The following is a 55,797-nucleotide window of genomic DNA, read 5'->3' as shown; positions in this document are numbered from 1 at the left end:
CCGTGAACGCACAACAGGTGCGCTTCATCCTCAATCGCCCGGATGCCACTTTCCTCGCCACCCTGAGCATGGGCTTCGCCTCCATCTATTCGGCCGAATACGCCGCGCAACTGCTGCAGGCCGGCACCCCGGAGAAGCTCAACAGCGCCCCGGTCGGCACCGGCCCGTTCATCCTCAAGCGCTTCCAGAAGGACGCGGCCATCCGCTACACGGCCAACCCCGACTACTTTGCCGGCAAGCCTGCGGTGGACGGCCTGATCTTCGCCATCACCCCGGACGCCAACGTGCGCCTGCAGAAGCTGCGCCGCAACGAATGCCAGATCGCCCTGTCGCCCAAGCCGCTAGATGTGCAGGCGGCGCGCCAGGCTCCGACACTGCGGATCAGCGAGACGCCGGCCTTCATGACCGCCTTCGTCGCCCTTAACAGCCAGCATCCGCCGCTGGACAAGCCACAGGTGCGCCAGGCGATCAACCTGGCCTTCGACAGGGCCAGCTACCTGCAGGCGGTGTTCGAGGGCAGCGCCACAGCCGCCAGCGGCCCCTACCCACCGACCACCTGGAGCTACGCCAAGGACCTGCCCGGCTACCCACACGATCCGGCCAAAGCCAAGGCACTGCTGGCCGAGGCCGGACTGGCGGACGGTTTCAGTACGACGATCTGGACCCGTCCATCGGGCAGCCTGCTCAACCCCAACCCCAGTCTCGGCGCGCAGCTGCTGCAGGCCGACCTGGCCAAGGTCGGCATCCGCGCCGAGATCCGTGTGATCGAATGGGGTGAGCTGATCAAGCGCGCCAAGGCCGGCGAGCATGATCTGCTGTTCATGGGCTGGGCCGGCGACAATGGCGACCCGGACAACTTCCTCACCCCGCAGTTTTCCTGCGCCTCGCTGCAGTCCGGGCTGAACTTCGCGCGTTTCTGCGACCCGCAACTGGACAAGCTGATCGCCGACGGCAAGCTCAGCGCCGAGCAAGCGGCGCGCAGCGGCCTGTACCAGCAGGCCCAGGCGACTATCCAGCAGCAGGCCCTGTGGCTGCCGCTGGCCCATCCGACCGCCTTCGCCCTGTTGCGCAGCAATGTTCAGGGTTATCAGGTCAATCCATTTGGCCGCCAGGACTTCTCAAAAGTGCAACTGCAGCCCTGAACCGGCAATGCGTATGACGGTGGATGTGAAAAGCGACATCCACCCTACACCCAGCCAAATTCAGCCATAGACAGCGGCTCACCGTCACCGACGATGAAGTGGTCGAGCACCCGCACCTCGATCAGCGCCAGCGCCTCCTTGAGGCGCTCGGTCAGCACGCGATCGGCCTGGCTGGGCTCGGCCACCCCCGACGGGTGGTTGTGCACCAGAATCGCCGCTGCGGCGTTGTGCGCCAGGGCGCGCTTGACCACCTGTCGCGGGTAGACGCTGGCGCCATCGATACTGCCGTGGAACAGGGCCTCGAACTCGATGACCCGGTGCTTGGCATCGAGGAACAGGCAACCGAACACTTCATGGGGCTCATGGCGCAGGCGCGCCTTGAGGTAATCGCGCACCGCCTGCGGGCTTTCCAGGGCGGAATCGCGCTTGAGCCGCTCGGCCAGATGGCGCCGGCCCATCTCCAGCACCGCCTGCAACTGGGCGAACTTGGCCGGCCCCAGACCCAGGCGCTGGCTGAAAGACGGTAGATCGGCTTCGAGCAACGCGCGCAAACTGCCGAAATCGCCCAGCAGGTGGCGAGCCAGGTCTACCGCACTCTGCCCGGCCACCCCGGTGCGCAGAAAAATCGCCAGCAGCTCGGCGTCGCTCAGGGCGCCCGCGCCCATCTCCAGAAGCTTCTCCCGCGGGCGCTCCGCCGCGGGCCAATCGCGAATACTCATGACATCTCCCTGTCTGGCGGCCCGCTGTTCCGGCGCGGGCCCTGTGCTATCTTAGCCCGGCTTTTTGGCGCGTTGGTCGGCCTGGGGAGGCGCCTCCTTCGCGTTGCTATCCACACCACATTATTAAGGCAGGCCTATGCAGCGGCTGTATCGGAAACGCATCGTCCTGGGCGTTGGTGGCGGCATTGCCGCCTACAAGAGTGCCGAGCTGGTACGCCGCCTGCGCGACCAGGGCGCCGAAGTGCGCGTGGTGATGACCCGCGGCGGCCGCGAATTCATCACCCCGCTGACCCTGCAGGCCCTGTCCGGCCATCCGGTGCATCTCGACCTGCTCGACCCGGAAGCCGAGGCGGCCATGGGTCATATCGAGCTGGCCAAGTGGGCCGACCTGGTACTGATCGCTCCGGCCACCGCCGACCTGATGGCGCGCCTGGCCCAGGGCGTAGCCGACGACCTGCTGACCACCCTGGTACTGGCCACCGATGCCCCGGTCGCCCTGGCCCCGGCGATGAACCAGGCCATGTGGCGCGACCCAGCCACCCAGGCCAATGCGCAGCTGCTGGAAAGCCGCGGCCTGCGCCTGTTCGGCCCGGCTGCCGGCAGCCAGGCCTGCGGCGATGTCGGCCTAGGCCGTATGCTCGAAGCGGAAGAGCTGGCACAGCGCGCCGCCGACTGCTTCCAGCGCCAGAGCCTGAGCGGCAAGCACGTGCTGATCACCGCCGGGCCGACCCAGGAAAACATCGATCCGGTGCGTTACATCACCAACCACAGCTCCGGCAGGATGGGCTTCGCCCTGGCCGAAGCCGCGGTGGAAGCCGGCGCCAAGGTGACCCTGATCACCGGCCCGGTGCACCTGCCCACCCCGGACCGGGTCGACCGCATCGACGTGGTCAGCGCCCGCGACATGCTCGCCGCCTGTGAAGCCGCCATGCCCTGCGACGTGTTGATCGCCTCCGCCGCCGTCGCCGACTACCGCCCGGAAGTGGTTGCCCAGCACAAGTTGAAGAAGGACCCCACCACCGGCGATGGCCTGCTCCTGCAACTGGTGCGCAACCCGGATGTCCTCGCCACCCTTACCGGCCGTGCCGATCGCCCGTTCAGCGTGGGCTTTGCCGCCGAGACCGAGAACCTGCTCGGCTACGCGGCGCGCAAGCTGAAGGACAAGAACCTCGACCTGATTGTCGCCAATGACGTGGCCAACCCCAGCATCGGCTTCAACAGCGAGGAAAACGCCATCACCATCATCGACCGCGAGTTGCAGGCCAGCAGTTTTGCCCAGACCAGCAAAGGCAAGATCGCCCGTCAGCTGGTAGCCTTCATCGCCGAGCGCCTCAACCGCGCCTGACCCACTTCCGACCGTTCACAGGGCCTGACATGCACGCTTTGCAAGCCAAGATTCTCGACCCGCGCCTGGGCAGTGACTTTCCCCTGCCGCAGTACGCCACCCCCGGCTCGGCGGGCCTCGACCTGCGCGCGATGCTCAAGCAGGACTGCGTATTGGAACCCGGGCAGACCCTGCTGATCCCCACCGGCCTGTCGATCTACATCGGCGACCCAGGGCTGGCCGCGTTGATCCTGCCGCGCTCGGGCCTCGGCCATAAGCACGGCATCGTGCTCGGCAACCTGGTCGGTCTGATCGACTCCGACTACCAGGGCGAACTGATGGTGTCCTGCTGGAACCGCGGGCAGACGCCGTTCACCATCGCCGTTGGCGAGCGAATTGCACAGCTGATGCTGGTTCCCGTCGTACAGGCACACTTCGAACTGGTCGAACAGTTTGATGAAAGCCAGCGCGGCGCCGGCGGCTTCGGCCATTCCGGCAGCCACTGAACCGATTAATTCCAGGATGAATTGCCCAGGAGACGTTTGGTGAAACTCTTCAAGCGCACCGCCAAGGACAACGACAGCGCCGTTCCGGTCAGCGTCGAGGTTATCGCCACCGCCGCCCCGCGCGGCAATGAGCACAAAGCCCTGCTGCCAGGCGCGATTGCCGCCCTGGCGGGATTGCTGGTCGGCAGTCTGCTGCTGTGGTTCAGCCTGACTAGTCGTGATCAGCTGCAACAGCAGCAACTGATTGACGCCTGGGGTAACAACCAGGCCAGCGCCGTGCAGCAGGCGCTGCAACAACTGCAAGCCGATACCCAGGCTGCCGCCGCCAACCCGGCCCTGCTGGTCGCCCTGCAAAGTGCCGACAAAAGCATCATTGGCGCCGCCGAACGCAGCCAGCAGCACTGGCAGGGGGTGGTCGACGTTCACCTCAACGCCACAGGCCGTGCCTCGCTGGATGTCGGTCGCAGCGGGCCGATGAACTTCGCCGCCCTCGACCTGCTGCGTCGCCTGGAAAGTGGCCAGGCCCCTGCGCCGGAAGCCTATAAAGTCGGCGAACGCTGGCTGGTGTATAGCGCGGCGGCAATGGCTGGCAGCGATGGCGGCCGATCGCCGGGCACATTGTTGCTGGTGGTCGACCTCGAGCGCCTGCTCAACACCCTACCCGCCGTGCCCGCCGGAATTGGCCAGGTGCAGCTGAGCCAGCAATTCGGCAGCACTGCCGAGCAGATCCTCAGCGAGCGTGGCGAGCCTGGGGCAGGTGTCGCCAAGCTGTTCGATACCGGCAACCCGAACTGGAAACTCAGCTTCACGCCTGGGTCCAATCTGCAGGCACCCGCGCTGTCGCCCGTGCTGCTCGGCCTCGCCCTGCTGCTGGCGGCGGGTGGCGCGCTGCTCGGTTTGTTTTTGGTGCAGAACCAGCTGCATGGCCGTCTGCGCAGTGACGTACGACAACTGGGCCAGATGATCCAGGAACTCTCCAGCGGCAAGTCGGTCAAGGCCTTCAGCCTCAGCCTGCCGGCCCTCGACAGCCTGGCCCAGACCCTGGCGCGCATGCCGCGCCGCAAGCAGGAAAGCGCCTCTGCGGAGGCCGGCGGTGCCAGCACCGCCAAAGCAGAGACGGCGAGCAAGCCCGCAGCACTGGCCGACCCGCTGTTTCAAGACACCGATATTCTCGATATCGACATTCTCGACGAAGACCAGGATCTCCTGGGACTGGAGCAAACACCTGTGGCAAGCGCCCGACAAACCCCACCGAAACTGCCCGCCAGCATCTTCCGCGCCTACGACATCCGTGGCGTGGTCGGCGACACCCTGACCAGCGAAGCCGCCTACTGGATCGGTCGCGCCATCGGCTCGGAAAGCCTGGCCAAGGGCGAGCCCTGCGTCGCCGTGGGCCGTGACGGCCGCCTGTCGGGCCCAGAGCTGGTCCAACAATTGATCCAGGGTCTGCTCGACTGCGGCTGCCAGGTCACCGATATCGGCATGGTGCCAACGCCGGTGCTGTATTTCGCCACTAACGTGCTGGAAGGCAAGTCCGGGGTCATGCTCACCGGCAGCCACAACCCGCCGGACTACAACGGCTTCAAGATCGTCATCGCCGGCGACACCCAGGCCAACGAGCAGATCCAGGCGCTGAAAACCCGTATCGACAGCAACGATCTGGCCAGCGGCGTAGGCACCATCGAGCAGCTCGATATCCTCGATCGCTACTTCAGGCAGATCCGCGACGATATCGCCCTGGCCAAGCCGATGAAGGTGGTGGTCGACTGCGGTAACGGCGTGGCCGGGGTCATCGCCCCCCAGCTGATCGAAGCGCTGGGCTGCACCGTGATCCCGCTGTTCTGCGAGGTCGACGGCAACTTCCCCAACCACCACCCGGATCCGGGCAAGCCGGAAAACCTGGTCGACCTGATCGCCCGGGTCAAAGCCGAAGGCGCCGACCTGGGCCTGGCCTTCGACGGCGACGGCGACCGCGTCGGCGTGGTGACTAACGCCGGCAACATGGTCTTCCCGGACCGTCTGATGATGCTGTTCTCCAAGGACGTGGTGTCGCGCAACCCCGGCGCCGACATCATCTATGACGTCAAATGCACCCGTCGCCTGGGCGCGCTGATCAGCGGCTACGGCGGTCGCCCGGTGATGTGGAAGACCGGCCACTCGCTGATCAAGAAGAAGATGAAGGAAACCGGCGCCCTGCTGGCCGGCGAGATGAGCGGGCACATTTTCTTCAAGGAGCGCTGGTTCGGCTTCGACGACGGCATCTACAGTGCCGCGCGCCTGCTGGAAATCCTCAGCCAGGAAAAACGCAATTCGGAACAGGTGTTTGCAGCCTTCCCGGCGGATATCTCCACCCCGGAGATCAACATCACCGTCACCGACGAAAACAAGTTCCGCCTGATCGATCGCCTGCAGCGCGATGGCGTGTGGGGCGATGCCAACCTGACCACCCTGGACGGCGTGCGCGTCGATTACCAGAAGGGCTGGGGCCTGGTACGCGCCTCCAACACCACGCCGGTGCTGGTCTTGCGCTTCGAAGCGGAAACCCAGGAAGAACTGGAACGGATCAAGGAAGTGTTCCGCGCCCAGCTCTACACCGTCGCCCCTGAACTCAACCTGCCTTTCTGATCTACCCCGGAGCCCCGTCTGCAATGACCCTCGAACGTGATGCCGCCACCAACGTCGCCAAGGTCCTGTCCGAAGCGCTGCCCTATATCCGTCGCTTCGTCGGCAAGACGCTGGTGATCAAGTACGGCGGCAACGCCATGGAAAGCGAAGAACTCAAGGAAGGCTTCGCCCGTGACATCGTGCTGATGAAGGCGGTGGGTATCAATCCGGTGGTCGTCCACGGCGGCGGCCCGCAGATCGGCGACCTGCTCAAGCGCCTGTCGATCGAGAGCCACTTCATCGACGGCATGCGCGTTACCGACACCGCCACCATGGACGTGGTGGAAATGGTCCTCGGCGGCCAGGTCAACAAGAGCATCGTCAACCTGATCAACCGTCATGGCGGCAGTGCCATCGGCCTGACCGGCAAGGACGCCGAGCTGATCCGCGCCAAGAAGCTGCAGGTCACCCGCAAAACGCCGGAAATGACCCAGCCGGAGATCATCGACATCGGCCATGTCGGCGAAGTGGTCGGGGTCAACACTGACCTGCTCAACATGCTGGTGAAGGGCGATTTCATCCCGGTGATCGCGCCGATTGGCGTCGGCGCCGACGGCGAGTCGTACAACATCAACGCCGACCTGGTCGCCGGCAAGGTGGCTGAAGCGCTGAAAGCCGAGAAACTGATGCTGCTGACCAACATCGCCGGCCTGCTGGACAAGCAGGGTGAGGTGCTGACCGGTCTGACCACTGAACAGGTGGACAGCCTGATCGCCGACGGCACCATCTACGGCGGCATGCTGCCGAAGATCCGCTGCGCCCTGGAAGCCGTGCAAGGCGGCGTGACCAGCGCACACATCATCGATGGCCGGGTGCCTAACGCGGTACTGTTGGAAATTTTCACCGACAGCGGCGTCGGCACCCTGATCAGCAACCGCAAGCACCACCGCTAAGAGGCTGTAGCGCGGCCGGCACCTGCCGGCTGCCTACCCCTTCAGCGCCCGCGCAGCTCCAGCAGACGCGCGCGGTCGGCGGCAAACGCCGCCTCTTCGCTGAGCCGGGTTTCCCGGTAGCGACTAATGTCCTTCTCCACACCGGCCTGCTCGATCTTCAGGTTCTCGATCTGCACCAGCAGATGCTCGGGAACCTGACGACCAGCTCGTTCGAATTCGGCTGCTTTGGCCTGCAGGCTGCCCTGCTGGGTACGCAGGGATTGCAGGTTGCTCTGCGCCACACTGATCGCGCCGTCCAGCTCGGCCAACTTGCGATCACGGGCGCGATCGACGTCGCCGACTTCGGAGTAGATGCGCAGTAACTGCGCATCGGAGGACGCCTTGGCCTTCTCCTCCGCCAGACGCTGGCGCTCTTCGGCACTCGGAGCCGGCGGCACGACCTTGATCACCCGCCCCTGCTCGTTGAGCACCTCATAACCCCTGGCCACATGCTCGGGCGGCACGCCGAGGCGATCGATCACGGTCACGCCACGCTCGTCGACGTAGCGATACATTTCCGTGGCCGCAACCAGCGACGACCAAAGAGCCCAGCACAACGTCCAGCACAGCACCGCGGGTTTGAGCATGACAGACCCTTGTTGTAGTTGTTTTGAGGCTAAATTCCGTATTGCGCGCGATAGGCCTCTACGGCGGGCAGGTGCTTCTTCAGTTCAGCATCACCCGCCAGATAGTCGAGCACCTGCTCCAGCGAGACAATGCTGACCACCGGCATGCCGTAATCGCGCTCGACTTCCTGGATTGCCGACAGCTCGCCCTGGCCACGTTCCTGGCGGTTCAGCGCAATCAGCACGCCAGCGGCCTGAGCGCCCTGGGCCTGGATAATCTGCATCACTTCGCGGATCGCCGTACCGGCCGTGATCACATCGTCGACAATCATTACCCGCCCACTGAGCGGTGCGCCGACCAGGGTGCCGCCCTCGCCGTGATCCTTGGCTTCCTTGCGATTGAAGCACCAGGGCAGGTCGCGATCATGCTGCTCGGCCAAGGCTACTGCAGTCGCGGCCGCCAGCGGGATGCCCTTGTAGGCAGGACCGAACAGCACATCGAAGTCGATGCCGCTGTCGACCAGCGCCGAGGCATAGAAGCGTCCCAGCTTGGCCAGCGCCAGGCCACTGCTGAACAGGCCGGCATTGAAGAAGTAAGGACTGGTACGCCCGGATTTGAGGGTGAACTCACCGAAACGCAGCACGCCGCGTTCGATGGCAAAACGGATGAACTCGCGCTGGTACGCCTGCATGAAAAGCCCCGAACGACACGGTTATAGCTATGAATTTGGCTAATTAGGAATGAGCTCAGGTATCATACACGCAGGTGTTTTTGGGGGCTATTTATGCGGATCATCAGTGTCAACGTGAATGGCATTCAGGGGGCGGTCGAGCGCGGTTTGCTCAGCTGGCTGCAAGCCCAGAATGCCGACGTGATCTGCCTGCAGGATACCCGCGCCTCCTCCGTCGAACTGGACGATCCGGCTTTCCAGCTGGATGGTTACTTTCTCTACGCCGCCGATGGTGAAATTCCCGAGCAGGGCGGCGTGGCACTGTATTCACGTCTGCAACCGAAAGCGGTTATCCACGGTCTCGGTTTCGAGATGGCGGATCGCTACGGGCGCTACCTGCAGGCGGATTTCGACAAGGTCAGCATCGCCACCGTACTGCTGCCGTCCGGCCAGGGTGGCGACGAGAGTCTCAACCAGAAGTTCAAGTTTATCGACGACTTCACCAGCTACCTGGACAAGCAACGCCGCAAGCGCCGCGAGTACATTTACTGCGGCTCGCTGTATGTCGCCCACCAGAAACTCGACGTGAAGAACTGGCGCGATTGCCAGCAGGTGCCCGGCTTCCTCGCCCCGGAACGGGCCTGGCTGGATGAAGTGATCGGCACCATGGGCTATGTCGATGCGCTGCGCGAAGTCAGCCGCGAAGGCGAGCAGTACAGCTGGTGGCCGGACAGCGAACAGGCGGACATGCTCAACCTCGGCTGGCGCTTCGACTACCAGCTGCTGACTCCGGGCATGCGCCGCTCCGTGCGCAACGCCAAGCTGCCGCGCCAACCGCGCTTCTCTCAGCACGCGCCGCTGATCGTCGATTACGACTGGCTGCTTAGCGTCTAAGCAGCCAGCTCCACGCCCTAGCCGGTAGCACCGCCACGCAGCGCGCCCCAGGCCTTGCCGGTCACAGTGACCACACCCAGCACCAGGGCACCCACCACCACACCGAACAGCGCATCGATCAGGGTGGGCGTGAGCACGGCCAATACCCCACCGATAGCCGCAATCCCCGCAACCGCCTCGACCCAGTGATGAATCAGCTCATGGGCACCGGGAATGCCATGGGTAAGGATGCCGCCGCCGACCATGAACATGGCCGCTGTGCCCACCACCGACAACAGCTTCATTAGCCACGGCGCCAGCCACAGGATGCCGCGACCGCAGGCCTGCAGCGCCGCACTGGCGCGCTGACTGAGGTACAACCCGGCATCGTCCAGCTTGACGATACCGGCGACCAGGCCATAGACACCCACGGTCATCAGCAGGGCGATACCGGACAGCACCGTGACCTGCTGCACGAAGGGCTGGCTGGCCACCACCCCCAGAGTGATGGCAATGATTTCCGCCGAGAGAATGAAGTCGGTACGCACCGCGCCCTTGATCTTGTCCTTCTCGAAGGCCTGCATATCCACCGCCGGGTCGGCCAGGGCCTGCACATGCTCGGCGTGGTGACTGGCGTCTTCCGCCTGACTGTGCAGGAACTTGTGCGCCAGCTTCTCGAAACCCTCGAAGCACAGGAAAGCACCACCGAGCATCAACAGCGGCGTCACCGCCCAGGGCGCGAAAGCACTGATCAGCAGGGCCGCGGGCACCAGGATCAGCTTGTTGATCAGCGAGCCCTTGGCCACCGCCCAGACCACCGGCAACTCGCGGTCGGCCTTGACCCCGGTGACCTGCTGGGCATTCAGTGCCAGGTCATCGCCAAGCACGCCGGCGGTCTTCTTCACCGCCACCTTGGTCATCACCGACACATCGTCCAGCACGCTGGCAATATCATCGAGCAGGGTTAACAGGTTGGCTCCAGCCACGTCAGGTTTCCTTACTTAACAGAGGGGGGAATGAAACAACCGGCCCCGAGCGGAGCCGGCACAGCACACCAGTCTATTTGACCAGGCGCCAGCACAGCGGATAGCGGTAAGCCTTGCCTTCGTTGGCCTTGATCCCGCCGATGATGGCCAGCACCAACGCCGCCAGACAGATCAGCGGCAGCAGCAGGAAGCCGATCACCACCACCATCAGCAGCATGCACACCAGCATGGCAATGGAGACCGTGATCTGGAAGTTCAGCGCCTCCTTGCCCTGCTCGTCGATGAACGGATCCAGCTCACGCTTGAGCTGCCAGACGATCAGCGGCCCCAGCAGATTGCCGAATGGGAACACCAGGCCGGCGAGAGCCGCCAGATGGCAGAACATCGCCCATTGGCGAACTTCCTGGCTCGGTATCGGGGTGAGGTTCTGCTCGTCCATATCGCTCTCCGTGGGGGAAGGAATCAGTCGGCCAGTGCCGCCTGCTGCAACTCGAACAGCTCGCGCATGCCCTGTTGGGCCAGGGCCAGCATGGCATTCAGCTCTTCCGGCTGGAAGGGCGCGCCTTCGGCGGTGCCCTGCACTTCGATGAAGCCACCTGCGCTGGTCATCACCACGTTGAGGTCGGTTTCGGCGGCGGAGTCTTCCAGGTAGTCCAGGTCGAGCACCGGCTCCCCCTGGTAGATACCCACGGAAACTGCGGCGATCATCTGCTTGAGCGGCTCGCCCTTCAGCGCGCCGCGCTTCTTCAGCAGCTTCAACGCATCGACCAGGGCGACCATGGCACCGGTGATGGAAGCGGTACGGGTACCGCCGTCGGCCTGGATCACATCGCAGTCGATATAGATGGTGTTCTCGCCCAGCTTGCTCATGTCCAGCGCGGCGCGCAGCGAGCGGCCGATCAGGCGCTGGATTTCCAGGGTACGCCCGCCCTGCTTGCCACGGCTGGCCTCGCGCTGATTGCGATCGCCAGTGGCGCGCGGCAGCATGCCGTATTCGGCAGTCAACCAGCCCTGACCCTGACCCTTGAGGAAGCGCGGCACGCCGGATTCGACGCTGGCGGTGCAGATGACCTTGGTGTCGCCGAACTCGACCAGTACCGAGCCCTCGGCATGCTTGGTGTAGTTGCGGGTGATGCGTACGTTGCGCAACTGGGAAGGGGCACGGCCACTGGGACGTTTCATCTGCTAATACCTGATAAGGAGCGGGGATCTGCCGGCATTATAGGGCCGCCACCGGCCATGCGACACGCCCGATTGGGCCGGCGGTCGCACTGCGTTACAATCCCGCGCCCTTGTTCCCGATCCTAGAGGTATTCCCATGGTGCACAGCATGACCGCCTTCGCCCGCGTCGAAGGGGCCGGCGCCCACGGCACCCTGAGCTGGGAACTGCGCTCGGTCAATCACCGCTACCTGGAACCGCACCTGCGCCTGCCGGATGCCTTCCGCGACCTCGAAGGCGCGGTGCGTGACGCCCTGCGCCAGGGCCTGTCGCGTGGCAAGGTGGAATGCACCCTGCGCTTCGCCGAGGAAAATACCGGCAAGCGCCTGCAGGTCGACAGCCAGCGCGCCCAGCAACTGATCAGCGCCGCCGAGGAAGTGGCCGCCCTGATCAAACAGCCGGCACCGCTCAACCCCCTGGAAGTGCTGGCCTGGCCCGGCGTGTTGGTGGCCGATGCGGCCGACCCGCAAGCACTGAATGCCGCCGCTCTGGACCTGTTCAACCAGGCCCTGGCCGAGCTGAAGAACGGCCGCGGCCGCGAAGGCGCCGAGCTGGCCAAACTGCTCAACGAGCGCCTGGACGCCATGAGCGGCGAAGTCGTCGCCCTGCGCGAGCTGGTGCCACAGATGCTGGCCAACCAGCGGCAGAAAATCGAAACGCGCTTTGCCGAGATGCAGGCCGAGCTGGACCCGCAGCGCCTGGAGCAGGAGCTGGTGCTGCTGGCGCAGAAGAGCGACGTGGCCGAAGAACTGGATCGCCTGACCACCCACGTCAGCGAAGTGCGCCGCGTGCTCAAGGCCGGCGGCGCCGCCGGTCGGCGCCTGGACTTCCTCATGCAGGAACTCAACCGCGAGGCCAACACCCTCGGTTCCAAGGCCTTCGACCCGCGCAGCACCCAGGCTGCAGTGAACTTGAAAGTCCTGATCGAGCAGATGCGCGAACAGGTACAGAACATCGAATAAGTCGCCTAGGCTTCGCATAAACGCTTTTCAGGATGCTTCCATGACCGTCACCACCGGCACCCTCTACATCATTTCCGCGCCCTCCGGCGCCGGCAAGACCAGCCTGGTCAAGGCACTGGTCGACAGCGAGGCGCAGATCCGCGTCTCTGTCTCGCACACCACCCGTGCCATGCGCCCGGGCGAGGTGGACGGGGTCAACTACCACTTCGTCAGCCGCGAACAGTTCACCGCCATGCTCGAGCACAGCGACTTCCTCGAGCACGCCCAGGTCTTCGACAACCTCTACGGCACCTCGCAGAAGTGGGTCGAGCAGACCCTCGCCGATGGCTACGACCTGATTCTCGAGATCGACTGGCAGGGCGCCCAGCAGGTGCGCCGGCTGATGCCGCAGTCGAAATCCATCTTCATCCTGCCGCCAACCCAGGAGGCCCTGCGCCATCGCCTGACCAACCGCGGCCAGGACAGCGGCGAGATCATCGAGCGGCGCATGCATGAGGCGGTCAGCGAGATGAGCCACTATGTCGAATACGACTACATCCTGATCAACGACGACTTCGCCCACGCGCTGACCGACCTGAAGGCGATCTTCCGCGCCAATCAGTTGCTCCAGCAGGTCCAGCAGCAGCGCCACGCCGGCCTGCTCAGCGAACTGCTGGTCTGAGTGGGAAATCAGTGCTTCCCTTAACGCTGGTGATTTTTTAGACTATTCAGTCCGCTCGCCCATCCGGGCCCAGCTCTTTATTTGCTACGAGGAACACCATGGCCCGCGTCACCGTCGAAGATTGCCTGGACAACGTTGATAACCGCTTCGAGCTGGTCATGCTCGCCACCAAGCGCTCGCGTCAGCTGGCCACCGGCGGCAAAGAGCCGAAAGTGGCTTGGGAAAACGACAAGCCGACCGTAGTGGCCCTGCGCGAAATCGCCGCCGGCCTGGTCGACTACGACGTGATCGCCCAGGACGACCTGGTCGAAGAAGAACCCTTCTTCGCTGCCCTCGAGGACGAGGCCAACGAGCCTCTGTAAGCCTATGCCAGGTCGAAGTCGCGCGACTCGCAGTCAGCCCATGCGGCAGGGGGTGCCACCTTGCCGAGCATAGACTCACTCGCCGAACGCCTTTCGACCTACCTCGGCCCGGACCAGGTCAACCTGGTCCGCCGCGCCTATTTCTACGCCGAGCAGGCCCATGACGGTCAGCGCCGCCGCAGCGGCGAGGCCTACGTCACCCACCCGCTCGCCGTCGCCAATATCCTCGCCGACATGCACATGGACCATCAGAGCCTGATGGCCGCGATGCTGCACGACGTGATCGAGGACACCGGCATCGCCAAGGAAGCGCTCACCGCGCAGTTCGGCGAGACCGTTTCCGAGCTGGTCGACGGGGTCAGCAAACTGACCCAGATGAACTTCGAGACCAAGGCCGAGGCCCAGGCCGAGAACTTCCAGAAGATGGCCATGGCCATGGCCCGCGACATCCGCGTGATCCTGGTCAAGCTGGCCGACCGCCTGCACAACATGCGCACCCTGGAAGTGCTGTCCGGCGAGAAACGCCGGCGCATCGCCAAGGAAACCCTGGAAATCTACGCACCCATCGCCAACCGCCTGGGCATGCACAGCATGCGCGTGGAATTCGAGGACCTCGGCTTCAAGGCAATGCACCCGATGCGCTCCGAGCGCATCCGCACCGCGGTCAAGCGCGCCCGCGGCAACCGCAAGGAAATCGTCAACAAGATCGAGGAATCGATCACCCACTGCCTCGAACGCGAAGGCATGCAGGGCGTGGTGATCGGCCGCGAGAAGCACCTCTACAGCATCTACCAGAAGATGCGTGGCAAGCGCCGGGCGTTCAACGAGATCATGGACGTCTACGCCTTCCGCATCATCGTCGACAAGGTCGACACCTGCTACCGCGTGCTCGGCGCCGTGCACAACCTGTACAAACCCCTGCCCGGCCGCTTCAAGGACTACATCGCGATCCCCAAGGCCAACGGCTACCAGTCGCTGCACACCACGCTGTTCGGCATGCACGGCGTACCGATCGAGATCCAGATCCGCACCCGCGAGATGGAAGAGCTGGCCAACAACGGCATCGCCGCCCACTGGCTGTACAAATCCAGCGAGGACGAGCAGCCCAAGGGCAGCCACGCCCGCGCCCGCCAGTGGGTCAAGGGCATCCTCGAACTGCAGCAGCGCGCCGGCAACTCGCTGGAATTTATCGAGAGCGTGAAGATCGACCTGTTCCCGGACGAGGTCTACGTGTTCACGCCCAAGGGCCGCATCATGGAGCTGCCAAAAGGCTCCACCGCGGTCGACTTCGCCTACGCGGTGCACACCGACGTCGGCAACAGCTGCATCGCCTGCCGCATCAACCGCCGCCTGGCGCCGCTGTCGCAGGCCCTGGAAAGCGGCTCGACGGTGGAGATCGTCACCGCGCCCGGTGCCCGACCAAACCCGGCCTGGCTCAACTTCGTGGTCACCGGCAAGGCCCGCACGCACATCCGTCATGCCCTCAAGCTGCAGCGCCGTTCGGAGTCGATCAACCTCGGCGAGCGCCTGCTGAACAAGGTGCTCACCAGCTTTGCCAGCCACCTGGAAAAGGTACCGGCCGAGCGGGTACAGGCGGTGCTCGGCGAATACCGCCTGGAAATCATCGAAGACCTGCTGGAAGACATCGGCCTGGGCAACCGCATGGCCTACGTGGTGGCCCGCCGCCTGCTCAGCGAAGGCAACGATCAGTTGCCGAGCGCCGAAGGCCCGCTGGCCATCCGCGGCACCGAAGGCCTGGTGCTGAGCTACGCCAAGTGCTGCACGCCGATCCCCGGCGACCCGATCGTCGGCTACCTGTCGGCCGGCAAGGGCATGGTGGTGCACCTGGACAGCTGCAAGAACATCAGCGAGATCCGCCACAACCCGGAGAAATGCATCCAGCTCAACTGGGCCAAGGATGTCACCGGCGAATTCAACGTCGAACTGCGTGTCGAGCTGGAGCACCAGCGCGGCCTGATCGCCCTGCTGGCCAGCAGCGTCAACGCCGCCGACGGCAATATCGAGAAGATCAGCATGGACGAGCGCGATGGCCGCATCAGCGTGATCCAGCTGGTGGTCAGCGTGCACGACCGCGTGCACCTGGCCCGCGTGATCAAGAAACTGCGCGCCCTGACCGGAGTGATCCGCATCACCCGCATGCGCGCCTGACCCCCTTTCGTGCGGCGCCAGACCGGCCGCACCACCCTCTCAATAACAAGGAGCTCAGCATGAGCAAGAGCGTCATCAGCAGCGACAAGGCCCCGGCGGCCATCGGCACCTACTCCCAGGCGATCAAGGCCGGCAATACCGTGTACCTGTCCGGGCAGATTCCGCTGGACCCGCAGACCATGGAGCTGGTGCAGGGTTTCGAGGAGCAGACCGTGCAGGTGTTCGAGAACCTCAAAGCGGTGATCGAAGCCGCCGGCGGCTCGTTCCAGGACGTGGTCAAGCTGAACATCTTCCTCACCGACCTCAGCCACTTCGCCAAGGTCAACGAAGTCATGGGCCGCTACTTCCAGCAGCCTTACCCGGCCCGTGCCGCCATCGGCGTGGCCGCCCTGCCGCGCGGCGCGCTGGTGGAAATGGACGGCATCCTGGTCATCGACTGATCCCGCCGTGCGAAGGAATCCCGCCATGCGTCGCCTGCTTGCCCTCACCTGCTGCTTCAGCCTGTTAACCGGCTGTGCCGGCCAGGCCGCCAGCCCTGACGGTATCTGGATCAACCAGCCGTTGATCGATGCCGCCCGCGAAGGCGGCCCGCTGCGCGAAGCGCTGCTGGCCTACGGGCCGAACCTGGAATGGCAGGTCGACAGCCAGCGCGGCATGGCCACCTACAGCAATGGTTTCGAGCTGGGCGAAGGCCAGCTGGTAGCGCTGGAACCGGGACAGTGGCGGGTCGACTACCAGGGCGACTACCACGAGCTGCTCAGCCTGGACGACCAGCAACTGGTGCAGCAGGCCAACAGCAATGGTCCGGAGCAGCGCTTCAGCAAGCCGCAGAACGCCGCCGTAGCCGGTGCGCCACTCGGCAGCAGCTTCGAGGCCGCGCTGTACCAGGCCTACCTGGGCGGCACCTGGAAGATCCGCGAAGGCTTAGGCAAAGACGGCCTGGTGCTGTTCCACCCGGACGGCCGCATCGAAGGCCTGCCCGGTGCCGAGCGTTATGCCCTGTGCCTGGCCGGCGATTGCGCATCGATGAGCGGCGAGCACGACAGCCTGTGGCTGCAACTCGGCGAGCAGGGCAGCCCATGGCTGTTCCAGCGCGACGGCGAACAGCTGCGCATCCTCGAAGCCGTCAACCGCGCCCAGGTGGATGAAGTGCCGGAGTATCACCCTGGGCAGCAGGTCTGGTTGCTGGAGCGCGACTGAACAGCCGCTTCCGTAGCCCGGATGCAATCCGGGAGCGGACCTCAACCGGGCACACCCTCCCGGATTGCATCCGGGCTACGCCTCACTCGTCCCTGAGCAACGCCGCATAACCTTCGCGATAGCTGGGGTACTGCGGCACCCAACCCAACGCCCGCGCCCGCGCATTGCTGCAACGCTTGCTGCCGGAACGGCGCACCGTGCTCTGCTCGGACCAGTGGGTGACGCCCAGCTGCGCGCGCAACCAGCCGACCACTTCATGCAGCGGCGCCGGTTCGTCGTCGACGCCGATGTAGCACTCCGCAAGCGCCACGCCGCCGGCATCCGCCTGTAACAGGAAGGCCAGCAGCCCGGCCGCATCGTCGGCGTGGATGCGGTTGCCATACAGCGGCGGCTCGCTGACCACCCGATAACCCTCGCGCGCCTGTTTGAGCAGCCAGTTGCGCCCCGGACCGTAAATGCCGGTCAGACGCAACGTGGTCGCCGGCAGGCCGCTGGCTAACGCCAGCTGCTCGGCCTCGCGCATGATCCGCGCGGAATAACTTTGCGCCTCGGCCGGTGAATCCTCGTCAATCCACTCGCCGTCCTGCTGGCCATACACCCCGCTGCTGGAGACGAACAACAGGCGCTTGGGGCGTTGGCCATGCTCGGCCAGCCAGCCCAGCACATGACGCAGGCCCTCGACATAGGCCGCGCGGTAGCCCGCCTCGTCGTGCTGGCTGGGTGTGGCGCAATACACCAGATAGTCCAGGGCGCCCTGGGGCCAGGTCGCCGGGCAGGCGGCCAGCTGCAGATCAGCGGCGACCGGCCGGGTGGCCGCCGGCAGCTGCGTGATATCGCGGCGCAAGCCATACACCGTCCAGCCGGCCATAATCAGTCGTTGTGCCAGACGGCCACCGACATCGCCGCAACCGGCGATCAGCAAGGAAGGATGGGCAGGCATGGCGCAACTCCGTCGAAGAGGACGCCCAGCCTAGCGGCAGAGCCCTCGCCGGCCAAGCGCTGGAGATGTAAATGCGAATTGCTCTTTTGCTAACAAGAATTATTTGCAATAATGCCGACAGTTTTTCTCCACCGCACCCAGCCCGTCGGTGGCCGTTAACGCTCTTTCCCTCTTCAGGTCCGGCCAGCATGAACTCATTCGCCCACTCCGCTCAGCCAACCGTCGCACACGCACTGCGCCTGTGCCTGGCACTGTTGTTCAGCCTGCTGCCAACCCTCGGTTTTGCCGAGGAGCCGGCGCCGGTAAACAGCGCGGCCAGCGCGCAGGCCGTCACCAGCACACCGGCAGCCACCGAAGATGTGCGCCTGACGGCCCTGCGCGAGAAGCTCGCCGCCCTCGGCGAGCAAGCCACCCCCGAGCAGATCGGCGCGGTGCAACAGCAGTTTATGGTAGAGAACGGCATCGCCACTGAAGACGCGCAGAAACTGGTCAGCACCCTGCAGGAGCTGGACGCGCTTGGCCAGGCCCTGGCCGCCGCCGAAGAAGAAGGCCTGGTCCACGACCTGTCGCCCTGGGGCATGTACCAGAACGCCGATATCGTGGTGAAAAGCGTGATGATCGGCCTGATCCTCGCCTCGATCCTGACCTGGACCGTGTGGGTGGCCAAGAGCATCGAGCTGGTCACCGCGCGCCGCCGCCTGCAGCGCGAGCTGCTCGACCTCAAGGGCGCACGCAACCTCAACCAGGCCGCCGAGCAGGCCCGCGCCAAGCACAGCTTCAGCGCCCTGCTGATCGACGATGCCCGCGAGGAGCTGAAGCTCTCCGCCGGCAGCAAGGAGAAGGACGGCATCAAGGAGCGTGTCAGCTTCCGCCTCGAACGCCTGGTCGCCGCCTGCGGCCGCGAGATGAGCAAAGGCACCGGCGTGCTCGCCACCATCGGTTCCACCGCACCCTTCGTCGGCCTGTTCGGCACCGTCTGGGGCATCATGAACAGCTTCATCGGCATCGCCAAATCGCAGACCACCAACCTCGCCGTGGTTGCCCCGGGCATCGCCGAAGCCCTGCTGGCCACCGCCCTGGGCCTGGTCGCGGCGATTCCTGCGGTGATCATCTACAACGTCTTCGCCCGCTCCATCGCCAGCTACAAGGCCCAGGTCGCCGATGCCTCGGCCCAGGTGCTGCTGCTGGTCAGCCGCGATCTGGACCTGCCCGCCGCCAGCGAGCGCAGCGCCCCAGCCCACATGGTCAAGGCGGTCTGAGGCCATGGGTCTGCATCTGAACGAAGGTGGCGACGATCTCCAGGAAAACCACGAGATCAACGTCACCCCCTTTATCGACGTGATGCTGGTGCTGCTGATCATCTTCATGGTCGCCGCGCCGCTAGCCACCGTCGATGTGAAAATCGACCTGCCGGCCTCCAGCGCCAAACCGGCGCCACGCCCGGACAAGCCGATCTACCTGAGCATCAAGGCAGACAACAGCCTGTTCCTCGACAACGAGCAGGTCGACCCGGCGTTGCTCGGCGCGACCCTGGACAAGCTGACCCAGGCCGACAAGGACAAGACCATCTTCGTGCGTGGCGACAAAGGCGTGGACTACGGCGATCTGATGGGCGTGATGGATAACCTGCGCGGCGCCGGCTACCTGAAGATCGGCCTGGTCGGCCTGGAAACGGTCGGCGGCCAATGAGCAACAGCGTTCGCAAGCTGCCGCTGTGGAGCGTCAGCCTGATCATCGTGCTCGCCTTGCATGCCGGCCTGTTCATCTGGGCCCTGTACTGGCGCCCGGCGGCCATACCGCTGGAGCTGCCACCGGCGGCCATGCTGATCGAACTGGAACCGCTGGCCGCCGCGCCCAAACCGGCCCCGCCACCGCCGCCGGAGATCCAGCCGGAGGAGCCTGAACCGCAACCCAAGCTGGTCGAAGCGCCGAAGCCCAAGCTGGCCATCGCACCGCCCAAACCCAAGCCCAAGCCACGTCCGCCTCAGCCGGTCGCGCCCAAGCCGCAGGCCAAGCCCGCAGACAACCCGCCACAGGAAACCCCACCGGCACCGATTGCCGCGGCCGATGCCAAGCCGGCTGCGCCGCAACAGGCCGCCGTGAGCGCACCCAGCAAGGCCGAGATCAGTTGGCAGAGCAAACTGCTCAGCCACCTGAGCCGCTACAAGCGCTACCCGGAAGACGCCCGCCGCCGCGGCTTCGAAGGCACGGTGCGCCTGCGCTTCGTGCTCGACGGCAAGGGCAAGGTGCTCTCCTACGCCCTCGCCGGCCGCTCCGGCAGCGCCTCGCTGGATCGCGCCACCCTGGAGATGATCCGCCGCGCCCAGCCGCTGCCCGCACCGCCCGCGGAAATGCTGCAGAACGGCCAGCTGGAGATCGTCGCGCCCTTCGTCTATTCGCTCGACCGCCGCTAAGCATCTGTTGGGCTCTCCTGTAGGGTGGATCACGCTCCATCGATCCACCGCGCGGCGCCGTGGTGGATGAGAAAAGCGTCATCCACCCTACGGACTGCTCCTGCGATAGGAGCAGTTGGTTCCATTGAATACAGCGGCTATGCTTGGGCGCATATCAATGGACTCAGACTATGACCCTTACCGAACTGCGCTACATCGTCACCCTCGCCCAGGAGCAACACTTCGGGCGGGCCGCCGAGCGTTGCCATGTCAGCCAGCCGACCCTGTCGGTAGGGGTGAAGAAACTCGAGGACGAGCTCGGCGTGCTGATCTTCGAGCGCAGCAAGAGCGCAGTGCGCCTGACCCCGGTCGGTGAAGGCATCGTCACCCAGGCGCAGAAGGTACTGGAGCAGGCCCAGGGCATTCGCGAGCTGGCTCAGGCCGGTAAGAACCAGCTGACCGCGCCGCTGAAGATCGGCGCCATCTATACCATCGGCCCGTACCTGTTCCCGCACCTGATCCCGCAGCTGCACCGGGTCGCCCCGGACATGCCGCTGTATATCGAAGAGAACTTCACCCACATCCTGCGCGACAAGCTGCGCACCGGCGAACTGGACGCGATCATCATCGCCCTGCCGTTCCAGGAAGCCGATGTACTGACTAAGCCGCTGTACGACGAGCCGTTCTACGTGCTGATGCCGGCCGGCCATCCCTGGACCGCCAAGAAGCATATCGACGCCAGCCTGCTGAATGACAAGAGCCTGCTCCTGCTCGGCGAAGGCCACTGCTTCCGCGACCAGGTCCTGGAGGCCTGCCCGGCCACGCGCAAAACCGACGAGAACAAGCACACCACCATCGAGTCCAGCTCGCTGGAAACCATCCGTCACATGGTCGCCTCGGGCCTGGGTATTTCGATCCTGCCGTTCACCGCGGTGGACAGCCACCACTACGCTCCCGGCGTGATCGAAGTGCGCCCGCTGACCCCGCCAGTGCCCTACCGCACGGTGGCCATCGCCTGGCGCGCCAGCTTCCCGCGGCCGAAGGCCATCGAGATCCTCGCCGACTCGATCCGCCTGTGCTCGGTGGCCGCTCGCCCGCAAGGTGAAGCGCAGCCGGCATGACCGAGCTGGCTCAGGTCCCGGTCACCGCACTCAAGGGAGTGGGCGCGGCGCTGGCAGAAAAACTCGCCAAGGTCGGCCTGGAAACCCTGCAGGACGTGCTGTTCCACCTGCCCCTGCGCTACCAGGACCGTACCCGCGTGGTGCCGATCGGCGCCCTGCGCCCCGGCCAGGACGCGGTGATCGAAGGTGTGGTGGCCGGCGCCGATATTGTCATGGGTAAAAGACGTAGTCTGCTGGTGCGCCTGCAGGACGGCAGCGGCACCCTCAGCCTGCGCTTCTACCATTTCAGCCAGGCGCAGAAGGACGGCCTCAAGCGCGGCACCCACGTGCGCTGCTACGGCGAGGCGCGCCCCGGTGCCTCCGGCCTGGAAATCTACCACCCGGAATACCGCGCCCTCGGCGCCGATGAAGTGGCACCGGTCGAGCAGACCCTGACGCCCATCTACCCGACTACCGAAGGCCTCACCCAGCAGCGCCTGCGCAGCCTCAGCCAGCTGGCCCTGGCCCGCCTCGGCCCGCACAGCCTGCCGGACTGGTTGCCGGCCGAACTGGCCCGCGACTACCGCCTCACCCCGCTGGACGAAGCGATCCGCTACCTGCACCGACCGCCGCCGGACGCCGACCTGGAAGAGCTGGCCGAGGGCCGCCACTGGGCCCAGCACCGCCTGGCATTCGAGGAACTGCTCACCCATCAACTGTCGCTGCAGCGCCTGCGTGAACAGGTGCGCGCCCAGCAGGCACCGCGCCTGCCAGTGGCCAAGCGCCTGCCGCAGCTGTTTCTGCAGAACCTCGGCTTCGCCCCTACAGGCGCCCAGCAGCGGGTCGGCGCGGAGATCGCCTACGACCTGTCGCAGGACGAACCCATGCTGCGCCTGGTGCAGGGCGACGTCGGCGCCGGCAAGACGGTGGTCGCCGCCCTGGCCGCCCTGCAGGCGCTAGAAGCCGGCTACCAGGTGGCGCTGATGGCGCCCACCGAGATCCTTGCCGAGCAACACTTCATCAATTTCTCGCGCTGGCTGGCGCCGCTGGGCATCGACGTCGCCTGGCTGGCTGGCAAGCTCAAGGGCAAGGCACGCGCCGCCGCGCTGGAGCAGATCGCCAGCGGTACGCCGATGGTGGTCGGTACCCATGCACTGTTCCAGGACGAAGTGCAGTTCCAGCGCCTGGCCCTGGCGATCATCGACGAGCAGCACCGCTTCGGCGTGCAGCAGCGCCTGGCGCTGCGACAGAAAGGTATCGACGGCCGCCTGTGCCCGCACCAGCTGATCATGACCGCCACGCCGATCCCGCGGACCCTGGCGATGAGCGCCTACGCCGACCTCGACACCTCGATCCTCGACGAGCTGCCGCCCGGCCGTACCCCGGTAAACACCCTGGTGATCGCCGACAGCCGCCGCATCGAAGTGGTCGAGCGGGTGCGCGCCGCCTGCCGCGAGGGGCGCCAGGCCTACTGGGTGTGCACGCTGATCGAGGAATCCGAGGAACTCACCTGCCAGGCCGCCGAGACCAGCTTCGAGGAGCTGTCCAGTGCCCTGGGCGAGCTGCGCGTAGGGCTGATCCACGGGCGCATGAAACCGGCCGAGAAGGCCGCGGTGATGGACGACTTCAAACAGGGCCGCCTGCAGCTGCTGGTAGCGACTACGGTGATCGAGGTCGGCGTCGACGTGCCCAACGCCAGCCTGATGATCATCGAGAACCCCGAGCGCCTCGGCCTGGCCCAGCTGCATCAGCTGCGCGGCCGGGTCGGCCGCGGCAGCGCCGCCAGCCATTGCGTGCTGCTCTATCACGCACCGCTGTCGCAGATGGGCCGCGAGCGCCTGGCGATCATGCGCGAGACCTGCGACGGCTTCGTGATTGCCGAAAAAGATCTGGAGCTCAGAGGCCCCGGCGAGATGCTTGGCACCCGCCAGACCGGCCTGCTGCAGTTCAAGGTGGCCGACCTGATGCGCGACGCCGACCTGCTGCCGGCCGTGCGCGACGCGGCGCAGAGCCTGCTGCAGGACTGGCCGCAGCACGTCAGCCCACTGCTCGAACGCTGGCTGCGGCATGGCCAGCAATATGGCCAAGTGTGAGCCAGTCGACAGCGCACCACTGGTCACCTGTCAGGCGGCAGCGCCTTGTATGCAGGTGGCTGGTTATACTCCTTGCCAGTAGTTCCCTAGCCGGATGTAGACCATGACCGAAGTTGCTCTCGCCCCCGACTCTGCGCCGCGCCCGCCGGCGGTGATTCTTCAGCTTCTGGAAAAACTCGGCGTTACCTGCACGGTGCGCCACGAACACGCCGCCCTGCCAGCCGAACGCCGGGTGCAAGCGGCGCTGCTCGACGACGCGGTCGGCGCCCTGCTGGTGCTGTTCCCCCAGGATCAACTGCTCGACCTCAACCGCCTGGCCGAACTGACCGGGCGCAAACTGGCCGCGGTCAAACCCGAACGCCTGGAACGCATGCTGGCCAAGCACAGCCTAGGCCTGCTGCCCGGCCTGCCGCCGCTGACCAGCTCGCCGTGCCTGTATGACGAGCGCCTGCTGCGCGTCGATAGCCTGCTGATCGAGTCCGGGACGCCCGGAGTGCTGCTGGAGATCGCCAGCGACTCGTACAAGAACATCCTCCTGGCCAAGGCCAGCGCCGCCCGCTTCGGCGAGCCGGTGGCGAGTATCAAGCTCAACCTCGATCGCCCCGACGACGACCGCGCGGAAATCACCCAGGCGGTGCAGGCTTTCACCGCCCGACGCATCCAGCAGCGCCTGGAAGAGACCATCGAGATTCCGCCGCTGCCGGAAACCGCGCAGAAGATCATCAAGCTGCGCGTCGACCCCGACGCCACGGTGGACGACATCACCGGCGTGGTCGAGACCGACCCGGCCCTGGCCGCCCAGGTGGTCAGCTGGGCCGCCTCGCCCTACTACGCCGCACCCGGCAAGATCCGCTCGGTGGAAGACGCCATCGTCCGCGTGCTGGGCTTCGATCTGGTGATCAACCTGGCTCTCGGCCTGGCCCTGGGCAAGACCCTGTCCCTGCCCAAGGATCACCCACAGCAGACCACACCCTACTGGCAGCAGGCGATCTACAGCGCCGCCGTGATCGAAGGCCTGACCCGCGCCATGCCGCGTGCGCAGCGCCCGGAAGCCGGCCTGACCTACCTCGCCGGGCTGCTGCACAACTTCGGCTACCTGGTCCTGGCGCACGTATTCCCGCCGCATTTCTCGCTGATCTGCCGGCATCTGGAGGTCAACCCGCACCTGCCGGCCGGCTACATCGAGCAGCACCTGCTGGGTATCAGTCGCGAGCAGATCGGCGCCTGGCTGATGCGCTTCTGGGACATGCCAGAAGAACTGGCCACCGCCCTGCGCTTCCAGCACGACCCGGACTACGACGGCCCGCACAGCGCCTACCCGAACCTGGTCTGCCTGGCCGTCAGCCTGCTGCGTAACCGCGGCATCGGCAGCGGTCCGCAGAGCGAGATCCCGACTGCACTGTTCGAGCGCCTCGGCATCAGCCGCGACAAGGCCGAGGATGCACTGAACAAGGTGCTGCAGGCCGAAGTGGCACTGCGCGAACTGGCCGCCCAGTTCAACCACCCGCACTGAGTTGCCCGACCACGAAAAAGGGGCCTGCTGGCCCCTTTTTCATTACTGCGTCTAGCGGATTATTTGAGCAGCGCCCGCCGCGCGGCAAACACCTTGGGCAGTTGGCGAGCGCTGGCTTCCAGCACCGCACGCACCGCCGGCTGTTCGTACAGCGCCGCATATTCGGCCAGCTGCGCGCTGGGCGACTGGCGATAGGCGTAGAGCATGAAAGCCTCGACACCGCTGGCGCTGGAGGCACGAATCGGCGCGATTTGCGCCGCGGTCTGCTCGCCCAAGGTCTTCTCGTCGATCGTCTCGCCACGCCCACGCAGGCTCAGCAGGGCCTGGGTCTTGCCCACTTCATAGCGCAGCAGGGTGGCCAGCTCGGTGGTGTGGGCGGCCTTGTCGAGGCGCTGCACCAACTGCAGACGCTCGCCGCGTGGAGGGCGCTGCGCCAGTTGCGTGCGATAGGCGGGCAGGCCACCATCGGCTCCCACGGCCCGCTCGGCCTCGGTGAAGTGCTTGGCCAGCGGACTGTCGAGCAGCGCCACGGCCTCGCTCAACTGCGCCTTGGGCAACTCGGCGGCCACCCGCTTGGCCAGATCGGCGCACAGCGGCTCGGCGGCAAAGGCCTTGGCCAGCTGCTTCTGCTGCGCTGCAGACATACCACGCTGCAGCAGTGCGGGAGTCTGCTCGCAGAGCAGCTGCACGCCGGCCAATTCAAGTGCGCGCTTGAGCGTCGGATCGAGCGGAGCGGCTTGCGCAGGCAAGCCCAGGGTCAACAGCAGGGCAAACAGAGACAGCAGACGCATGGCCACAACTTCCGTAATCAGTCGTCGAGAACCGCCCGGACTCAGGCGGCTTTCTTGACGTCGTTTTTCTTCTTCTTCGGCATGATGTACTTGAACAAGCCCTGGAACCAGATCACCAGCGCCGGGTTGCCCTGGATCTGGATGTCCTTGTTCTGGATACCCTGCATGAAGGCCAGCTGCTTGTTCTTCGCCTGCATGGTGGCGAAGCCGAAGGCGGCATCCTTGAAGCCGATGGCGAATGCCGGCTCACCGGCCTTGCCGGCACGGCTGCTGACGCGCTGATTCTTGATGATGAACTGACGGGAAACCTTGCCGTCCAGGGTGTGCAGCTGGAACACCAGCTCCTTGCCGGCCAACTGCTGCTGGAATTCAGGATTGGTGCGGCTGGCCTTGGCCATCAAACGGCCCAGCATCCAGAGAAGAAAGCGGAATTTCATGGCGCAGCCTCGAGTGGGGTGGAATCGGCGGCGCATTGTAGCGATTTGCGTGGCGGACTACATCCCGCACTGCAGGAGGGGGCAAAGCAATCCGGGGTCTGGCGACCCCGGCTGCAGGGTGCTTAGTTGACGGCGTCTTTCAGCGACTTGCCCGGCTTGAAAGCCACGGTGTTGCTGGCCTTGATCTTCACCGGCTGGCCGGTTTGCGGGTTTTTCCCGGTACGCGCGCCACGATGGCGCTGCAGGAAGGTGCCGAAGCCAACCAGAGTCACGCTGTCCTTGCGGTTCAGCGCGCCGGTGATCTCTTCGAGAACGGCGTTGAGTACACGATTGGCCTGGTCTTTGGTCAGGTCAGCCTTTTCGGCAATAGCCGCGGCGAGTTCGGGTTTACGCATAGATGCCTCTTTGACGGTTTGTTGTTTTTGTGTCCGTGCTGTCCGTCCGGAACAGCGCCTAAGGCGCCGCAACAGCTCTGCGCTGCGGCAGACCGAGGGAGAATGGCACGCCATCCGGCACCGCGCCAGTACTGGCCGGCGTTTTAGGCTACCAATAGCAAGGCGTTTTTGTCAGAACAGCCTGCATTTACGCCAAAAGGCCGACGAATTCCCAGTTTCGTTACGTCGATCCGGTACGCATGTACCGCCACAGCCCGCACTGCAGAAACGCAAACGGCGACCCTGAGGTCGCCGCTTCATCCCTGTAGGGAGCGATCAATCAGCCGATTTCGATCATCTCGAAGTCAGCCTTGCCCACGCCGCAATCCGGGCACAACCAGTCGGCGGGCACATCTTCCCAGCGCGTACCGGGGGCGATGTCATCGTCCGGCCAACCCAGGCTCTCGTCATAGACCAGGCCACAGACCACACATTGCCACTTCTTCATCAATACACCTCATCGCTCGGGCTTCAGGGCCTGGCTCTAAGAACCTGTTTACGATCTCCTGGCCGTCGGCCATACGGCGTTAAAAACAGCCTCGGCAAGCCGCTTGCGGCTAACGCGCTTTAGCGCGACCCGAAGGGCGAGTGCAACGAGTCATGCTCATTTACAACTCGTAAACTGCGCTTCCTCGGCTGTTTGATTCGCTAGCGCTCACCCTTCGGGCCAGCCTGCGGCTGTTACTCCCGTTGGTCGTTGCGCCTTGTCTGGCTCTAGTCCAGAAAATCGTAAACAGGTTCTAACAGGTCACCTGATCAAAAAAACAGCAGGCTTTGTACTGGCCCGCGCGCCGCGGCGCAAGCCCCCGCCGACGGTCTACGCCGTGGCGGGCTCATGCTAAGCTCGCGGCCTTTCCTCCTTGCCGAAGCCGTTGCCGTGCCCCCAGCCTCGCTTGCCCACCCGCCTCGCTGGCTCAATAACGCCCAGTTGCACCCCGCGCCAGCGCCGCTGCAGCGCGACTGGTTGTTCGACCAGGGCTCGCTGACCCGTCGCCTCAGCCAACTCAGTCAGCAGCAGTTCAGTGTACTGCCGCTGCAACAGGGCTGGCAGGTGCTGCGCAACGACGAATGTGCCGCCCTGCAGGTGCCTAGCGGCAGCCAGGGCTGGGTGCGCGAAGTATTCCTGCGCGGCGCCGAGCAGCCTTGGGTGTTCGCCCGCAGCGTGGCCGCGCGCAGTGCCCTGGAAGGCTCGGGCTTCGATCTCGGCAAACTGGGCAGCCGCTCCCTCGGCGAGCTGCTGTTCAGCGACCGCGCCTTTGCCCGCGGCGAGTTGCAGGTCTGTCGCTATCCGCAGGCCTGGCTACCGGAAAGCGTGCGCGAGGAACGCCTGTGGGGGCGGCGCTCGTGCTTCTGGCGCGACGGCCTCGGCGTGCTGGTCGCCGAAGTGTTCCTGCCGGCGTTCTGGTCACACGCCAGCAATCGGTAGGAGCGAGCTCTGCTCGCGAATTTTGCGCTGCGTCCGGTTCGCGAGCAGAGCTCGCTCCTACCAGCTGGCGCCCTGCCCGTATAATCGGCCCACTTCGCCCGGAGAGCCGTCGATGTACACCACCCTGCTGCAATCGCTGAACCGCCTGCACCCACGCGCCTGGGACTTCATCCAACTGATGCGCCTGGACAAGCCGATCGGCATCTACCTGCTGCTGTGGCCGACCCTGTGGGCCCTGTGGGTGGCGAGCAAAGGGCTGCCGGACTTCAAGCTGCTGTTCATCTTCGTGGTCGGCGTGCTGCTGATGCGCGCCGCCGGCTGCGTGATCAACGACTATGCCGACCGCCACTTCGACGGCCACGTCGCCCGCACCCAGGCGCGCCCGCTAGCCAGCGGCAAGATCAGCGTGCGCGAAGCGCTGACCCTGTTCGCCGTGCTGGTGGCCTTGAGCTTCATCCTGGTGCTGTTCACCAACCTGACCACCATCCTCCTCTCGTTCGGCGGCCTGGCCCTGGCCGCCTGCTACCCGTTCATGAAGCGCTACACCTTCTACCCGCAAGTGGTGCTCGGCGCGGCCTTCTCCTGGGGCATGCCGATGGCCTTCAGCGCGGTCACCGGAGAACTGCCGCCCGCCCATGCCTGGCTGCTGTACCTGGCCAACCTGCTGTGGACGGTGGCCTACGACACCTACTACGCGATGACCGACCGCGACGACGACCTGAAGATCGGCGTCAAATCCACCGCCATCCTGTTCGGCGAGGCCGACCGGGTGATCATCCTCACCCTGCAGGGTCTGGCCCTGCTGTGCCTGGCCATGGCCGGGGCGCGCTTCAGCCTGGGCATCTGGTTCCTGTTCGGCCTGTTCGGCGCCGCCGCCTGCTTCGCCTGGGAGTTCTGGAGCACCCGTGCACGCGCGCCGCAGGCCTGCTTCGCCGCCTTCCTGCACAACCACTGGGCCGGACTGGCTATCCTGCTGGGCATCGTGCTGGATTACGCATTGCGCTAGCCTGGGACTCATGGCTGTCACATCGCTGCAATAATTCCGTTATCTAATGCGGCGCAAGACAGATAAACCGAGGCAGGACCCCATGGTTGGCAAGAACATCCTGATCGTTGACGACGAAGCGCCGATCCGCGAGATGATCGCAGTGGCGCTGGAAATGGCTGGCTACGACTGCATGGAGGCGGAAAACACCCAGCAGGCGCACGCCCTGATCGTTGACCGCAAGCCCGACCTGATCCTGCTCGACTGGATGCTGCCGGGCACCAGCGGCATCGAACTGGCGCGCCGACTCAAGCGCGACGAGCTGACCGACGACATCCCGATCATCATGCTCACCGCCAAGGGCGAAGAGGACAACAAGATCCAGGGCCTGGAAGTCGGCGCCGACGACTACATCACCAAGCCGTTCTCGCCGCGCGAGCTGGTGGCCCGGCTCAAGGCCGTGCTGCGCCGCGCCGCGCCGAACGACGGCGAGTCGCCGATCGAAGTCGGCGGCCTGCTGCTCGACCCGATCAGCCACCGCGTCACCATCGACGGCAAGCCGGCCGAGATGGGCCCCACCGAATACCGTCTGCTGCAATTCTTCATGACCCACCAGGAGCGCGCCTACACTCGTGGCCAGCTGCTCGACCAGGTCTGGGGCGGCAACGTCTATGTGGAAGAACGTACCGTCGACGTGCACATCCGCCGCCTGCGCAAGGCGCTGGGCGAGGCCTACGAGAATCTCGTTCAAACGGTACGCGGCACCGGTTATCGTTTCTCCACCAAGAGCTGAGCCTATCGCTCCGCTGTGCCGCCGATTTTGAAAGGATGCGCTAGGTGAACCAGAACTGGCGTGGTGCCGTAGTGCGCCACCTGTTGTTGCTAGTGGTCTGCTGTGCCCTGCTCGGGCTGATCAGCGGCGAGTATGCCTGGGCCCTGGTGCTCGGCCTCGGTGCCTACCTGGCCTGGCACGTCAAGCAGCTGCTGCGTCTGCACCACTGGCTGCGCCATCGCCAGCCGGACGAAGCACCGCCCGAAGGCTATGGCCTGTGGGGCGAAGTGTTCGACAACATCTATCACCTGCAACGCCGCGACCAGCGCGTGCGCGGCCGCCTGCAGGCGGTGATCGACCGCGTGCAGGAATCCACCTCCGCCCTGCGCGACGCGGTGATCATGCTCGACAGCGACGGCAACCTGGAGTGGTGGAACCGCGCCGCGGAAACCCTGTTGGGCCTGAAGACCCCGCAGGACAGCGGCCAGTCGATCAGCAACCTGCTGCGCCACCCGCGCTTCAAGGAATACTTCGAGCAGGGCAATTTCCAGGAGGCCCTGGAGCTGCCTTCGCCGATCAACGATCGCCTGCGCCTGCAGCTGCAGATCACCCAGTACGGCAACCGCGAGCACCTGATGCTGGTGCGCGACGTCACCCGTCTTTATCAGCTGGAACAGATGCGCAAGGACTTCGTCGCCAACGTCTCCCACGAGCTGCGCACCCCGCTGACGGTGATCGCCGGCTACCTGGAGACCCTGCTGGACAACGTCGAGGAGGTCAATCCGCGCTGGCTGCGCGCCCTGCAGCAGATGCAGCAGCAAGGCGCACGCATGCAGAACCTGCTGAATGACCTGCTTTTGTTAGCGAAGCTGGAAGCCACCGACTACCCCTCGGACAACCAGCCGATAGCCGTCGACCTGCTGCTGCTGAGCATCAAGAACGACGCCCAGGCGCTCTCCGCAGCCAAGCATCACCGGATCAGCCTGGAGGCCGACGCCCACCTCAAGCTCAAGGGCAGCGAGGCGGAACTGCGCAGCGCACTCTCCAACCTAGTGTTCAACGCGGTGAAATACACCCCGGCCGAAGGCGAGATCCGCATCCGCTGGTGGGGCGATGAACAGGGCGGGCATTTCAGCGTGGCCGACAACGGCCCCGGCATCGAGGCCAAGCACCTGCCCCGCCTGACCGAGCGCTTCTACCGGGTCGACTCCAGCCGTGCCAGCAACACCGGCGGCACCGGTATCGGCCTGGCCATCGTCAAGCACGTGCTGCTGCGCCATCGCGCGCGCCTGGACATCGCCAGCGTGCCCGGCAAGGGCAGCACCTTCACCTGTCACTTCCCGGCGCAGCAGGTGATTCGCCGCAGCTGACCCCCGACCGGCGGCCGACTTGCAATCATCGGCGTCAGCCGCCACCCTTTAGCGGTCATTCGCCAACCAAAGCCCCCATGGACCCTTCCTCTAGTTACACCGCCACCAGCTATTTCGCCGATTTCGGCTTTATCCTGTTCGCCCTCTTTCTCGTTCTGCTCAACGGCTTCTTCGTCGCCGCCGAGTTCGCCATGGTCAAGCTGCGCTCGACCAAGGTCGAAGCCCTGGCCGAGCAAAACGGCTGGCGCGGGCACATCCTGCGCACCGTGCACAACCAGCTCGACGCCTACCTGTCGGCCTGCCAGCTGGGCATCACCCTGGCCTCGCTGGGCCTCGGCTGGGTCGGCGAACCGGCCTTCGCCCACCTGCTCGAACCGCTGCTGGCCTACGTCGGCATCGACTCACCGAAGCTGCTGCACGGCATCGCCTTCTTCATTGCCTTCTTCATCATCTCCTACCTGCATATCGTGGTCGGCGAGCTGGCCCCCAAGTCCTGGGCCATCCGCAAGCCGGAACTGCTGTCGCTGTGGACGGCCGTACCGCTGTACCTGTTCTACTGGGCCATGTACCCGGCGATCTTCCTGCTCAACGCCAGCGCCAACGCCATCCTGCGTTTCGCCGGCCAGGGCGAGCCGGGACCGCACCACGAGCATCACTACAGCCGCGACGAGCTCAAACTGATCCTCCACTCCAGCCGTGCCAGCGACCCCAGCGACCAGGACATGCGCGTGCTGGCCTCGGCCGTGGAAATGGGTGAGCTGGAAGTGGTCGACTGGGCCAACTCGCGCGAGGATCTGGTCTACCTCAACAGCGACGCCAAGCTGGACGAAGTGTTCAGCCTGTTCCGCCGGCACAAGTACAGCCGCTTCCCGGTGTACGACGAGGAAGCCGGCCACTTCATCGGCCTGCTGCACATCAAGGACCTGCTGCTGCAGCTGTCGTTGCTGGAAATGCTGCCGTCCAAGTTCAAGCTCACCGAGTTGCTGCACCCGCTGGAGCGGGTGACCAAGCACATGCCGCTGTCCAGCCTGCTGGAGCAGTTCCGCCAGGGTGGTGCGCATTTCGCCCTGGTCGAGGAGGCCGATGGCAAGGTGATCGGTTTCCTGACCATGGAAGACGTGCTGGAAGCCTTGGTCGGCGATATCCAGGACGAACACCACAAGGCCGAGCGCGGCATCCTCGCTTACCAGCCGGGCAAGCTGCTGGTGCGCGGCGACACCCCGCTGTTCAAGATCGAGCGCCTGCTCGGTCTCGATCTCGACCATATCGAGGCCGAGACCCTGGCCGGGCTGGTCTACGAGAGCCTCAACCGCGTGCCGGAAGAGGAAGAAGTGCTGGACACCGAAGGCCTGCGCATCATCGTCAAGAAGATGAAGGGACCGAAGATCGTCCTGGCCAAAGTGCTGAAACTGGACTGAGCGCCGCCACGGCGCGAGGTCAATCGGCGGCGGCTCGGCGAACCGAGCATGCCGCCGCTCAGGGGTATGGCCGCAGATTGACTACCGCCTGTCCGTTAACTGCCTGTACAAAAAGCAGGCAAACCGGATACGGAATTCCGGTTTCGTCAAATTTATGCCGCCAAAATATAAATAACCATTTGGCATAAGTCGACGCCGCCGCTGCTGCGGCTCTGCAGGCAATGCGCCATTAATGGCATTTTAGCGGCTAAAAGTTGCGAAACATCTGAATTTTGACGCGAAAAATATGCGACTTGCGTCCTTCCCTTCCCCCCCCAGCGCACCCACACTGCGCCCCGTCCGGCCCCTCCGGACTTTCCTTCAGCCCAGCCGCTTCGAAGTACCAGCCTGGATGCAGTCGCAACTCGTGGAAGAGATGTACCTCGATTGAGCGGTTCTCAGAGTACCGAGACCGTCATGACCCACACTGTTCTTCACCCTTCGCAGCGCCTTCGCCGCGCCACCTGTGCCGCACTGCTCACGCTACTCGGCGCAACACTCGTCACCCCTTCGGCCTCTGCCGCCTCCGCCACCACCCAGGGCCTGCGCGAGCTGCTGGAGGAACGCCTGAACCGGGACGCTCCGAGCAGCCCGCCACCCGCGGAAGCGCCCAGCGTGTCGAGCACGTCCAGCAGCAGCCTGCAACCCAGCACCCCGCCCTTCAGCCTGGATGGCAACAACGCCTACTTCGTGAAGAACGCCGCCTATGGTCCCGATGCACGTCACCGCTTGGACATCTTTATGCCCAAGAGCGCCTACAGCAGCAAGACGCGCACCCCGCTGACGATCTTCATTCACGGCGGCGGTTTCACCTCCGGCGCCAAGGAAGACGCCTACAGCAGTAGTAACCAGAAGCTGATCAAGACCCTGCTGGCCAAAGGCGCCGCATTCGCCACCATCAACTATCCGCTGATCAGCAAGAGCGGCGAGACGGTGGGCCTGATCAAGTCGTTGAACGGCGCCAAGCGCGCGCTGCAGTACCTGAAGTACGATGCACGCTACAACATCGATCCGCAGCGCGTGGTACTGCTCGGCAGCTCCGCCGGCGCCAGCACCGCGCTGTGGCTGGCCTTCCACGATGACATGGCCAACCTCAACAGCACCGACCCGGTGGAACGGCAGTCCACCCGCGTTCGCGGCGCGGTGGCCAGCCAGACTCAGTCCACCATGGACGTCGTCGGCTGGGAGCAGGTGTTCGCCCAGTACAACTGGTCGGTGGAGGATATGGGCAGCATCGGGCCCAACTTCTACGGCGTCCGCACCATGGCCGATCTGTACCGCTCCAGCACCGTGGCCTACCGCCAGGATGTGGATTTCCTGAACATGATGGACGCCGGCGACCCGGAGATCTGGGTGAGCACCGACGGCGTGCCGGTCAGTAAACCGACCAGCACCGGCATCCTCTTCCACCACCCCTACCATGCCCGCGCCCTGCGTGATAAGGCCAAGGCAGTCGGACTGAAGGGCGGGTTCATCGTGCCGGCGCTGAACATCGTCACCACCCAGGAAAGCCTGAGCAACTTCATCCTGCGCAAGTTGCAGTAAGGCCAGGGCGGCACGAGCCGCTGCCCGCTCAATGAGCCGGGCAGCGCTATCGTCGGCTGAGTGAGCTGACAGATGGGGCAATACCCGGACGCTGGGTGCAGGACGCACCCATCATGACGGGGTCGATAAGACTGCGCCTAAAGCCTGCTCACCCCAATCGACAACCGGCAGCCTGGCGTTGCTCACTCGCCGCCGACGGCGAAGTTGGCAGGCTGTCGACCGGCTGGGCAAAGTTGAACGGAATCGATTCCAGGGCCAGACCGACATTGCGCTGCACCACGAAGTGCAGGTGCGGGCCGCTGTACGACGAGGAAACCGGCCACTTCATCGGCCTGCTGCACATCAAGGACCTGCTGCAGCAGCTGTCATTGCTGGAAATGCTGCCGTCCAAGCTCAAGCTCATCGAGTTGCTGAACCCGCTGGAGAGTTCCGTCAGGGCGGCGCGCACTTCTTCCTGGTCGAGGAGGCCGTGGTCGGCGATATTCAGTACGAACACCACAAGGCCGAGCGTGGCATCCTCGCCTACCAGCCGGGCAAGCTGCTGGTGCGCGGCGACACTCCGCTGTTCAAGATCGAGCGCCTGCTCGGCATCGACCTCGATCATATCGAGGCGGAAACCCTCGCTGGGCTGGTCTACGAGAACCTCAACCGCGTGCCGGAAGAGGAAGACGTGCTGGAGGCCGAGGGCCTGCGCATCATCGTCAAGAAGATGAAGGGGCCGAAGATCGTGCTGGCCAAGGTGCTCAAGCTGGACTGAGAACCGGTCTACGATCTCTTGATCGTCGGCCATGCTGCGTTGCAACGCAGTAACAGCCGCAGGCTGGTCAATTGGGCTCGGGCTGGTCGTTGCGCCTTGCCTGGCTTTAGCTCAAAAGTTCGTGAACAGATTCTGAAAACCAGGTGCTGCAGCGGCGACACAACACCGCCGCTGCAGCCGCCAGGATGCGATCTACACCGCGTCCTGTTTGGGATTGGCGCCGTACTGGTTATCGCCGGCAGTGCTGTCCTGCACCATGAACACGATCAGCACGATGGCGCCGACCAGCGGGATCAGGCCGATCAGCAGCCACCAGCCACTGCGATTGGTGTCATGCAGGCGGCGGATGGACACGCCGATGGCTGGCAGTAGCACAGCCAGCGAATACACGCCGCTCAACAGACCGATGCCCGACTCGGCACTGAACGTGCCAATTACCCCATCGATGATCGACAGCACCACGCTGGCGATCAAGTTGAACAAGACAAAGAACCAGTATTCCTTGCGCCGGGCCCTGCCATCGAACACCGCGTATTTCTTCAGAACGTCGAGATACCAGTTCATAGCCTGCTTTCCTTATGCCCCCGGATGGACACAGGCGAGTGCAGGGGGATTACCCTCGCCTGACAGCAAACAGGTCAGCCGGCCTGACAGGAACGAGGAGCAGCGCTATTCGCCGCCGACGGCGAAGTTGGGCAGGCTGTCGACCGGCTGGGCAAAGTTGAACGGAATCGATTCCAGGGCCAGACCGACATTGCGCTGCACCACGAAGTGCAGGTGCGGGCCGGTGCTGTTGCCGGTGTTGCCGGAGTTCGCCAGGTGGCTGCCGGTTTCGACCCGCTGGCCTTCCTGCACGCTTACCGAACCTCGCAGCAGGTGCAGATAGACGCCCATGGTGCCGTCGTCATGCAGGATGCGCACGAAGTTGCCGGACGGGTTGTTGCCGCGCCCGCTCTGCTGGTTCTCGGTTTTCACCACCACCCCACCACGCGCGGCGACGATCGGCGTGCCTTGCGGCATGGCGATATCCAGGGCATAGCGCCCGCGCGGCGTGAAGTGGCTGTACTTGCCGTTGGCGCCCTGGGTCAGCTTGAACGGCCCGCCACGCCAGGGCAGCGGGTAGCGATAGAGCAGCGGCTGCAAACGCGGGTCGCCCATGGCATAGCGCAGGCGCGGCTTGTAGCTCATGGGTTTAGCGGCGTCGAGTGGCGCCAGGGTGGCCAGGCGGATCTTGCTGCGCGGCGGCAGCACCCAGCGGATCGGCTGTTCCGGTGCGCCCGTGGCATTGACCACCTTGTTCAGGCTCAGCTCGATCTCTACCGGGGCGTAGAGGTCATTGCGGATCAGCAGGGTTTCGCCGGCATCGTGCTTCTTGGTTTCCAGCTTCACCAGGTTGTCCAGGCGCTCGATCATGCGATCGCGGAACACGAACACCTGAGCACCGGCCACCGCCTTGTCGCTATAGGTGACCACGCCGTTGGCATCGACGTACTTATAGATGGTCAGTGCGCTGGCCGGGGTAGCGGCCAGCAACGCTGCGCAGAAGAGAAATGAACGCCCTAGCATGACTGTCACGGATCGAGTGGTTATTGGTTATCCGGGGTTAGCAAGACTAGCAGCGCCGGCCAGCACGTGCGAGCCGCGAAGGGTCGCGCTGTGACCGGGCTCACCGCCGTCGGTCGCGGCGCGCCGTAGCCCGGATGTAATCCGGGGCAAGCGGCGTGAGAGTCTTCCCGGATTGCATCCGGGCTACGGGGCTACGCGCCCGGGCTGAAGTGCTTCTGCGCGCTGCCACGGGCGATCAGGCGCGACAGGTAGTCGAGCTTCTGGGGATCACGGTCGACAAACTTGAAGGTGACCTGCAGCCATTCGCTGGCAGGCGTAGGCTCCAGCGCCGCGACCGCGTGCAGGTAGCCGTTGAGACGGGCGGTTTCTGCAGCCTCGCCCTGCTCCAGATCGAGCACGGCACTTTCCAGCACCTGCGGCAAAACCTCGCCGCGCCGCACCACCAGCAGCGCTTCCTTGAGGCTCAGGGCCTTGATCACGCAGTCCATGTTGCCCCCAGGCAGACGCAGCTGCCCCTGGCCACGGCCGCCTGATGCGCTGGCGGCAGCTGGCTTGGCAGCAGCGGCTGGCTTGGCGAAGCCTGCTGCGGCAACCGGCGCGGCGGCCTTGGCCGCCGGCTTGACCACTGCTGCGTTGCCACCGGTCAGGGCGGCCAGCGAGTCATTGGCGAAGCTGCCTGTGCTGAGCATCTTCGGCGGCGCACTGGACATCAGCGCCTGCAGCTTGCCGGCACGGTGCAGGGCCTTCTTCACCTTGGTGATCAGTTGTTCGTTGGAAAACGGCTTGCCGATGAAGTCGGAGACGCCGGCCTGGATCGCCTGCACGACGTTTTCCTTGTCGCCCCGGCTGGTGACCATGATGAAGGGCACGATCTTCAGGCTGTCCTGCTCGCGGCACCAGGTGAGCAGTTCGAGGCCCGACAGCTCGGGCATTTCCCAGTCGCAGAGGATCAGGTCGACCGGCTGCCGGCTCAGCATCTGCTGGGCCTTGCGCCCGTTGATCGCTTCTTCGATCTGGATACCGGGGAAATGGTCGCGCAGGCCCTTTTTCACCAGGTCACGGATAAAGGTTGCGTCGTCCACCACCAGCACACTGACTTTGCTCATCGGCCACTCCTGCGACAATGCTGACAAGCATAGCTGCGGATGATGGCCCAAGGCCAACCGCGATCACTCAGGGATTTCCCGAGTGACGACCGGCCCTGCGCTGCGCTTATTCTTTGGCCTTGCCGGTGCCCTGCACTTCTTCCTGCATGCGCGCCAGGCCCATGTGCCGTACGTCGGTACCGCGCACCAGGTAGATCACCAGTTCGGCGATGTTGCGCGCGTGGTCGCCGATGCGTTCCAGCGAGCGCAACACCCAGATCACGTTGAGCACGCGGGTGATCGAGCGCGGGTCTTCCATCATGTAGGTGACCAGTTCACGCAGGGCAGTCTTGTACTCGCGGTCGATGGTCTTGTCGTACTGCGCCACCGACAGGGCCAGGTCGGCGTCGAAGCGGGCGAAGGCGTCCAGCGCCTCTTGCACCATCTTGCGCACCTGGTCACCGATATGGCGTACCTCGACGTAGCCACGCGGCGCTTCGCCTTCCTCGCACAGCAGGATGGCGCGCTTGGCGATCTTCGCCGACTCGTCGCCGATGCGTTCGAGGTCGATCACCGACTTGGAGATGCTGATGATCAGGCGCAGGTCGGAAGCGGCCGGCTGACGGCGGGCAAGGATGCGCAGGCATTCCTCGTCGATGTTGCGCTCCATCTGGTTGATCTGGTCATCGATCTCGCGCACCTGCTGGGCCAGGCCCGAGTCGGCGTCGATCAGCGCGGTGACTGCGTCGTTGACCTGCTTCTCGACCAGGCCGCCCATCGCCAGGAGGTGGCTGCGCACTTCCTCCAGCTCGGCGTTGAACTGCTGGGAGATGTGATGGGTGAGGCTGTCTTTGTTGATCATGGTCGAGCCCTTGCGAAACTGAGTGAAGGTCTTAGCGAAACGTGCCGGCCTTTGGAAAATCGTGCTGAGCGAGGAGGCGACGCGCAGACAGTACAACTAGTACGGCAAGCGCCGCCGACGAAGTGCAGCGCGATTTGCCATAGCCGGCGGGCTAGCCGTAGCGACCGGTGATGTAATCTTCGGTCTGCTTCTTCGCCGGGTTGGTGAACAGGGTATCGGTGTCACCGAATTCGATCAGTTTGCCCATGTACATGAACGCGGTGTAGTCGGAGACGCGCGCCGCCTGCTGCATGTTGTGGGTAACGATGACGATGGTGTACTTGCTCTTCAGCTCGTAGATCAGCTCTTCGACCTTGAGGGTGGAGATCGGATCCAGTGCCGAGCAGGGTTCGTCGAGCAGCAGCACTTCCGGCTGCACCGCCACGGTACGGGCGATCACCAAACGCTGCTGCTGGCCGCCGGACAGGCCGAGGGCCGAGTCGTGCAGACGGTCCTTGACCTCGTCCCACAGCGCGGCGCTTTTCAGTGCCCATTCCACGGCTTCATCGAGCACACGCTTCTGGTTGATGCCCTGGATGCGCAGGCCGTACACCACGTTCTCGTAGATGCTCTTGGGGAACGGGTTGGGCTTCTGGAACACCATGCCGACGCGGCGACGCAGCTCGGCGACGTCTTCGCCCTTGCGGTAGATGTTCTTGCCGTCGAGGTTGATTTCGCCTTCTACGCGGCAGCCGTCAACCAGATCATTCATGCGGTTGAAGGTGCGCAACAGGGTCGACTTGCCGCAACCGGACGGGCCGATGAAGGCGGTGACGCGCTGCTTGGGGATAGTCAACTTCACGTCGAACAAGGCCTGCTTCTCGCCGTAGTACAGGTTCAGCCCCGGTACTTCGATGGCCACGGTTTCCGCCGCCATGTTGAGGCTTTGCTTGTCGCGGCCCAGGGCCGAGATGTCGATACCGTGGCTATGTGCTTCGTGCTGCATGGGATGCTCCCTACGCTAACAAATTCGTTGATGCGCCGCGGCCGACTGGCCACGGCGTACTGATTAGTGGTCCAGCGCCTTGTACTTCTCGCGCAGGTGGTTGCGGATATAGACCGCCGCCATGTTCAGCACCACGATGACCAACACCAGCAGCAGCGCGGTGGCGTACACCAGCGGCCGCGCGGCCTCGACGTTGGGGCTCTGGAAGCCGACGTCGTAGATGTGGAAGCCCAGGTGCATGATCTTCTGATCAAGGTGCAGATACGGGTAGTTGCCATCCAGCGGCAGCGAAGGCGCCAGCTTGACCACGCCGACCAGCATCAGCGGCGCCACTTCGCCAGCGGCGCGGGCCACGGCGAGGATCAGGCCGGTCATCATCGCCGGGCTGGCCATCGGCAGCACCACGCGCCAGAGGGTTTCCACCTTGGTCGCACCGAGGGCCAGGGAGCCTTCACGCACGGCCCGCGGAATCCGCGCCAGGCCTTCTTCGGTGGCGACGATCACCACCGGCAGGGTCAGGATCGCCAGGGTCAGCGAGGCCCACAGCAGGCCCGGGGTGCCGAAGGTCGGCGCCGGGGCGGACTCGGGGAAGAACATGCGGTCCAGCGAGCCGCCCAGCACGTAGACGAAGAAGCCCAGGCCGAACACGCCGTAGACGATCGCCGGAACGCCGGCCAGGTTGTTCACGGCGATGCGGATCACCCGGGTCAGCGGGCCCTGCTTGGCGTATTCACGCAGGTAGATGGCCGCGATCACGCCGAACGGGGTGACGATCACCGCCATGATCAGGGTCATCATCACGGTGCCGAAGATCGCCGGGAAGATGCCGCCTTCGGTGTTGGCCTCACGCGGGTCGTCGCTGACGAACTCCCACAGCTTGGCGAAGTAGAAGCCGAGCTTGTCGCCCAGGCCCATGGCGTTGGGCTGGAAAGCCCGCACCACCTTGCCCAGGCTCAGGGTCACTTCGCGCCCGTCGACGGTCTTGACCGTGACGCTGTCGCGGTTGAACGCCTGGTTCAGCGCGATCAGCTCGGTTTCCAGCACCTTGTACTCGGCATCCCACTGCGCGCGCTCGGCATCCAGCTCGGCCTGGGCGACCGCGTCCAGCTCGCCTTGCAGCTCCAGCTTGCGGGTCTGCAGGCGGATGCGCTCGAGGCCGGCGTTGATCCGTCCGATGTCCTTCTTCTCCAGGCGTACCAGTTGCTGGTGCAGCTGCTCGACACGCTCGATGCGCTCCTGCAGCGCCGACCAGCTGGCGTCACCTTCGGCCACCAACTGGCCGTTTTCCTTGACGTTGATCAGGTAGCCGTAGAAGTTGCCCCACTCGCGACGCTCGAAGGCGGTGAGGTTTTCCGGGGTACGCGGGTTGCTCAGCCACTCGCCGACCACCCAGGTGAAGTCCGCGCCGAACACTTCGCGGTTACCCACCTTGAACAGCTCGCGGGTCATGAACTCGCCGCCCTCGGCGGTCACCGGCAGGCCGGAAGCGGCCAGGCGCGCGCGCGGCACTTCCTCGATCTGGGTGATTTCACCGGCCATCACCCGTACCGACTCGCCCGGTACCTGGTAATCGGCCTCGACGATATCCGCCGGCCAGAAGTGGCCGAGGCCGCGCACGGCGATCACCATCATCAGGCCCAGGGTCATGATCACCGCGATCGATACCGCGCCGGCATTCATCCAGACCCAGGGCGTACCGCTCTTGAACCAGGATTTCAGGTTGTTCTGTTTCACGGACATATACCTTCCCAAGCCTTAGAGCGAGGCGTACTTGACGCGCAGACGCTGGCGCACCAGCTCTGCCAGGGTGTTCATGACAAAGGTGAAGCCGAGCAGCACCAGCGCCGAGAGGAACAGCACGCGGTAGTGGGTACCACCGACTTCCGACTCGGGCATTTCCACCGCCACGTTGGCGGCCAGGGTGCGCAGGCCTTCGAACAGGTTCATGTCCATGATCGCGGTGTTGCCGGTGGCCATCAGCACGATCATGGTCTCGCCGACGGCGCGGCCCATGCCGATCATCACTGCCGAGAAGATGCCTGGGCTGGCGGTGAGGATCACCACCCGAGTCAGGGTCTGCCACGGCGTGGCACCGAGGGCCAGGGAGCCGAAGGTCAGGCTCTTGGGCACGCTGAACACGGCGTCTTCGGCGATCGAGTAGATGTTCGGGATCACCGCGAAACCCATGGCCAGACCGACCACCAGGGCGTTGCGCTGATCGAACGGGATGCCCAGATCATTGCTCAGCCAGCCGCGCATATTGCCGTCGAACAGCCAGTTTTCCACATGCCCGCTCATCGCCAGCGAGACATAGCCCACCAGCAGGATCACCGGAATCAGCAGCGCCGACTCCCAGCCATCCGGCACGCTCAGGCGAATCGACTCCGGCAGGCGGCTCCACAGGTAGGCGGCCAGCAGGATGCCGATGGGGGTGAAGATCAGCAGGCTGAAGATGCCCGGCAGGTGGCCTTCCACATACGGCGCGAGGAACAGGCCGGCAAAGAAGCCGAGAATCACCGTTGGCAGCGCTTCCATCAGCTCGATCACCGGCTTGACCTTGCGGCGCAGCGCCGGGGCCATGAAATAGGCGGTGTAGAGCGCGGCGGCGATGGCCAGCGGGGCGGCCAGGAGCATGGCGTAGAACGCCGCTTTCAGGGTACCGAAGGCCAGCGGCGCGAGGCTCAGCTTGGGTTCGTTGTCGGTGCTGGCCGAGGTCGACTGCCAGACATAGCCCGGCGCGTCGTAGTTCTCATACCAGACCTTGCCCCACAGCGAGCTCCAGGAAATTTCCGGGTGCGGGTTGTCGATGATCAGGCGTTGCAGTTGACCATTGCTCTCCACCAGCACGCGGTTGGCGCGCGGCGACAGGGCGGCCAGGGCCTGGCCCTCGGCGACCGGCTCGACCAGCAGGGTGCGGTGCGCGGTGCTGTGGAAGATGCCCAGGTTGCCCTTGGCATCCAGGGCATAGAAGCCCTTGCGGCGCTCTTCCGGGAGAATCTGGATGATCGGGCTGTCGGCCAGCTGGAAGCTGCGGATCGACTTCAGCACCGCCTTGCCATCGTCCTCGCGCACCATGAACCACTGGGCGATACCGCCGCTGCTGTCGCCGATCATCAGCGAGATACCGCCGAGCAGCGAGGTGGCGTTGCTGACCTCCAACTGCGCGTCGGCCAACAGCTTGTAGCGGCCATTCAGGCTCTTGCTGCGCATGTCGAAGACATCGGCGGTGGCGCGACCGTTGACCACGTACAGCCACAGGTGACGCGGGTCGATGATCAGCGCCTTGATCGGCTCGGCGATCTGCGGCAGGGCGATGCGCTCTTCGCTGAGGGTCACCTCGCCGGTCATCATGTTTTCTTCGCGCCCCAGGCTCAGCACGTGCAGCTCGGTGCCGGTGGAGCCTGCCAGCATCAGGGTGCCGCTGTTCAGGCTGAGACCGACATGATCGAGCACGCGGCCCTGGCTATCGAGCGTGATGGGCGCCTCGCCAAACGGATACTCGATGCTCGGCGCGATGGTCTTCACATCGTTGGGGTAGGTAATCTTGTAGACATGCTGGAACACCAGCACCTGGCCGTTGGACAGGCCCAGGGCCACGCGGTTGCTGCCTGGCTGGTCCTGACCAACCGAGGCAATCTGCACATCGGCCGGCAGCGGCAGCTGCACGCTGCTCAGCGGCTGCATCTTCTTCGCATCGAAGAACTGCACCTGGCCGTTCTGGTCCAGACGCATGGCCATCTGGTTCTGTTCTTCCAGGGTCAGCAGCAGCGGCGCGGCGGCTTCCTTGAGCCAGGCGACCTGCACCGGCTTGCGGCTATCCACGCTGGCGCCCTGGAACATTGGCAGCACCACGTAGGCCAGGTAGAAGAAGATCAGGGTGATGGCACCGAGCACCGCCATGCCGCCGACGGATACCGCCCAGCGCGCAAAACGGTCTTTCAGCGCGCGGATACGCCGCTTGCGCTGCAAGGCCGGGGTGTTGAAGTCCAGGCCGAGGGATTTGGAGGTGGCGGTCATGGTTTCACTAGCCAAGTCATTCATAGGTAAGAGCGTCTCTGCGCAGCCATGAGCGCGCCATCTGGAGTTCTGTCGCTATACGAGGCGCTAACTCTAGCGACTCTATATGACAGAAAAGTTACAGCGCTTTGACAAAGCAAAACCCGCCTGTCGTAAACGAAGGCGGGCATGCGACTTACTTATAGGCGTCCTTGCCAGTCAGGCGATCCTTACAGACCCAGTTCCTTCATGGTCTTCTCGACCACTTTGCTCGGCAGCGGAATGTAGCCGTCTTTGACCACAACTTCCTGACCTTGCTTGGACAGCACCAGCTTGACGAACTCTGCGTCCAGCGGGCTCAGCGGCTTGTTCGGCGCCTTGTTCACGTAAACGTAGAAGAAGCGAGCCAGCGGGAACTTGCCAGCCAGGGCGTTTTCTTCGTTGGCGTCAAAAGCTTCGCCGCCTTTCTTCGACAGCGGCACGGTCTTCACGCTGGAAGTCTTGTAGCCGATGCCCGAGTAACCGATGGCGTTGATGGTGCTGGAGATCGACTGCACCACGGAAGCCGAACCCGGCTGCTCGTTGACGTTAGCCTTGTAGTCGCCTTTGCACAGGGCTTCTTCCTTGAAGTAGCCGTAGGTGCCGGATACCGAGTTGCGACCGAACAGCTGGATCGGCTTGGCCGCCCACTCGCCGGTCATGCCCAGGTCACCCCAGGTTTTGATATCGCTGGCGCCACCGCACAGGCGGGTGCTGGAGAAGATCGCGTCAACCTGAGCCATATCCAGGGACTTGATCGGGTTGTCCTTGTGCACGAACACCGCCAGGGCGTCGATGGCTACCGGTACGGCAGTCGGCTTGTAGCCGTATTTCTCTTCGAACGCCTGGATCTCGGCATCCTTCATCGCACGGCTCATCGGGCCCATGCTGGCGGTGCCTTCAGTCAGAGCGGGCGGCGCAGTGGAAGAACCGGCGGCCTGGATCTGGATATTGACGTTCGGGTATTCCTTTTTGAACTCTTCGGCCCACAGGGTCATCAGGTTGGCCAGGGAGTCGGAACCGACGCTGGACAGGTTGCCCGATACGCCGGAAGTCTTGGTGTAGCTCGGCAGAGCCGGATCAACAGCGGCAACCGCAGTGGCAGTGGTTACGCCAGCGGCGACGAAAGTCATGGCCGCCATCAAACGCTTCAGTTTCATGCCTTGCTCCTGGAAAACTAGTGTTGGTTTGAACGGGGCCAAGTATCTGCAGGCCGCATGAACACTCTATGAAGGGATTGTGACAATTAGATTAAAGCGCGGAAAAAACTGAAAAGGCCTGCAAGCAGGCCTTTTCGATCACTGGTACATCCGCTTTGTAGGGCGCGGAAGATCGTCAGCAGCGTTTAAGACGTAGCCCGGATGCAATCCGGGCTACGCGGCTGGCGCCCCCTACACGGGCCGAGACCTCAGCCGGCGACCGCCTGTGGCTGGCGCTGCCACAGCCAGCCGCCGATCAGGATAAACAGCAGGCACAGGGCGCCGACATAGTAGGCCGGGCCCAGCGGGCTCCACTTCAGCAGCAGGCTGACCAGGATCGGCGTCAGCCCGCCGAAGATGGCGTAGGCCAGGTTGTAGGAGAACGACAGCCCGGAGAAGCGCACCAGCGCCGGGAAGGCGCTGACCATCACCAGCGGAATGGCGCCGATCATGCCCACGCACAGACCGGCCAGGGCATACAGCGGCAGCAGCAGTTCGGGATGGCTGGCCAGGCTGTTGTAAAAGGTCCAGGAGCTGAGCAGCAGCAACAGGCCGCCGCCGACGAACACCCGCCCGGCGCCGATGCGATCCGCCAGCCAGCCGGCCAGTACGCAGCCGATGCTCAGGCAGACGATGGCCAGGCTGTTGGCCTGCAGCGCCTCGGCCGGCTTGAAGCCATGCAGGGTCTGCAGCAGGGTCGGGGTCATCAGGATTACCACGACTATGCCGGCCGACAGCACCCAGGTCAGCAGCATGCACAAGATCACCGCCGGGCGATGCTCGCGCACCACGGTCTTCAGCGGCAGCTCGGCGGCCAGGGTCTGGCGCAGCTGCATTTCGGCGAACACCGGGGTCTCATGCAGCCAGCGGCGCAGGTACATGGCAATCAGGCCGAACAGGCCGCCGACCAGGAACGGGATGCGCCAGGCATAGGCCGCCAGTTCCTCTGGCGTGAACACCCGGTTGATCAGGCTGGCGGTCAGCGAACCGAGCAGGATGCCCACGGTCAGCCCCGCGGTCAGGGTGCTGCAGGCGAAGCCGATATGCCGCGGCGGCACGTGTTCGGCGACGAACACCCAGGCCCCCGGCACTTCGCCGCCAATCGCCGCGCCCTGCACCACGCGCAGCGCCAGCAGCGCCAGCGGCGCCCAGATGCCGATTTGCGCATAGGTCGGCAGCAGGCCCATGAGCAGGGTCGGCACGGCCATCAGGAAGATGCTCAGGGTGAACATGCGCTTGCGTCCGAGCAGGTCGCCGAAGTGCGCCAGGACGATGCCGCCCAGCGGTCGCGCCAGGTAACCGGCGGCGAAAATGCCGAAGGTCTGCAGCTGGCGCAGCCACTCGGGCATGTCGGCGGGGAAGAACAGCTTGCTGAGCACCGCCGTGAAGAACACGAAGATGATGAAGTCGTAGAACTCCAGCGCGCCGCCGAGGGCGGACAGCGACAGGGTCTTGTAATCACTACGGTTCAACGGGCGCGCCGCGGGCGCAGCGCTGGAGGGCACGGAAGACATGGTCGACAGCTTCTTTTATAGGAGTAGGGATGGCTGGCGCTGATGGCAGCCGCCGCACGATAGCAAATTGCACCGCGGGCCGGCAGCCGGGCCAGCCGACAAATGCAGAACTGGGCGGTCGTCGCCTGACGCGCCGCCCGATATACTGCGCGCTCGGCCCGCTGGGCCACGGGGGATTGTGCCAAGGCTTGGCCGTCGGCAAAGTCTTGGCAGAACCTCCCACACCACTCCAAACATAAGAAAAACGGCACCGGGGCCCCACCACCATGATCGAGCTCGAACAGGAAGATCCCATACCGCAAGGCGATCTGGCCCTGCAGCTGACCGCTCTCCCGCGCGAAACCAACGGTTTCGGCGATATCTTCGGCGGCTGGCTGGTGTCGCAGATGGACCTGGCCGGCACCGCCATGGCCAGCAAGGTCGCTGGCGGCCGGGTGGCCACCGTGGCCATCGACCGCATGGCCTTCCTGGTTCCGGTCCCGGTCGGCGCGCAGCTGTCCTTCTATACCCAGGCCCTGGAAGTCGGCCGCAGCTCGATCCAGATGCTGGTCGAGGTGTGGAGCGACGACCCGCTGTCCAGCGAGTGGCGCAAGGTCACCGAGGCGGTGTTCGTCTTCGTCGCCATCGATGGCAGCGGCCGCACCCGCTCGGTGCCGCCACGTCGCGGCTAAGCCGCGCACAACCTGCGGCGCGGCGCCCAAACGGCGCCGACGCCGAGGCCCGGCGGCCTCTCGTAGAGTGCACCGTGCGCACCGCCAGGTCTGTGTAGCGCCCTGGTGCGCACGGCGCGCCCTACAGCCGGCGATCAACCGCGAGCCACCCCACGAGCCGTTCCCCGGCACTGGCCTTTCACCGGGGTCTGCGGTACATCTCTGTTTTTAGCGTGCGGATGCCCCGATGAACACTCCCTCCCCCTCCGTCGAACGCATCGAACTGGATGAACTGGTGTGCTGGCGCGTGCAAGTCGGCGACGGCACCCTGCTGGTCGCCCAGCAAGGCGCGCAGATCCTGCATTACCAGCACGGCACGCAGGCGCCGATCATCTGGCTCAGCGAGCAGGCCCGCTATCAGCGCGGCCAGTCGGTACGTGGCGGCGCGCCGGTGTGCTGGCCCTGGTTCGGCGGCCTGACGCGCAACCCGCCGGCGGTGCAGGCCATGCACAGCAACCCGGCCAGCGCGCCGGCCCATGGCAACGTGCGCGGCCTCGACTGGCAGCTGCTGGGCATCGACCAGCACGACGGCGCCGTGACCCTGCAATTCGCCTTCGACAGCCGCAAGCATCCGCTGCCGGACTGGCCGCATGCGGCAGAGCTGCAGCTGAATATCCGCCTGGATCAGCAGTTGCACCTGGAACTGCGCAGCAGCAACCTGGGCACTCAGCCGCTGGTGTTGAGCCAGGCCCTGCACACTTACTTCGCCGTCAGCGATATCCGTGATGTCAGCGTGCAGGGGCTGGATGGCTGCCGCTATATCGAAACCCTGGAGGACTGGCAGGAGCGGCGACAGCAGGGCGCGCTGGACTTCGCCGGCGAGACCGACCGCATCTACCTGGACACGCCGACGCGCCTGAGCATCATCGATCCGGGCTGGCAACGGCGCATCCACCTGGATGCCCAGGGCTCACGCTCGGCCGTGCTGTGGAATCCATGGATCGACAAGGCCAAACGCCTCTCGCAGTTCGCCGAAGACGCCTGGCAGCGCATGCTCTGCATCGAAACCGCGAATATCTGGGACGACTGCGTGACGCTGGCCCCGGGCGCCAGCCACAGTCTGTGCCTGAGCCTGAGCAGCGAGGCACTCTAAGAGCGTTTACGATCTTTTTTCAGTACGTTAGCGACGTGTAGAAGCCGGTGCGGATCGCTTTTGCCCCCTCTCCCGTTCACGGGAGACGACTGCAGGGATGCAGGAGGTAGAGCGACGCAGGAAGCCGAGGGCTGGGGAGAGGGCGTGCTGGCCAATACCCTCTCCCCCTGCCCCTCTCCCACAAGTGGGAGAGGGGAGTTTCCAAGATCGCAAACTAGCCCTTACAGATCAGCCTCTTCCACCACCCGCACCGAACTGGCCTTGAGGGCATAGGCCGCATCGGCCAGGTCATTGCTGACCGTCTCGACCTGCAGCGGCCCCTCGACCCACAGCGGGGCGTAGATGTCTTCGAGCAGGATGCCCTGGGGATAGCGCACCAGCACGATCTGGTTCGGCGGTGGCGGCGGCACATGGATACAGGCGCCAGGGTACGGCACCAGGAAGAACAGCGTGCTGCGGCCCTCGGCGTCACTTTCCAGGGGCACCGGGTAGCCGCCCAGGCGTACCGTCTTGCCATTCAGATGGGCCACGGTCTTGCTCGAATACATCACCGCCGGCAGATCACTCTTCTGCTGCTTGAGGCCGCCCTGCTGACCGAAAGTACCAGCCGACTCCGGCGTCTCATGGCTGATTTCCGGCATGGCTTCGAGGGCCAGCTGATCCTCACGCGGCATCAGTTCCAGCCAGTCGGTTTCCCGTGGTTCGGCGTGCGCCAGTAACGGCACGAGCAGCAGGGCAAGCAGGATTCGGCGCATGACAGCTCCCGGTATGACGGTAAGCGGTAGACGGCGCTGAGGTGGCGAAGTTTCCTCCGCCCCAGCGGGCTCAGAACCTGTTTACGATCTCGCGAGCTAGAGCCAGGCTAGGCAAAAACAGGCGAGGAAGCGCAGTTTACAAGTGGTAAATGAGCATTCCGAGCCTGTTTTTAACGACGCATGGCCGACGCGCAGCAGATCGTAAACAGGTTCTCAGGCGTTGATCAGCGCTTCGACTTCGGCAATGCGCGCCTTGAGGGTCGCCATATCCTTGCTGCGCAGGGTGGCGTGACCGACCTTGCGCCCGACCTTGAAGGCCTTGCCGTAGTGGTGCAGGTGGCAATCGGCAATCGCCGCGACCTTCTCGACCGCCGGCACGCTGCCGAGGAAGTTGAGCATGGCGCTTTCGCCAACCTTGGCCGTGGAGCCCAGCGGCAGGCCGGTGACGGCGCGCAGATGGTTCTCGAACTGGCTGCACTCGGCGCCTTCGATGGTCCAGTGCCCGGAATTGTGCACGCGCGGGGCGATCTCGTTGGCCTTGAGGCCGCCGTCGACTTCGAAGAACTCGAAGGCCAGCACGCCGACGTAATCCAGCTGCTTGAGCACGCGACCGACATAGTCCTCGGCCAGGCCCTGCAGCGGGTGATCGGTGCTGGCGATGGACAGCGCCAGCACGCCGCTGTCGTGACGGTTGTGCACCAGCGGGTAGAAGCGCGTCTCACCGTCGCGACCACGCACGGCCACCAGCGACACTTCGCCAGTGAACGGCACGAAGCCTTCGAGGAGGCACGGCACGCTACCCAGCTCGGCGAAGGCGCCGACCACGTCTTGCGCCTGGCGCAGGACCTTCTGGCCCTTGCCGTCGTAGCCCAGGGTGCGGGTCTTCAGCACCGCCGGCAGGCCGATGGCGGCCACGGCGGCGTCAAGATCAGCCTGCGACTGGATATCGGCGAAATCCGGGGTGGGGATGCCGAGGTCCTTGAACATCGACTTCTCGAACCAGCGGTCGCGGGCGATGCGCAGCGCTTCGGCGCTCGGGTACACCGGCACGAACTGGGAGAGGAAGGCCACGGTCTCGGCCGGCACGCTTTCGAACTCGAAGGTCACCAGGTCGACGTCATCGGCCAGACGGCGCAGATGCTCGTGGTCGTTGTAATCGCCACGCAGGTGCTCACCCAGGGCCTGGGAGCAGGCGTCCGGCGCCGGGTCGAGAAACGCGAAACTCATCCCCAGCGGGGTGCCCGCCAGAGCCAGCATACGGCCCAGCTGGCCGCCACCAATGACACCGATCTTCATAGCTTCTGAGCTCCTATCAGGAACGCGGATCCGGGTTTTCCAGCACGGCTTCGGTTTGTTCGGTACGGAACTGCTTCAGCGCCGCATGGAACTGCGGGTGCTGGTGACCGAGGATGCTCGCCGCCAGCAGTGCGGCGTTGATCGCCCCGGCCTTGCCGATGGCCAGGGTGGCGACCGGAATGCCGGCCGGCATCTGCACGATCGACAGCAGCGAATCGACACCCGACAGCACGGCCGATTGCACCGGCACACCGAGAACCGGCAGGTGGGTCTTGGCCGCACACATGCCCGGCAGGTGCGCCGCGCCACCGGCACCGGCGATGATCACCTGGATACCACGGCTGTCGGCCTGTTCGGCGTACTGGAAGAGCAGGTCCGGCGTACGGTGGGCGGAAACCACCTGCACTTCATAGGGAATGCCCAGCTTGTCCAGCATCTCTGCGGTGTGACTGAGGGTGCTCCAATCGGACTTGGAGCCCATGATCACGCCAACCAGTGCGCTCATCGTTTTGCCTCTGACTCGGGCGCCTGTCGGCGCGACAAAAACCAACAAGCCACGCATCGGGCGTGGCTTGTTATGTGCGGGCCAGGCCGCATGGGGCCTGGAGGCGGCGCAGTATACCGGAAAGCAACGGGTGTCGCGCCCCTGGGGTGACCGTTTGTCAGTAGAGGTAGAGCAGTGCTTGCAGGATGATAGAGAGCAAAGTGCTTGGGACACTTGAGGCGCCAAAGCGGGCTGGGGCAGACTGCCTGTACACGGCGATCTTTCACTATGTCTTCCGGTCAGGACTGCACAGTTATCTATCAAAAAAATAAAACTGCCCTTTTTGCTCAATAGCAAAGCTGCATGTTCATCTGATGAGGAACTGGTTCAGCGACAACGATCCATTTATCAAGAAAGCACTGCAAGGAAGTCATATGAATAACTTCAAAGAAAAATCGGCCCAGAGCATAACGGCACTACTACTTGCAATGCTAATCCCCGGGTGCGCAAGCGATATCAAGACAGTTACAATGACGCCAGACCAAGGCAAGCTTGTGACTGGAAAGACAATTACTACACCTGCAGGAGTTAAAAGATTAAAAGCGGCTCTCGGCGAAGACATGTTTACGAACGAACAATATTTCATCACACCTGGCACGCTTGAATTTAATACAGCAACAATGCAGTCGGCCGCCAACGCCAAAATAAAGCATAAACTCAAGACTATAAGCTTTAATCTTCCTCCCGCACATCTCTCATCTGAAGGATACTCATCCGAAGGCCAGCACTACACATATCCGCGGAGCTTTGTCTCAAACAATGACACACCTGCCTACGGGGGATTGATTGCACCAATTGAGACACCAGAGATAGCTACAAAGATTTACTGGCATTGGAGCCCAAAAAACGCCGAAGGACTTTATTATTCCGCCCCACTATCAAAACCAGTACATTTAAACATCGAAAAAATCGAAAAAGATTCAACCAATGAAGCTCACAAGCCACTAACGCAAGCCTTAATATATTCCGGAGTTTCGGACGGGAAAATTCGTTTTATTTACAGAGAGTATACAAGGGGCGGATATTCGCGACCCGACTTCACCCAAGACGTAACTTTGAACTATACGCCGGGAGAAGAGTACGCATTCAAAAGCGCACGATTCGTAGTAGAAAAGGCTGGCAATTCATTTATAGACTTCATATTAATTAAAGGGTTTTAAATAAACCCCAAAAGCCCGCTTACAAGCACGTCGTACTGCAGTCCATTTCATACTGGCCCGCATTTTTCGATGCTCGGCATTTCAGGCCATCCTTATAAAACCATCAAGCCACTCGGAGCCAAATCCCCGTCAGTAGGCTGAGCGCAATCGCCGTGTAAGGGGTTGAGCGGCATGGATGCCGCGAAAGCCGCGATGGGCCAGGGATGGCCCTTCGCGGCGGGCCCCTGGAGCGGCGATGGAGGGAAGGTACCCGGAGCGAAGCGCAGGGCCGGATGTCGGGGTGCCCTTCTTTTTGGTTACTTTTTCTTGGGCAAGCAAGAAAAAGTGACGCGCCGTGAAGGGCGCAACCTGTAGCTTCAGCCGAGGAAAGCGCTGAGTCCGTATCCCATAGTGCAGGCCACAGATATCAAGGACGCAGCCAGTACCGCCCCATAAGAATCCTGCCTGAAGCCACTGACTCAAGCCGATTGCCGAGTTTCGATGGGACTTCTTGTTCCGCCCTCCAGGGCGGCTCACTTTTTCCAGGCACGGAAAAAGTAAGCAAAAACGCTATGCCCCTTGCATCCGGCCCCGGCTGCGCCGGGGTGCGTTCGTTCCATCACTGCTCCGAGGGTCGGCGTACAAGGGCCATCCCTGGCCCTTTACGCCTTTCGCCGCATCCCTGCGGCTCAACCCTCTACACAGCGACTCCACTCACCCTCCTGATGGGGCGCTCAGAGTTGCCTGGAAGTTTGCGGATTTTTTGTAGGAGCGAGCTCTGCTCGCGAACCAGGCCCCACGAAAGCTTCGCGAGCAGAGCTCGCTCCTACCGATTTGATGGTGCCCACACCGCGGCGTTTCCGCGTCACGCGAACAGCCAATCAGTTGCTGTACTCGTAGATGATCGAATCAAAGGCACCCGCGTCATGCCCGCGCCTGAGGCACTGATTGAACTGCTGCAGAAACCAGCCCATCTTCAGTTCCTTGGCAATGCCCATGTGCTTGCTGTCGGACTTGAACGGCACGGGCAAGGCGGCAAAGGTATCGCCCTGCAAGTCCGGGCTGCCCTCGACGAGTTTGCCGATATCCACGCTGGAGCCCATCAGGATGGCATCGATGCGCTCGCGCTGGAGCATGGCCAGGCCACTGCGGCTGTCGTTGAAGCCAACGATGGTCAGGCTGCCGTTGGCCACCGCCTCGTCAAAGGCGGTGCCATAACTGGTGCCGATGGACACGCCGACCAGCTTGCCCTGCAGGTCGGCAATCTTCTCGTAGGTGAACTCCCGGCCCTTCTTCACGATCAGCACGATGTGCTCGGTAAAGATCGGCTCGGAGAAATCGAAGAGCAGCAGCCGCTCCTCACTCATCGACAAGCCGATGACCCCGCCGCCGCCGCGCTCGGCCAGGGTGTAGGCGCGCGCCCAGGGCATCAGTTTGATCTGGTAGGGCACCTGCATTTCATCCAGGCAGAGCTTGCTGATGTCGACCACGATGCCTTTGGCCTGGCCCGCTTCTTCGTAGTACTTGGGGTAGCCATCGTGGGTGCCGTAGACCATGAACGCCTCGGCCTGCGCACCCCGCACCGCCAGCAAGGCCAGCAGCAGGACCAGCACATGTAACTTGCTAACGGACATGGCGGCACCTCGCAGGGAGGTTGGAGGGAATCACTTAACTGTAGGAGCCAAGGCACGAACGTGCATCTAACCGATTACCTGACTCGATACCCGAACATCGCTGATGCCTGGGGGTAGTTTCACCGAGCCCGCCCCCCCTGGATGAGCAGCGGATGCCGACACGCGGCAAACCGAGAACTCCGCCACACCGCGTTTTTCCGTTTTGCCTACAATCCGCCGCCCTACTCCGCCAGATTGAAAAGGATTTCAATATGCGCCGCGCCTTTGCTCTTCTGCTTGCCACGCTCTGCGGCTGCGCCAGTGCGCCACCGGGCAGCACTCCGCTCACTGTGCATGATGAAAGCCTCAGGCCGCGCGCCGCCTTCGAGGTTTGTTATCAGTTGAGTTTCTGTCCCCTGGTCAGCACCGCCTCGCTCCCCGAAGCACGCTGATTGCAGCCAGGGGGCAGGCCCACGAAGTCAGCGCCCTGCGCCGCCAGTTGGCCAGGCGCCAGGCCCTGGAGCAGCGCCTGCTTGGCGCTGGCTGTTGAAGCGGCTTCTGTAGGCCCCCGGCGAGATGCCCACCCGCTGCTTGAACAGGCGGCGGAAGGAGCTGCCGTCCTCGTAGCCAACCTGCTCGGTGATGCGGTCGAAGTTCTCCTGCCCCCCCTCCAGCAGGTGCTTGGCCCGGTCGATGCGCAGGTTCTGCAGATACTGCCCTGGCGTCAGGCCGGTGGCCTCCTTGAAACGGCGGATCAGGTTGCGCTGGCTGAGGGCGAAGCGCTCGGCCACCTGCTCCAGGTCGATGGGCTGGGCCAGGTGTTTCTCCAGCCAGACCTGCACCTTGAGGATGTCGCGATCCTGATGGCTCTTGTTGAAGTGGTCGCTCATGTAGGGGGTCTGCAGGCGCTCGGCACTGTCGACCAGCAGCTTCTTCGAGCATTCGGCCGCCAGCTGGGGCGAGGCGAAGCGGCGGATGATGTGCAGCAGCAGGTCGCTGCCGGTGGTCGAGCCAGCCGAGCAGAGCAGCAGGCCGTCATCGGTCACAGTGCGCTCGGCCTGCAGCCGCACCCGGGGGAAACGCCGGGCGAACTGCTCGCTGAAGATCCAGTGGGTGGTGGCGCGCTTGCCCTCCAGCAGGCCGGCCTGGGCGGTGACGAAGGTGCCGGTGCACATGCTGGCGATGTAGCTGTTGCGCCCGTGGTGGTGACGCAGCCAGGCGTATACCGGCTCCAGCTCTGGCAATACCGTGAGGATGTTGAACATGAAGCCCGGCACTATGATCAGGTCGGTCTCCTCAATCTCGGCTAGGGCCTTCTGCGGGGTCAGGCGCAGGCCTCCCGTGCAGCTGACGGGCCCGCCGTCGATGGACGCGCTCTGCACCTCGAAGGGCTCGGCGCCGGTGGCAAGCCGCTGCAGCACATTGGCGCACTCGAGGAACTCCATGGCCGCAGAAACACTGGTAGCCGAGCAGCGCTCAGCCATCAAAACGGTCACTCTCATCTCACACTCCCTCGTCCCACGCGAATCTCGCACGCTTTCCGTCAATTTCACCCATGTTGGCGCCGCCCCGCGCCACCTAGCATGCACCGCATGGGGATGATGCCCCGGTGAGCAAAGGAAACGCGGCGATGAAAAATACAGCCTATCGGCTATTCAAAAAACCCTTCTTCGGCCGTTTCATGCGCCCCTGGCGCTGGCCCGAGCAGATCGATCCGCAGCCCTGGCAACGCCTGACCATCGACAGCAGCTCCGGCGCGCGCCTGTCGGCCCTTCTGGCCAACAGCCATGCACCCGAGGCCAAGGGCGCGATCCTGCTGGCCCACCCCATGGGCACGGTGGCCAAGGGCTTCTGGCTGAAGCAGGGCCACGCCGAAATGCTGCGCGAAGCCGGCTATCACGTGATGCTGTTCGACCTCAACGGCTTCGGCGAGAGCAGCTCCACAACCATGGACTACCCCCTGGATGTGCTGGCCGCCGGCCAGGCGCTGCAGGCCCGCTACCCGGACCTGCCGGTGGCGGTGGCCGGTGCTTCCATGGGCGCGGCCATGAGCCTGTGTGCCCTGGCCCAGCCGGGACACCCGTTCAAGGTGGCAATCCTCGAAGCGGCCTTTCCGACACTGCTGCACTTCTGGCGCCGCTATCCCATTCCCCGACTCGGCATCCAACTGAGCACGCTGTTGTATCCCGCGGGAGAACGCCGCCTGCGCCCGCTCCATGCAGCAGCCCATCTGGTGGGACAGCCGCCCGTGCTGATGATCTACGGCGAAGATGACCCCTACACCCCCGTGCGCGATGGCCAGCAACTGCACCAGGCGCTCGCCCGCGCCACCCATACCGAGTTCTGGCAGGTGCCGGGCGCCAAGCACACCCTGGCCTACGCGGCGCAGCCGCAGGACTATGCCCAGCGGGTGACCGCCTTCCTCGACACG

Annotated in this window: 53 protein-coding genes and 2 pseudogenes (2 of these 55 only partly in view); 29 read left to right on the top strand and 26 right to left on the bottom strand. The window is 64.3% G+C overall.

Going from position 1 to position 55,797, the window contains the following annotated elements; all coding sequences use genetic code 11:
* A protein-coding gene (locus HNE05_RS00760) for an ABC transporter substrate-binding protein (RefSeq protein WP_173211099.1) crosses the window boundary here: on the top strand, window positions 1-1,142 show its 3' portion. Its footprint begins 436 nt before the window's first position; the window shows 1,142 of its 1,578 coding nt (coding positions 437-1,578); its start codon lies off the left edge, out of view; it ends in the stop codon at window positions 1,140-1,142.
* Between the two features lie 44 nt (window positions 1,143-1,186).
* Here the strand turns inward: HNE05_RS00760 and radC are convergent, their stop codons facing one another.
* The gene (radC, locus tag HNE05_RS00755; RefSeq protein ID WP_173211097.1) at window positions 1,187-1,861 is read right to left on the bottom strand and encodes a RadC family protein; all 675 of its coding nucleotides are present in this window, start codon (window positions 1,859-1,861) and stop codon (window positions 1,187-1,189) included.
* 136 nt (window positions 1,862-1,997) lie between these two features.
* Between radC and coaBC the strand changes: the two genes are divergently transcribed.
* From coaBC to argB, 4 genes are all read left to right on the top strand, one after another.
* The gene (coaBC, locus tag HNE05_RS00750) at window positions 1,998-3,206 is read left to right on the top strand and encodes a bifunctional phosphopantothenoylcysteine decarboxylase/phosphopantothenate--cysteine ligase CoaBC (RefSeq protein ID WP_173211095.1); all 1,209 of its coding nucleotides are present in this window, start codon (window positions 1,998-2,000) and stop codon (window positions 3,204-3,206) included.
* Window positions 3,207-3,235: 29 nt separating this feature from the next.
* On the top strand, window positions 3,236-3,691 hold the full coding sequence (gene dut, locus HNE05_RS00745) for a dUTP diphosphatase (RefSeq protein WP_173211093.1): 456 nt from the start codon (window positions 3,236-3,238) through the stop codon (window positions 3,689-3,691).
* A 1,227-nt stretch (window positions 3,692-4,918) separates the two neighbouring features.
* A complete protein-coding gene (algC, locus tag HNE05_RS20380; RefSeq protein ID WP_420827017.1) occupies window positions 4,919-6,316 on the top strand; it encodes a phosphomannomutase/phosphoglucomutase in 1,398 nt (465 codons plus the stop codon).
* 23 nt (window positions 6,317-6,339) lie between these two features.
* Window positions 6,340-7,248: an acetylglutamate kinase gene (gene argB, locus HNE05_RS00735; RefSeq protein ID WP_173211089.1), complete on the top strand. Its 909-nt coding sequence runs from the start codon at window positions 6,340-6,342 to the stop codon at window positions 7,246-7,248.
* A gap of 41 nt (window positions 7,249-7,289) precedes the next feature.
* Here the strand turns inward: argB and HNE05_RS00730 are convergent, their stop codons facing one another.
* A complete protein-coding gene (locus tag HNE05_RS00730; protein ID WP_173211087.1) occupies window positions 7,290-7,874 on the bottom strand; it encodes a DUF4124 domain-containing protein in 585 nt (194 codons plus the stop codon).
* Window positions 7,875-7,903: 29 nt separating this feature from the next.
* Window positions 7,904-8,545, bottom strand: a complete 642-nt coding sequence (gene pyrE, locus HNE05_RS00725) for an orotate phosphoribosyltransferase (RefSeq protein ID WP_173211085.1) — start codon at window positions 8,543-8,545, stop codon at window positions 7,904-7,906.
* A gap of 93 nt (window positions 8,546-8,638) precedes the next feature.
* Between pyrE and HNE05_RS00720 the strand changes: the two genes are divergently transcribed.
* Window positions 8,639-9,418, top strand: coding sequence for an exodeoxyribonuclease III (locus HNE05_RS00720; RefSeq protein WP_173211083.1), 780 nt, complete (start codon window positions 8,639-8,641; stop codon window positions 9,416-9,418).
* A 17-nt stretch (window positions 9,419-9,435) separates the two neighbouring features.
* Here HNE05_RS00720 and HNE05_RS00715 read toward each other — a convergent pair whose 3' ends face one another.
* The 3 genes from HNE05_RS00715 to rph all read right to left on the bottom strand — a co-directional run bounded on the left by HNE05_RS00715 (window position 9,436) and on the right by rph (window position 11,565).
* A complete protein-coding gene (locus HNE05_RS00715) occupies window positions 9,436-10,383 on the bottom strand; it encodes a DUF808 domain-containing protein (protein WP_173211081.1) in 948 nt (315 codons plus the stop codon).
* Window positions 10,384-10,456: 73 nt separating this feature from the next.
* Window positions 10,457-10,822, bottom strand: a complete 366-nt coding sequence (locus HNE05_RS00710; RefSeq protein WP_173211079.1) for a DUF4870 domain-containing protein — start codon at window positions 10,820-10,822, stop codon at window positions 10,457-10,459.
* Between the two features lie 23 nt (window positions 10,823-10,845).
* Window positions 10,846-11,565, bottom strand: coding sequence for a ribonuclease PH (rph, locus tag HNE05_RS00705; RefSeq protein ID WP_173211077.1), 720 nt, complete (start codon window positions 11,563-11,565; stop codon window positions 10,846-10,848).
* Between the two features lie 136 nt (window positions 11,566-11,701).
* Between rph and HNE05_RS00700 the strand changes: the two genes are divergently transcribed.
* The 6 genes from HNE05_RS00700 (at window position 11,702) to HNE05_RS00675 (ending at window position 16,957) form a co-directional block, all read left to right on the top strand.
* On the top strand, window positions 11,702-12,565 hold the full coding sequence (locus HNE05_RS00700; RefSeq protein WP_173211075.1) for a YicC/YloC family endoribonuclease: 864 nt from the start codon (window positions 11,702-11,704) through the stop codon (window positions 12,563-12,565).
* 40 nt (window positions 12,566-12,605) lie between these two features.
* Window positions 12,606-13,226 carry a guanylate kinase gene (gene gmk / locus HNE05_RS00695; protein WP_173211073.1) on the top strand — a complete coding sequence of 207 codons (621 nt, stop codon included), beginning with the start codon at window positions 12,606-12,608 and terminating at the stop codon, window positions 13,224-13,226.
* Between the two features lie 98 nt (window positions 13,227-13,324).
* Complete coding sequence (gene rpoZ, locus HNE05_RS00690; RefSeq protein WP_173211071.1) at window positions 13,325-13,588, top strand: DNA-directed RNA polymerase subunit omega; 264 nt, start codon at window positions 13,325-13,327, stop codon at window positions 13,586-13,588.
* Between the two features lie 60 nt (window positions 13,589-13,648).
* On the top strand, window positions 13,649-15,757 hold the full coding sequence (spoT, locus tag HNE05_RS00685) for a bifunctional GTP diphosphokinase/guanosine-3',5'-bis pyrophosphate 3'-pyrophosphohydrolase (RefSeq protein ID WP_173211069.1): 2,109 nt from the start codon (window positions 13,649-13,651) through the stop codon (window positions 15,755-15,757).
* A 59-nt stretch (window positions 15,758-15,816) separates the two neighbouring features.
* Window positions 15,817-16,197 (top strand): RidA family protein, encoded by a 381-nt coding sequence (locus HNE05_RS00680; protein WP_173211067.1) that lies wholly within the window; start codon window positions 15,817-15,819, stop codon window positions 16,195-16,197.
* Between the two features lie 25 nt (window positions 16,198-16,222).
* A complete protein-coding gene (locus HNE05_RS00675; RefSeq protein WP_173211065.1) occupies window positions 16,223-16,957 on the top strand; it encodes a hypothetical protein in 735 nt (244 codons plus the stop codon).
* A gap of 82 nt (window positions 16,958-17,039) precedes the next feature.
* Here HNE05_RS00675 and HNE05_RS00670 read toward each other — a convergent pair whose 3' ends face one another.
* Complete coding sequence (locus HNE05_RS00670; RefSeq protein ID WP_173211063.1) at window positions 17,040-17,897, bottom strand: SDR family oxidoreductase; 858 nt, start codon at window positions 17,895-17,897, stop codon at window positions 17,040-17,042.
* A gap of 188 nt (window positions 17,898-18,085) precedes the next feature.
* Here HNE05_RS00670 and exbB point away from each other — a divergent pair, with 188 nt between their 5' ends.
* The 6 genes from exbB to HNE05_RS00640 all read left to right on the top strand — a co-directional run bounded on the left by exbB (window position 18,086) and on the right by HNE05_RS00640 (window position 24,996).
* Window positions 18,086-19,156, top strand: a complete 1,071-nt coding sequence (gene exbB, locus HNE05_RS00665; RefSeq protein ID WP_173211061.1) for a tonB-system energizer ExbB — start codon at window positions 18,086-18,088, stop codon at window positions 19,154-19,156.
* Between the two features lie 4 nt (window positions 19,157-19,160).
* Window positions 19,161-19,586 carry a TonB system transport protein ExbD gene (gene exbD / locus HNE05_RS00660; RefSeq protein ID WP_173211059.1) on the top strand — a complete coding sequence of 142 codons (426 nt, stop codon included), beginning with the start codon at window positions 19,161-19,163 and terminating at the stop codon, window positions 19,584-19,586.
* The gene (locus HNE05_RS00655; RefSeq protein ID WP_173211057.1) at window positions 19,583-20,311 is read left to right on the top strand and encodes an energy transducer TonB; all 729 of its coding nucleotides are present in this window, start codon (window positions 19,583-19,585) and stop codon (window positions 20,309-20,311) included. Before exbD ends, HNE05_RS00655 begins: the two co-directional genes overlap by 4 nt.
* A gap of 170 nt (window positions 20,312-20,481) precedes the next feature.
* A complete protein-coding gene (locus HNE05_RS00650) occupies window positions 20,482-21,411 on the top strand; it encodes a hydrogen peroxide-inducible genes activator (RefSeq protein ID WP_173211055.1) in 930 nt (309 codons plus the stop codon).
* On the top strand, window positions 21,408-23,483 hold the full coding sequence (recG, locus tag HNE05_RS00645; RefSeq protein ID WP_173211053.1) for an ATP-dependent DNA helicase RecG: 2,076 nt from the start codon (window positions 21,408-21,410) through the stop codon (window positions 23,481-23,483). Before HNE05_RS00650 ends, recG begins: the two co-directional genes overlap by 4 nt.
* Window positions 23,484-23,586: 103 nt before the next feature.
* On the top strand, window positions 23,587-24,996 hold the full coding sequence (locus HNE05_RS00640; protein ID WP_173211051.1) for an aminoacyl-tRNA deacylase and HDOD domain-containing protein: 1,410 nt from the start codon (window positions 23,587-23,589) through the stop codon (window positions 24,994-24,996).
* Between the two features lie 59 nt (window positions 24,997-25,055).
* On the opposite strand, the gene HNE05_RS00635 is transcribed toward HNE05_RS00640, so the two are convergent.
* From HNE05_RS00635 to HNE05_RS00620, 4 genes are all read right to left on the bottom strand, one after another.
* On the bottom strand, window positions 25,056-25,787 hold the full coding sequence (locus HNE05_RS00635) for a hypothetical protein (protein WP_173211049.1): 732 nt from the start codon (window positions 25,785-25,787) through the stop codon (window positions 25,056-25,058).
* Between the two features lie 41 nt (window positions 25,788-25,828).
* Window positions 25,829-26,224, bottom strand: coding sequence for an SCP2 sterol-binding domain-containing protein (locus tag HNE05_RS00630; RefSeq protein WP_173211047.1), 396 nt, complete (start codon window positions 26,222-26,224; stop codon window positions 25,829-25,831).
* A gap of 122 nt (window positions 26,225-26,346) precedes the next feature.
* Window positions 26,347-26,619, bottom strand: coding sequence for an HU family DNA-binding protein (locus tag HNE05_RS00625; protein ID WP_160077751.1), 273 nt, complete (start codon window positions 26,617-26,619; stop codon window positions 26,347-26,349).
* A gap of 319 nt (window positions 26,620-26,938) precedes the next feature.
* A complete protein-coding gene (locus HNE05_RS00620; protein WP_173211045.1) occupies window positions 26,939-27,106 on the bottom strand; it encodes a rubredoxin in 168 nt (55 codons plus the stop codon).
* Between the two features lie 429 nt (window positions 27,107-27,535).
* Here HNE05_RS00620 and HNE05_RS00615 point away from each other — a divergent pair, with 429 nt between their 5' ends.
* The 6 genes from HNE05_RS00615 (at window position 27,536) to HNE05_RS00590 (ending at window position 34,213) form a co-directional block, all read left to right on the top strand.
* Entirely contained in the window at window positions 27,536-28,084 is a 549-nt protein-coding gene (locus HNE05_RS00615) for a chorismate--pyruvate lyase family protein (protein ID WP_173211043.1), read from the top strand.
* Window positions 28,085-28,196: 112 nt separating this feature from the next.
* On the top strand, window positions 28,197-29,090 hold the full coding sequence (gene ubiA / locus HNE05_RS00610; protein ID WP_173211041.1) for a 4-hydroxybenzoate octaprenyltransferase: 894 nt from the start codon (window positions 28,197-28,199) through the stop codon (window positions 29,088-29,090).
* An 82-nt stretch (window positions 29,091-29,172) separates the two neighbouring features.
* Entirely contained in the window at window positions 29,173-29,862 is a 690-nt protein-coding gene (phoB, locus tag HNE05_RS00605) for a phosphate regulon transcriptional regulator PhoB (RefSeq protein ID WP_173211039.1), read from the top strand.
* A gap of 44 nt (window positions 29,863-29,906) precedes the next feature.
* On the top strand, window positions 29,907-31,211 hold the full coding sequence (gene phoR, locus HNE05_RS00600) for a phosphate regulon sensor histidine kinase PhoR (RefSeq protein ID WP_173211037.1): 1,305 nt from the start codon (window positions 29,907-29,909) through the stop codon (window positions 31,209-31,211).
* A 77-nt stretch (window positions 31,212-31,288) separates the two neighbouring features.
* On the top strand, window positions 31,289-32,629 hold the full coding sequence (locus HNE05_RS00595) for a hemolysin family protein (protein ID WP_173211035.1): 1,341 nt from the start codon (window positions 31,289-31,291) through the stop codon (window positions 32,627-32,629).
* A 456-nt stretch (window positions 32,630-33,085) separates the two neighbouring features.
* Window positions 33,086-34,213 (top strand): alpha/beta hydrolase, encoded by a 1,128-nt coding sequence (locus HNE05_RS00590; protein WP_173211033.1) that lies wholly within the window; start codon window positions 33,086-33,088, stop codon window positions 34,211-34,213.
* Between the two features lie 182 nt (window positions 34,214-34,395).
* Here the strand turns inward: HNE05_RS00590 and HNE05_RS00585 are convergent.
* Window positions 34,396-34,514 (bottom strand): annotated as a pseudogene (locus tag HNE05_RS00585) (peptidase M23); the annotation flags it as partial.
* On the opposite strand from HNE05_RS00585, the pseudogene HNE05_RS00580 reads away from it, so the two are divergent.
* Window positions 34,510-34,970: pseudogene (locus HNE05_RS00580) on the top strand (transporter associated domain-containing protein); the annotation flags it as partial. The pseudogenes HNE05_RS00585 and HNE05_RS00580 overlap by 5 nt on opposite strands.
* Before the next feature lie 192 nt (window positions 34,971-35,162).
* Here the strand turns inward: HNE05_RS00580 and HNE05_RS00575 are convergent.
* The 9 genes from HNE05_RS00575 to HNE05_RS00535 form a co-directional block, all read right to left on the bottom strand.
* Window positions 35,163-35,534 carry a DUF805 domain-containing protein gene (locus HNE05_RS00575; protein ID WP_173211031.1) on the bottom strand — a complete coding sequence of 124 codons (372 nt, stop codon included), beginning with the start codon at window positions 35,532-35,534 and terminating at the stop codon, window positions 35,163-35,165.
* A gap of 105 nt (window positions 35,535-35,639) precedes the next feature.
* Window positions 35,640-36,536 (bottom strand): peptidoglycan DD-metalloendopeptidase family protein, encoded by an 897-nt coding sequence (locus tag HNE05_RS00570; RefSeq protein WP_173211029.1) that lies wholly within the window; start codon window positions 36,534-36,536, stop codon window positions 35,640-35,642.
* Between the two features lie 191 nt (window positions 36,537-36,727).
* On the bottom strand, window positions 36,728-37,642 hold the full coding sequence (locus HNE05_RS00565) for a response regulator (RefSeq protein WP_173211027.1): 915 nt from the start codon (window positions 37,640-37,642) through the stop codon (window positions 36,728-36,730).
* 106 nt (window positions 37,643-37,748) lie between these two features.
* Window positions 37,749-38,483, bottom strand: coding sequence for a phosphate signaling complex protein PhoU (gene phoU / locus HNE05_RS00560; protein ID WP_173211025.1), 735 nt, complete (start codon window positions 38,481-38,483; stop codon window positions 37,749-37,751).
* A gap of 151 nt (window positions 38,484-38,634) precedes the next feature.
* The gene (gene pstB / locus HNE05_RS00555) at window positions 38,635-39,468 is read right to left on the bottom strand and encodes a phosphate ABC transporter ATP-binding protein PstB (protein WP_173211023.1); all 834 of its coding nucleotides are present in this window, start codon (window positions 39,466-39,468) and stop codon (window positions 38,635-38,637) included.
* A 63-nt stretch (window positions 39,469-39,531) separates the two neighbouring features.
* Window positions 39,532-41,202, bottom strand: a complete 1,671-nt coding sequence (gene pstA / locus HNE05_RS00550; protein ID WP_420827016.1) for a phosphate ABC transporter permease PstA — start codon at window positions 41,200-41,202, stop codon at window positions 39,532-39,534.
* A 21-nt stretch (window positions 41,203-41,223) separates the two neighbouring features.
* Complete coding sequence (locus HNE05_RS00545; protein ID WP_173211019.1) at window positions 41,224-43,509, bottom strand: ABC transporter permease subunit; 2,286 nt, start codon at window positions 43,507-43,509, stop codon at window positions 41,224-41,226.
* A gap of 185 nt (window positions 43,510-43,694) precedes the next feature.
* Window positions 43,695-44,663: a PstS family phosphate ABC transporter substrate-binding protein gene (locus tag HNE05_RS00540; protein WP_173211017.1), complete on the bottom strand. Its 969-nt coding sequence runs from the start codon at window positions 44,661-44,663 to the stop codon at window positions 43,695-43,697.
* A 248-nt stretch (window positions 44,664-44,911) separates the two neighbouring features.
* A complete protein-coding gene (locus tag HNE05_RS00535; RefSeq protein WP_173211015.1) occupies window positions 44,912-46,216 on the bottom strand; it encodes an MFS transporter in 1,305 nt (434 codons plus the stop codon).
* 266 nt (window positions 46,217-46,482) lie between these two features.
* On the opposite strand from HNE05_RS00535, the gene HNE05_RS00530 reads away from it, so the two are divergent.
* Entirely contained in the window at window positions 46,483-46,887 is a 405-nt protein-coding gene (locus tag HNE05_RS00530) for an acyl-CoA thioesterase (RefSeq protein WP_173211013.1), read from the top strand.
* A gap of 226 nt (window positions 46,888-47,113) precedes the next feature.
* Entirely contained in the window at window positions 47,114-48,019 is a 906-nt protein-coding gene (locus HNE05_RS00525; RefSeq protein ID WP_173211011.1) for a D-hexose-6-phosphate mutarotase, read from the top strand.
* 221 nt (window positions 48,020-48,240) lie between these two features.
* Here the strand turns inward: HNE05_RS00525 and HNE05_RS00520 are convergent, their stop codons facing one another.
* The 3 genes from HNE05_RS00520 to purE all read right to left on the bottom strand — a co-directional run bounded on the left by HNE05_RS00520 (window position 48,241) and on the right by purE (window position 50,575).
* A complete protein-coding gene (locus tag HNE05_RS00520; RefSeq protein ID WP_173211009.1) occupies window positions 48,241-48,774 on the bottom strand; it encodes a DUF3299 domain-containing protein in 534 nt (177 codons plus the stop codon).
* Between the two features lie 213 nt (window positions 48,775-48,987).
* Complete coding sequence (locus tag HNE05_RS00515) at window positions 48,988-50,070, bottom strand: 5-(carboxyamino)imidazole ribonucleotide synthase (protein WP_173211007.1); 1,083 nt, start codon at window positions 50,068-50,070, stop codon at window positions 48,988-48,990.
* A gap of 16 nt (window positions 50,071-50,086) precedes the next feature.
* The gene (gene purE, locus HNE05_RS00510) at window positions 50,087-50,575 is read right to left on the bottom strand and encodes a 5-(carboxyamino)imidazole ribonucleotide mutase (protein ID WP_173211005.1); all 489 of its coding nucleotides are present in this window, start codon (window positions 50,573-50,575) and stop codon (window positions 50,087-50,089) included.
* A gap of 413 nt (window positions 50,576-50,988) precedes the next feature.
* On the opposite strand from purE, the gene HNE05_RS00505 reads away from it, so the two are divergent.
* Complete coding sequence (locus HNE05_RS00505) at window positions 50,989-51,774, top strand: hypothetical protein (protein ID WP_173211003.1); 786 nt, start codon at window positions 50,989-50,991, stop codon at window positions 51,772-51,774.
* Window positions 51,775-52,634: 860 nt separating this feature from the next.
* On the opposite strand, the gene HNE05_RS00500 is transcribed toward HNE05_RS00505, so the two are convergent.
* Both HNE05_RS00500 and HNE05_RS00495 read right to left on the bottom strand, forming a co-directional pair.
* Window positions 52,635-53,387 (bottom strand): substrate-binding periplasmic protein, encoded by a 753-nt coding sequence (locus HNE05_RS00500; RefSeq protein ID WP_173211001.1) that lies wholly within the window; start codon window positions 53,385-53,387, stop codon window positions 52,635-52,637.
* A gap of 458 nt (window positions 53,388-53,845) precedes the next feature.
* On the bottom strand, window positions 53,846-54,868 hold the full coding sequence (locus tag HNE05_RS00495; RefSeq protein ID WP_173210999.1) for a GlxA family transcriptional regulator: 1,023 nt from the start codon (window positions 54,866-54,868) through the stop codon (window positions 53,846-53,848).
* A 128-nt stretch (window positions 54,869-54,996) separates the two neighbouring features.
* On the opposite strand from HNE05_RS00495, the gene HNE05_RS00490 reads away from it, so the two are divergent.
* Window positions 54,997-55,797 carry the 5' portion of an alpha/beta hydrolase family protein gene (locus tag HNE05_RS00490; RefSeq protein ID WP_173210997.1) on the top strand. Its footprint extends 21 nt past the window's final position, so only the first 801 of its 822 coding nucleotides appear in the window; its start codon is at window positions 54,997-54,999; its stop codon lies off the right edge, out of view.

It is taken from the genome of Pseudomonas campi (genome assembly GCF_013200955.2).
In the GTDB taxonomy this organism is placed as follows: Bacteria; Pseudomonadota; Gammaproteobacteria; order Pseudomonadales; family Pseudomonadaceae; genus Aquipseudomonas; species Aquipseudomonas campi.
Note: the sequence above shows the minus strand (reverse complement) of the source record. Positions and strands in the feature narration are given on the sequence as shown.

Excerpts from the sequence above, each read along its gene's own strand:
- HNE05_RS00515 (WP_173211007.1), bottom strand. The coding sequence starts at position 50,070 with ATGAAGATCGGTGTCATTGGTGGCGGCCAGCTGGGCCGTATGCTGGCT.
- HNE05_RS00495 (WP_173210999.1), bottom strand. The coding sequence starts at position 54,868 with ATGAGAGTGACCGTTTTGATGGCTGAGCGCTGCTCGGCTACCAGTGTT.
- HNE05_RS00595 (WP_173211035.1), top strand. The coding sequence starts at position 31,289 with ATGGACCCTTCCTCTAGTTACACCGCCACCAGCTATTTCGCCGATTTC.
- HNE05_RS00675 (WP_173211065.1), top strand. The coding sequence starts at position 16,223 with ATGCGTCGCCTGCTTGCCCTCACCTGCTGCTTCAGCCTGTTAACCGGC.
- phoB (WP_173211039.1), top strand. The coding sequence starts at position 29,173 with ATGGTTGGCAAGAACATCCTGATCGTTGACGACGAAGCGCCGATCCGC.
- HNE05_RS00640 (WP_173211051.1), top strand. The coding sequence starts at position 23,587 with ATGACCGAAGTTGCTCTCGCCCCCGACTCTGCGCCGCGCCCGCCGGCG.
- HNE05_RS00575 (WP_173211031.1), bottom strand. The coding sequence starts at position 35,534 with ATGAACTGGTATCTCGACGTTCTGAAGAAATACGCGGTGTTCGATGGC.
- HNE05_RS00630 (WP_173211047.1), bottom strand. The coding sequence starts at position 26,224 with ATGAAATTCCGCTTTCTTCTCTGGATGCTGGGCCGTTTGATGGCCAAG.
- HNE05_RS00710 (WP_173211079.1), bottom strand. The coding sequence starts at position 10,822 with ATGGACGAGCAGAACCTCACCCCGATACCGAGCCAGGAAGTTCGCCAA.
- HNE05_RS00520 (WP_173211009.1), bottom strand. The coding sequence starts at position 48,774 with ATGCGCCGAATCCTGCTTGCCCTGCTGCTCGTGCCGTTACTGGCGCAC.
- HNE05_RS00720 (WP_173211083.1), top strand. The coding sequence starts at position 8,639 with ATGCGGATCATCAGTGTCAACGTGAATGGCATTCAGGGGGCGGTCGAG.
- HNE05_RS00680 (WP_173211067.1), top strand. The coding sequence starts at position 15,817 with ATGAGCAAGAGCGTCATCAGCAGCGACAAGGCCCCGGCGGCCATCGGC.
- HNE05_RS00620 (WP_173211045.1), bottom strand. The coding sequence starts at position 27,106 with ATGAAGAAGTGGCAATGTGTGGTCTGTGGCCTGGTCTATGACGAGAGC.
- HNE05_RS00535 (WP_173211015.1), bottom strand. The coding sequence starts at position 46,216 with ATGTCTTCCGTGCCCTCCAGCGCTGCGCCCGCGGCGCGCCCGTTGAAC.
- recG (WP_173211053.1), top strand. The coding sequence starts at position 21,408 with ATGACCGAGCTGGCTCAGGTCCCGGTCACCGCACTCAAGGGAGTGGGC.
- pstB (WP_173211023.1), bottom strand. The coding sequence starts at position 39,468 with ATGCAGCACGAAGCACATAGCCACGGTATCGACATCTCGGCCCTGGGC.
- rph (WP_173211077.1), bottom strand. The coding sequence starts at position 11,565 with ATGAAACGTCCCAGTGGCCGTGCCCCTTCCCAGTTGCGCAACGTACGC.
- HNE05_RS00700 (WP_173211075.1), top strand. The coding sequence starts at position 11,702 with ATGGTGCACAGCATGACCGCCTTCGCCCGCGTCGAAGGGGCCGGCGCC.
- purE (WP_173211005.1), bottom strand. The coding sequence starts at position 50,575 with ATGAGCGCACTGGTTGGCGTGATCATGGGCTCCAAGTCCGATTGGAGC.
- HNE05_RS00500 (WP_173211001.1), bottom strand. The coding sequence starts at position 53,387 with ATGTCCGTTAGCAAGTTACATGTGCTGGTCCTGCTGCTGGCCTTGCTG.
- HNE05_RS00530 (WP_173211013.1), top strand. The coding sequence starts at position 46,483 with ATGATCGAGCTCGAACAGGAAGATCCCATACCGCAAGGCGATCTGGCC.
- HNE05_RS00670 (WP_173211063.1), bottom strand. The coding sequence starts at position 17,897 with ATGCCTGCCCATCCTTCCTTGCTGATCGCCGGTTGCGGCGATGTCGGT.
- dut (WP_173211093.1), top strand. The coding sequence starts at position 3,236 with ATGCACGCTTTGCAAGCCAAGATTCTCGACCCGCGCCTGGGCAGTGAC.
- HNE05_RS00625 (WP_160077751.1), bottom strand. The coding sequence starts at position 26,619 with ATGCGTAAACCCGAACTCGCCGCGGCTATTGCCGAAAAGGCTGACCTG.
- HNE05_RS00590 (WP_173211033.1), top strand. The coding sequence starts at position 33,086 with ATGACCCACACTGTTCTTCACCCTTCGCAGCGCCTTCGCCGCGCCACC.
- ubiA (WP_173211041.1), top strand. The coding sequence starts at position 28,197 with ATGTACACCACCCTGCTGCAATCGCTGAACCGCCTGCACCCACGCGCC.
- argB (WP_173211089.1), top strand. The coding sequence starts at position 6,340 with ATGACCCTCGAACGTGATGCCGCCACCAACGTCGCCAAGGTCCTGTCC.
- radC (WP_173211097.1), bottom strand. The coding sequence starts at position 1,861 with ATGAGTATTCGCGATTGGCCCGCGGCGGAGCGCCCGCGGGAGAAGCTT.
- coaBC (WP_173211095.1), top strand. The coding sequence starts at position 1,998 with ATGCAGCGGCTGTATCGGAAACGCATCGTCCTGGGCGTTGGTGGCGGC.
- HNE05_RS00570 (WP_173211029.1), bottom strand. The coding sequence starts at position 36,536 with ATGCTAGGGCGTTCATTTCTCTTCTGCGCAGCGTTGCTGGCCGCTACC.
- HNE05_RS00505 (WP_173211003.1), top strand. The coding sequence starts at position 50,989 with ATGAATAACTTCAAAGAAAAATCGGCCCAGAGCATAACGGCACTACTA.
- HNE05_RS00565 (WP_173211027.1), bottom strand. The coding sequence starts at position 37,642 with ATGAGCAAAGTCAGTGTGCTGGTGGTGGACGACGCAACCTTTATCCGT.
- HNE05_RS00655 (WP_173211057.1), top strand. The coding sequence starts at position 19,583 with ATGAGCAACAGCGTTCGCAAGCTGCCGCTGTGGAGCGTCAGCCTGATC.
- HNE05_RS00730 (WP_173211087.1), bottom strand. The coding sequence starts at position 7,874 with ATGCTCAAACCCGCGGTGCTGTGCTGGACGTTGTGCTGGGCTCTTTGG.
- gmk (WP_173211073.1), top strand. The coding sequence starts at position 12,606 with ATGACCGTCACCACCGGCACCCTCTACATCATTTCCGCGCCCTCCGGC.
- HNE05_RS00540 (WP_173211017.1), bottom strand. The coding sequence starts at position 44,663 with ATGAAACTGAAGCGTTTGATGGCGGCCATGACTTTCGTCGCCGCTGGC.
- HNE05_RS00545 (WP_173211019.1), bottom strand. The coding sequence starts at position 43,509 with ATGAATGACTTGGCTAGTGAAACCATGACCGCCACCTCCAAATCCCTC.
- phoU (WP_173211025.1), bottom strand. The coding sequence starts at position 38,483 with ATGATCAACAAAGACAGCCTCACCCATCACATCTCCCAGCAGTTCAAC.
- HNE05_RS00525 (WP_173211011.1), top strand. The coding sequence starts at position 47,114 with ATGAACACTCCCTCCCCCTCCGTCGAACGCATCGAACTGGATGAACTG.
- HNE05_RS00650 (WP_173211055.1), top strand. The coding sequence starts at position 20,482 with ATGACCCTTACCGAACTGCGCTACATCGTCACCCTCGCCCAGGAGCAA.
- HNE05_RS00635 (WP_173211049.1), bottom strand. The coding sequence starts at position 25,787 with ATGCGTCTGCTGTCTCTGTTTGCCCTGCTGTTGACCCTGGGCTTGCCT.
- exbB (WP_173211061.1), top strand. The coding sequence starts at position 18,086 with ATGAACTCATTCGCCCACTCCGCTCAGCCAACCGTCGCACACGCACTG.
- rpoZ (WP_173211071.1), top strand. The coding sequence starts at position 13,325 with ATGGCCCGCGTCACCGTCGAAGATTGCCTGGACAACGTTGATAACCGC.
- exbD (WP_173211059.1), top strand. The coding sequence starts at position 19,161 with ATGGGTCTGCATCTGAACGAAGGTGGCGACGATCTCCAGGAAAACCAC.
- pyrE (WP_173211085.1), bottom strand. The coding sequence starts at position 8,545 with ATGCAGGCGTACCAGCGCGAGTTCATCCGTTTTGCCATCGAACGCGGC.